Below are 57,671 nucleotides of genomic sequence, written 5' to 3'. Positions count from 1 at the left end.
TGCGCAGGCGTCTGGAAATACAGCGCCCAATACAGATGCCATTTGCCGTACTTCTGCGTCCAGCTTCCCGGATCTTCGTCGAACCGTTCTGCGCTGAACGCAGGATTTTCGGCCGTCAGCAGCGGGCGCAGCTCCGGCAGCAGGGCCGAACACAGCTTGCCGCGCAGTTCCAGGCTGCTGCGGGCCTGCGCGAGCAGATCGAGCATCGACTTGGCGAACAGCGCTTCCGGCCACTTGCGGGTGCCGCGGCGCGCAAACGGAAATTGAAGGGACTGCGCCCATTTGCGTTTGGCCGACTCGTTCATCTCGCGTATAAGCGGCGGCACGTATTGGAGGGGAAGGTTCGATAGTTGTTCTTCGGTCGGGGCCGGGGGGACATAAGCTCCCCGGTCTGCGGAAAGTGCAGCGCCGGCGGGTGCGGAAGGTTTGATTCGTTTCATGGGCTCCTCCTTCTGGACGGACGTCCAATGCCGCAATAACCAGCGTTAACGGCGTCGACGTTGACGGTTGTCCTTATTTCTATGGACTTAACTATAGCGGATTTTTACGTAAAGGAAACAAAAAACGACATTTTTCTACAAAAAAATTAAAACGACGGACCGCAATGCCGTGAGGGTGAACGGACCGGGAAACGGACCGGAAAATTGTGTTATCATTTAGGTCGCCGAGCCGCCTGTGCTTTGAGCGGGACACGACCCCGATTTATTTGATTTTGCCCGGTCCGATTCGGATAGAAAGCACCGCTTTTTGGGTAAATCATAAGGATAAGGTTTTAGAGAGAGAACGCTTTTTTTAAAGGAGAATGACATTGACTGTGCCTCAAGTGCCCAACTTATCCGCTTATGCAAGAATTTACAATAAAATGGCGACCGGCATCCTGCTGCTGACTGCGGACGGCCGATGTATCGGTTCGAACCCGGCGATGCACCGCATCTTCGGCTGGAACGCGGACGAACTGCTGGGAGAAGGCTACCACCGGCTGCTTCGCACAGACCCCGACATCGCGCTCGATATGCTCGATTCGTTGGATTCGTGGCTGTCCAGACCCCGTGCGTTCGGCCCGGTCGAGATCCGTTTGGCACGCCGCGAAGGCCAGTCAGTGTGGATCGACATCCAATGCGAGCTGCCCGAAGAAGGCGATGACGCGCCTATCGTGGTCTATATAGACGACGTCTCCGACCGCCAACTTCACCCTATGCAGCCGAGCGACCATACGCGCGAAATTTATCGTCTGATCACGCAGAATATTCCGGACATGATCTCGTTCAGCAAACCGGACGGTACGCTGCTCTACGTCTCGCCTTCCGTCGAACGGACGCTCGGCTACACGCCCGAAGAGATGCTCGGACAGAACCGTACGGAGTATTACCATTCCGGAGACGCGACGAAAATGAAAATGGAAAATACATTGTTCGCGGAAAACAAAACGTTCGAGCGCCGGGTGCTGCACAAAGACGGCAGCGTGCGCTGGGTCGACACGTCGTTCCGGCTGCTGCACGATTCGAACGGGGAAGTCAGCCGGGTGCTTGTGATCGCCCGGGACGTGACCGAGCGCAAGATGAACGACATCGTATTGGAAAAAGCGCAGCAGTTGGCGAATATCGGTTCGTGGTACTGGGACGTGCCGCAGAACCGGCTCGTTTTCTCCCGGGAGATGCGCGAGATTTTCGACTATGCGATCGAACCGGTCGAGTCGGGGACGGAATCGTTCGTCGGCGTGATTCATCCCGAAGACCGGGCGAAGGTGGGCCGGAGAATCGGTGCTGCCGTGAGCAAAGGCCAGGACGGCGAGCTCACGTACCGCATCGTGCTGCCGGGAGGCCAGGAGAAGACCATTTACGGCATCTGGCAGGTGTCCAGAGACAGCATGACGGGCGAACCGCTGCAGGTGATCGGAATCGTTCAGGACGTGACGCAGCGGGTACGGATCGAAGAAAAATTGCGCAGCAGCGAGAGCCGCTACCGGTCGCTGTTCCTGAACCACAATGCGGGCATTATCTCGATGGATATGAAAGGGCGCTTGAAATCCGCCAATCCGGCGATGGAAGAAATGAGCGGTTATACGTTGGAGCAGCTGCTGCGGCTCAGCGTCGGCATGCTCCAGCCCAAAGAATACGCGAAGCTGTCGGGCGAACATTTCATGAAAGCGAGAAAAGGCAAATCTTCGATGTTCGAGACGTGCTTTTACCATCGGGACGGTCGCCTGCGCCATATCAGTATCGCGTTCGTGCCGATCGACTCGGAACAGAAGCAGGAAGGCGTCTACGCGATCATCACGGACATTACGGAGCGCAAGCAGTATATCGCGCAGATCGAAGAACTGAGCTATCAGCATTCGCTGCTGCTCAATACCGTATCGGAAGGCATCGTCGGCTTCGGCGCGGACGGGCGGGTCATGTTCGCCAATCCGTCGGCCGCGGCGATGCTCGGTTACGAAGGAACGGAAGTGGCGGGACTTTCCTACAAAGAGATGATGCGGCAGGCGCAAACGCAGGGCAGCGCTTACGACACCGGAGGAACGGCGCTGCTTGCGGCGCTGGAATCGGGCGTCGCGCAGACGCATCCGGAAGCTGTTTTTTGGCGAAAAGACGGCGGCAGTTTCCTCGCTTCCTACCAGGTGACGCCGATCTCGGACCGCGGGGAACGCCGGGGGGCGGTGCTCGTCTTCCGCGACGTGACCGGCGAGAAAGAAATTATCCGGGCCAAAGAATCGGCCGAGCAGGCCGATCGCGCGAAATCCGAGTTCCTGTCGATCGTCAGCCACGAACTGCGGACGCCGATGAACGGTATCATCGGCATGACCGACCTGCTGCGCGACAGCGACATTCAGGGGGAACAGCGGCAGTACGTCGAGATCATCCACGAGAGCAGCTACGCGCTGCTCAAGATTCTGAACGAAATTTTGGATATCAGCAAAATCGAAGCCGGCCGCATGGAGATCGCGCCGGAACCGGTCGAACTGCGCGACGTGCTGAGCGGCGTGCTGCAGCTGTTCGCGCCCCGCGCGGCGGAAAAAGAGCTTGAACTCAAGTTCGACGCCGACGAGAGTATGCACCCGCTGCCCGAGATCGTCATGGCCGACAGCGAGCGGCTGCGCCAGGTGCTGATCAATCTGGTCGGCAACGCGATCAAGTTCACCGACAGCGGCAGCGTGACGGTGAGCGTATCGCCCAAAGCGTTCCGCGTGCCGAACGAGATCTGGATCGAATTCGCAGTGGCCGACACGGGTATCGGCATCGCGCGCGGCAAGCAGCATCGGCTGTTCCAGCCGTTTTCCCAGCTGCACCCGATTCTGAACCGCAAATACGGAGGCACGGGCCTCGGCCTGTCGATCAGCCACAAATTGGTCGAACTGATGGGCGGCACGATCTCGGTGGACAGCGAGGAAGGGGAAGGCGCGACGTTCCGCTTCCTGCTGCGTTTCCTGCTTCCGCAGGAAGAAGAAGAGCGCTTCGCCCGGCAGATCGAAGAGATTGACGCCAAAGGGCGCAGGACGCCTCTGCCCGAGAATGTGCCTTTGTCCGCGGAAGCCGAAGCGCTGTCGAACCTGCGCATACTGGTCGTCGAAGACCACCCGGTGAACCGCAAAGTGCTGCTGGCGATGCTGGCCCGGTTCGGCTGCGGCGCGGATCTGGCCGACAGCGGCGAACAGGCGATCCGGCTTGCCCTGGCCGGCTCGTACGATCTGATCTTTATGGACGTCCAGCTTCCCGACATCAACGGCATCGAAGCGGCGGGACAGATTCGGACCCAACTTCCGCCCGGCCGCGTGCCGCTGATCGTCGGCGTCAGTTCGCTCGTGCGCAAAGAAGACATCCAGCGCTGCCTGGAAGGCGGTATGGACGAGTTTATCGCCAAGCCGGTGTCGGCGCACGAGGTCGAACGCGTGCTGAACGACGAACGTCTGCGGCCCGACCGCACGCGTTCGGATTCGACGCGCAGCTGATATGCGAACGACAGCTGACGTGCGGCCCGCTGCTGAATTCGGCCCGTATCCGCATTTGATCCGCCTTTGAATGCGGCCTAAGCCGGATCGGCGTGTCATCCTTGAATACAGGATTGACTGCTGCTTCGCCCAAGCTTTGTATGAATCAAGCGTCCCGCCCGATCTTCGGATCGAAGCGGGACGCTTTTTGCTCTGCGCGCCGTTCCGGCTGTTCCCGTTCCGGCAACCTTTTCTGCGCGGCGCGCGTTCATAGGGAAAAGCGATCGCGCACAAGGAGGCGTATAAGATGGACGAGACGAACGAGATAAACGAGACGAACGAGATAAACGAAATGAACGAGAAGAACGTTCCGAACGAGATAAATGAGGCAAGCGATCCGAACGGGACCCGGCAGCCGGCGGCGGGGAGCGGCAGCCGGGCTTCGGCCCAAGCCGCGGACCGGCGCTTCGCCCGGGCGCTGAACGAATGGGCATTCGAGCTGTATGAAGCGATGGACGGCCCGGGCGGCGCCGGCGCTTCGAATGCGCCGCTCAACCGGATGGTGTCGCCGGCGGGCATCGCGTTCGCCGTGTCGATGCTGCGCGAAGGCGCGCGCGGCTCGGCGGCGGACGAAATCGACCGCCTGCTTCATGTGCATGCGCTCGGTAGCGAGCGGCTCGGCGCAAGCCAGCGCAGGCTGCTGGATGCGCTGCTCGCCGCCGATCCTTCGGTCCGGTTCGAGATCGCCAATTCGCTGTGGACCCGCGAAGGGAAGCCGCCTTATGCGGCGTTTGCCGAAGCGCTGCAGCGGGATTACGACGCCGAGGTCAGCGCGGTCGATTTCGAATCGCCCGAGGCGGCGCTTGCGATCAATGACTGGGTATCGAAGTCGACGCACGGCAAAATCGTGCAGTTGGCCGATGCCGCTGCGCTGCGCGGCCTGTCGTTCTATCTGGCCAATGCGCTGTATTTAAAAGGCGCCTGGTCGGAGCCGTTCGATCCGCGCCTGACGCAGCCTCTTCCGTTTCGCACGGCGGACGGCGCGGAGATCGAAGTGCCGACGATGCGGCGGCAGGGGAGATTCGCCTACTGTGAGCACGGCGATTCACAGGCGGTCCGGCTGCCTTACGGAGATCGCGGGGCTTATGCGATGACGTTGATTGTTCCGGCTCCCGGGCATTCGCCGCAAAAGCATGAGGCGCTTACGCCGGCCGGCTTTGCCCGGTGGAGCGGAAGCTTCAAGTCCGCGTCTGGCACGGTCGAGCTGCCCAGGTTCAAGGTCGAAAGCGCGTTTGCGCTGAACCGGGTGCTGCACCGGCTCGGCATGCGTGCGGCTTTCGATCCGGCACGGGCCGATTTCGGCGGCATCTCGGCCGAGCAGGGCCGGCCTGTCGGCAGCCTCGTGCACAAGACGTTTATCGAAGTCGATGAAGAAGGCGTCGAAGCGGCGGCCGTGACCGGTATCGCCCGGGCGGGAGCCGCTCCGGCGCCGGAAGCGCCGTTCGAGCTGAAGTTCAACCGCCCGTTCTTCTTCGCGATTACCGAACAGACGACCGGGCTGATCGTGTTCATGGGCGAAGTCGGCAGCCCGCTGGAATCTTGCGCGTCCGCTGCCGTTTGCTTGAACGACCCGATTCCCGCTGCCGCGGATTTCGCTCGCCGGCCCGTCCTTGTAGGCCGCAGCACGCAAAAAAAGCCCCGCGGTTCAAGCCGCGGGGCTTTGTGCGTGTTACGTGCGGGGACCGAACAGGCCGGATTTTCTCAGGCCGTCCCAGAATACGCCGAACTGCGGAATGTCGAGCTGCTGCCCGGCATCCGACAGCGCCGTTTGCGGGTCCGGATGCACTTCGATCATGATGCCGTCCGCGCCGGCGGCAAGCGCCGCTTTGGCGCACGGAAGCATGATGTCTTTGCGGCCCGTGGAATGCGTCACGTCGACCATGACCGGCAGATGCGTCTCCTGCTTGAGCAGCGGAACGGCCGAGATGTCGAGCGTGTTGCGGGTCGCTTTTTCATAAGTACGAATACCGCGTTCGATCAGCATGATCTGTTCGTTGCCGCTGACCATGATGTACTCGGCCGCGTGCACGAACTCGTCCAGCGTCGCGGACAGGCCGCGCTTGAGCAGGACCGGAATTTTCGCGCCGCCCACTTCCTTGAGCAGTTCGAAGTTGTGCATGTTGCGCGCGCCGATCTGGATCACGTCGATGTAATCGGCCGCGATTTCGATATGCGAAGGATGCACGATCTCGCTGATCGTCGCCAGGCCGAACTCGTCCGCGACTTCCTTCAGCAGCTTCAGGCCGTCGAGGCCCATGCCCTGGAAATCGTACGGAGACGTTCTCGGCTTGAACGCGCCGCCGCGCATAACCGTTACGCCGGATTCTTTGAGCGCTTTGGCGACCGTACGCAGCTGTTCGCGCGATTCGATCGAGCAGGGGCCCGCCACGAGGATCGGGCTCGGTCCGCCGACTTCGACGCCTTTGAAACGGACGATCGTGTCTTCCGGACGCTTCTTGCGGCTGACGAGCAGTTGGCGCTTATGCTCTTCCTGCTGGATGTTCAGCGACGCTTTGAAGATTTCCTTGAACAGATGCTTCACTGTGCTGTCCGAGAACGGACCTTTGTTCAGGCCGGTAACGCGGTCGAGAATTTCTTTTTCGCGTTCCGGTTCGAATTTGGGCACGCCCTGGTTTTCTTTGACTTGGCCGATCTGGTGTACCAGTTCGGCGCGTTTGCTGAGCAGGTCGAGAAGTTGGGAATCGATTCCGTCGACGCTGGCCCGCAGCTGTTCCAATGTTTCATTCATGTCTGCATAGTCTCCTTTGCGCGGCTATCCATTTTCGAAACAGGGGCGAGAGCGGCAAAAGCCGGCGAAATGACCGGTTCTTCAGCCGCTGCAACGCGTTATTTCGAAACAGGATTAAAAGCGTATTTCTACACATTCTAATCCGGTTAGCGCATACATAGCAAGACGTGATAGATCTTTCGGTCAAAAAACGCCGGAAAAAGGACCATTTCTTTTGGATTCGGGCATGGTAAGATGGAATTGGGAACTTTACCCACTTAGAAAAAGCGGGCAAACGGGAGGGATACGGCATGATCATCGGCGTACCGAAAGAGATCAAGAACAACGAGTATCGGGTCGGCATGACCCCGGCTTCCGCCAAAGCGTACATCGCCGAAGGACACGAGGTCCGGGTGCAGAGCGGAGCGGGACTCGGCATCGGGTTTTCGGACGAAGATTATAAGGCGGTCGGAGCTGCGATTGCAGCCGACGCGGCGGAAGCGTGGGCGGCCGAAATGGTCGTCAAGATCAAGGAGCCGCTGCCGGCCGAATACGGTTTTTTCCGCGCGCGGCTGATTTTGTACACGTATCTGCATTTGGCTCCGGAACCGGAGTTGACCCGCGCCCTGGCGGACACGGGCGTCACCGGTATCGCGTACGAGACGATCCAGCTTCCGGACGGAAGCCTGCCGCTGCTGACGCCGATGAGCGAAGTCGCGGGCCGGATGTCGATCCAGATCGGCGCTCATTTTCTGGAAAAATCGTCCGGCGGCAAAGGCGTGCTGCTCGGCGGCGTGCCGGGCGTGGAGCCGGGCAGGGTTACGATCGTCGGCGGCGGCACGGTCGGCGTCAACGCGGCCAAGATGGCGATCGGGCTCGGCGCGGATGTGACGCTGCTCGATATCAACGCGGATCGGCTGCGGCGGCTGGACGACCAGTTCGCGGGCCGGCTCAAGACGCTTATGTCGGACAAGCACAATCTGGAGACGGCTGTCGCCCGCGCCGATCTGCTCGTGGGCGCCGTGCTCATCCCGGGAGCGCGTGCGCCCAAGCTCGTTACCGAAAACATGGTGCGGACGATGGAAGGAGGTTCGGTCATCGTGGACGTGGCGATCGACCAGGGCGGTTCGATCGAGACGATCGACCGGATCACGACGCATGACGATCCCGTGTACGTCAAGCACGGCGTGCTGCATTACGCGGTCGCGAACATGCCGGGCGCGGTCGCCCGCACGTCGACGCTTGCGCTGAACATGGTGACGACGCCGTACGGTCTGCAGATCGCGAACAAAGGCTTCCGGGAAGCCGCGCGGCACAACCCCGCGATCGCCAAAGGCATCAACACGTGCGCGGGCCGCGTGACGTACCGGGCGGTCGCCGAAGCGCACGGATTGGCGTATACTGAAGTGGAAGCCATTCTGAGTGAAAAGGGAGAGACTTTCGCATGAATCATATTTTCCGGCTCAAAGCGGACTGGAACGGCGGACGCAACAGCACCGGCCGGATCGAAAGCGGACAGCTGCAAACGGACATTTCGATTCCCGAGCCGATGGGCGGACCGGGCGTCGGCACCAATCCGGACGAGATGCTGCTCGGCGCGGCGGCGACCTGCTACATCATTACGCTTGCGGCCATGCTCGAACGCTCTTCGATCGAAGTGGAGAGCCTCACGCTGGACGCGGAAGGTGTCGTGGACGTGACGGACAATATTTTCACATACCGCTCGATCACGCACCGCCCGCTGCTTGTTCTGGCCGGCGGGCAGAGCGAAGAAACGCTGGCCAAAGCGGAACGCCTGGCCCGCAAAGCCGAAAGTTCGTGCATGATTACGCGGGCGCTTCAGGGCAACGTCGAAGTGTCGGCCGAGCCGACCGTCACGTTTGCGCAGAAGGCGCATTGAACAACGGCGCGCCTACCGCTAAACATAAAATTGGAAATTTCCGATAAATATACAGTATGGCGGAAAAAAGTAACATCGGGCTTCACCAAATAAGCAGTTTGGAAAGGACGGAAAATAATGCAACCGCAGTTTCGGATCGAAAAAGACTTCCTGGGAGCCAAGCAGGTTCCCGCCGACGCGTACTACGGCGTACAGACGATGAGGGCGATCGAAAACTTCCCGATTACGGGCTACCGGATTCACGAATCGATGATCCGCGCGCTCGGCATCGTCAAAAAAGCGGCCGCGCTCGCGAACATGGAAGTGGGGCGTCTTCAGCCGCATCTCGGCGCGCCGATCGTCGAGGCGGCGGGCGAAGTGATGGACGGGATCTGGGACGGGCAGTTCATCGTCGATCCGATTCAGGGCGGCGCAGGCACGTCGATCAACATGAACGCCAACGAGGTGATCGCGAACCGGGCGCTTGAGCTGATGGGCAAAGCCAAAGGCGATTATTTCCATCTCAATCCGAACGTGCACGTCAATATGGCGCAGTCGACGAACGACGTGTTTCCGACCGCGATCCATATCGCCGCGCTGTCGCTCGTCGAGAAGCTCGAAGACACGATGGAGCGCCTTCAGCGCTCGTTCGAGAACAAGGCGCGCGAGTTCGACCATGTGATCAAAATGGGCCGCACGCATCTGCAGGACGCCGTGCCGATCCGGCTGGGCCAGGAATTCGCCGCTTACGCGCGCGTGCTGGGCCGCGACCTGCACCGGGTGCGCCGTTCCAAGGAACTGCTGCACGAAGTCAATATGGGCGCGACGGCGATCGGCACCGGATTGAACGCGGACGTGGCCTACATGGACGCGGTCGTGATCAAGCTGGCCGAGATCAGTGCCATGCCGCTGCGCCACGCCGAAGACCTCGTCGACGCGACGCAAAATACGGACGCGTACACGGAGTTGTCCGGCGCGCTGAAGATTTGCATGATCAACCTGTCCAAAATCGCCAACGATATCCGTCTGCTCGCTTCGGGTCCGCGCGCGGGCCTGGCCGAGCTCAAGCTGCCGGAACGCCAGCCGGGTTCGTCGATCATGCCGGGCAAAGTCAATCCGGTCATGTGCGAAGTGGTCAACCAGACCGCTTTCCAGGTTATCGGCAACGACCACACGATTTCGCTCGCGTCCGAAGCCGGACAGCTGGAACTGAACGTGATGGAACCTGTGCTCGTGTTCAACCTGCTGCAATCGATCAGCATCATGAACCAGGCGCTGACCGTGTTCCGTACGCACTGCATCGACGGCATCGAAGCGAACGAAGCGAACTGCGCGGAGTACGTCGAGCGCAGCGTCGGCGTCATTACGGCGCTCAGCCCGTATCTGGGCTACGAGATCTGCGCCCGTATCGCCCGCGAAGCGATGACGACCGGCCGCTCCGTGCGCGATCTGTGCCTGATGCACAACGTACTGAGCGAAGAAGAACTGGACATCATCCTGAATCCGTTCGAGATGACGAAGCCGGGCATCGCCGGTTCGTCGCAGCTGACGCGGGACTGATCCGCCGCGGGCGGTCGGATCAAGGTCGGGCCGCGCAGCCTATCGCCGCTCAGGCCAAAAAGAGGTTCCCTCCACGGAGGGAACCTCTTTTTTCATTTGCGGGAGCAGTCCGGTTCGCTCCGGGCGGAGAGCCGGGCTTGTGCGTGCAGCCGGACTCGGCGTCCGCTCGCGCAGCCGCCTCGGCCGGGCCGGCCAAGTGTGCGAACAGGAGGGCGGCGGCCGTCTCGGACGGCTTAACGCTTCGTTAGCGGCTGCCCTGCGCTTCGGGCTGTTGAGTCTGGCCGCTCAGCTCCATCGCTTCCGCGACGAGGCGCACCGACTTGATCCGCGCGTCGAGATCATGGACCGAAGAGACGATCATCAGCTCGTCGGTATGGTACTCTTCCGCCAGCTCCAGCAGGCGCTTCTTCACGACGTCCTGCGTGCCGACGACGCGGTAAGCGCGCGTTGCGGCGATCTGTTCGCGGTCGTACGGCGTGTACGGATAATCCATCGCCGTCTGCACCGACGGCAGATACGGCAGCTCCATGCCTTTGTACATGGCGAGGAAGAACAGGTCGGAACTCGAAGCGAGGCGCTCCGCTTCTTCCTGCGTGTCCGCGCAGACGACGGTAATCGCGGCAAGCGATTTCGGCTTCGGAGCCATCAGCGACGGCTCGAAGTTGTCGTGGTAGAACTCGGTCGCTTCGCGTCCGCCCGGCGTGCCGAAGAACTGCGCGAACGCGTACGACGCGCCGGTCTGTGCGGCCAGGCGCGCGGTGCCGCCGCTTGAGCCGAGCAGCCACAGCTGCGGCACGCTGTCGACCGAAGGCGACACGCTAAGTCCGGCGAAGCGGTGGTCGGCCGGAACGGCGTCGTTCAGGTAGGCGATCAGGTCGATGATCTGCTGCGGATACGGGTCGGCGCCGTGGTAATGGCCTTCCTGCAGGGCGCGGGTGGACAGCGGGCGTCCGCCCGGCGCGCGGCCTACGCCGAGATCGATCCGGTTCGGGTACAGCGCTTCGAGCAGGCGGAAGTTCTCCGCGACTTTATAAGCGCTGTAATGGGGCAGCATGATGCCGCCGGAGCCGAGCCGGATACGCGAAGTGTTGGCCGCCAGATGCGCGATCAGCACTTCCGGGCTGGAATGGGCGAGCGCTTTGGAACTGTGGTGTTCCGACACCCAGAAGCGGCTGAAGCCGAGCCGGTCGGCTTCCTTGGCGAGCGCGGTCGTCGCCTGAAGCGCTTCTCTCGGGCCGGAGCCTTCGGTGATGGTGGATTGGTCGAGCATGCCGATCTTAAGCATATATGGGTTCCCCTCTCAAGCGCGATTCGTTAGGAACAGCGCCGTGCGCGTAATAAATTTATCGTTCTGATACCTCTATCATATCAAATTCGTAAACATACGTCAAAAAATAACGTACTATATAAAGTATAGTTATATGAATGACTTTCCGCTTGCGCAGCGCACAACTATTCTTCTCCCGCGCGGTATACATACATAGACGATCCGCTTTGGCGGGCAGAGAACACGAGGGGGATTCAAGCACATGATATTCGAATGGAAAAAAAGCTTCGCCTGGAGCCGCGCCGCGCTGAGCGCCGGCCTGGCGCTGGCCATAGTCGGCGGCACGCTGCCGGCGCAGACGGCGAACGCGGCAGGCACTGGCGAAGCCGCCTCTCTTCCGGCGGCCGCGGGCCGAACGGCTATTTCGGCCGAGATCGACGGACAGCCGGCCCGGTGGGGGCCGAGCGTCTACACGTACCGTTCGCTGACGTACGTGCCGGTGCGTGAAGGCGCCGTATCGCTCGGGGCGCAGGTCAAGTGGGACAAAGTCCAGCGCGCCGCGATCGTGACGCTCAACGGCGACGAACTGCTCTACCGTCCGGGCTCCGATACGGTCTCGATCAACGGCTTCGCCCTGCGCATGCCGGGCACGACGCGCTACGTGGACGGCATTTTGACCGTGCCGCTGCGCGGACTGACCGAACCGCTCAAAGCGGACGTCGTGCCGGTATCCGGCCCGGGCACGCTGAAGCTGTCGCTGACGACGGATACGCATACGCAGGTCGATCCCGGCATGGAGCCCGTCGACGCTTTTTTGAAAACGCAAAATTTCTCGGGCAGCATGCTCGTCGCCCAAAACGGCAGCGTCAAAATGCGCAAAGCGTACGGCGTCTCGTCGGCGTCGACGCTCGTTCGGCCGACCGACCTTATGCGGCTCGGCTCGCTGACCAAAACGTTCACCGCCGCTTCCGTCATGAAGCTGGCCGAAGAAGGCAAGCTGAGCGTCGACGATACGCTGGCGCAGCATATTCCCGGTTATCCGCGCGGCGACGAGATCACGCTCGGGATGCTGCTGTCGCATACGTCCGGCATCGCGCTCAATTTCGAGCGCAAAGAAGGCACCCCGCTTGCGGAGACAGTCAAAGAGATCCAGGCCAGCCCGCTCAAGTTCGTGCCCGGCACCGATTATATGTACAGCAACAGCGGCTACGTGCTGCTCGCTTACATCATTGAAGAGACGTCCGGCATGAGCTATCCCGAATTCGTCCAGTCGCAAATTCTCGATCCGCTCGGCATGAAGCACAGCGGCACGGCGACGCGCCAGACGAAGATTCCGACCGGCTACACGTACGATTGGCAGGAGAAGGCGTGGAAAAGCGTCGACGAGTATTATTTCTCGCCTTCCGGCACGGGCAGCCTGTATTCGACGCTCGACGACATGCTGATCTGGGCCGATTCGCTGAGCGCGGGCAAGCTGTTGTCCGAAGCGACGATGGACGCCATGTACACGCCGACGCCGTACAAAAATTACGGCTACGGCTGGATGACCGAAGGCGAAGGCGCCGACAAAGTCGTGTTCCATAACGGCGGCGGCAACGGCTATACGACCGGCCTGCGGCGCGGCCTTAGCGACGGGACCGTCGTCGTGCTGCTCGGCAATCTCGGCGGCCTCGACACGAATGCGATGACGGCGGCGATCCGCCGGCTCGCTTTCGATCAATAGCAAGCGCAAAAAAGCCGCCGGCTGCATGCCGGCGGCTTTTTTTGCAGAGTTTCCGCACGCATCTTGCTGCTGCGGCTTTCCGATGCGGATCTTCCTGCATCAATCTTCCTGCACCGATCTTCCCGCTTCGGGGGCGTCAGGCCAGCCCGTGTTCCGCCGCGTAGCGTCCCCAATGCGGGCGGCTGCCGTCCGCGTCGGCGAAGCCGTAGCGGTCCGACAGTTCCCACGAGCTGAGCGCCTGCCCGGTGAACGCCATCCGCTCCGGATCGGCGGCGAGCCTCGCCGCCGCCTGGCCGACATACGCCGGCGTCTCCGAAGCGATAAAATGCGGCTCCGTCTTCACCGCGCCGCGCCAGTCGGCTTCGGTGACGCCGAACAGGTCCAGCATCGCTTCCGAGCGCAGGAAGCCGGGCGTCAGCGACACGGCGGCGATGCCGTGCGGCCGAAGTTCTTCGGCCATCGCCGCCGCCAGATGGATGCCGGACACTTTGGCCAGACTGTAATACACGTTGCCCCGAAACCGGTAATCCGTGCCGTCCGTAATCTCCAGCACGATTCCGCCGGGACGGTCCAGCATCAGCGGCAGCATGAAGCGGGACGTGATCAGATGCGTATGCACCGCGCGCCGCTGGATCAGCAGGCCGTCTTCGAGCGAATGCTCCCACAGCTTGTGATCCCAGCGCGTCAGGGCGTCGCCGCCCCAAATATCGTTGACGAGAATGTCCAGCCCGCCGCGTTCCGCGGCGATACGTTCCGCCAAAGCTTCGACCTGCCGGGGCTCGGTATGGTCGACCTGGATCGCCGAAGCGCTGCCGCCGAGCGCGTCGACCTGTTCGGCCGTGTCTTCGATCGTCTCGCTTCGGTCCATGTCCGACGCGGACGTTCTCGTCGTGCGCCCGGTCACGTAGACGTGCGCGCCGAGCGCGCCCAACTGACGGGCGATTCCGCGTCCGGCGCCTCTGGTCGCTCCGGCGACCAGCGCCGTTTTACCGCTTAACGGTTTGTGCATGTCCGGCATGTAAGCCACCTCTTTTCGAATATTCGTCGTCGGATCAAGGTCCGTCCCGGCCATGGCCGGTCGAACTCTTGCCGCTTTTCCAATATAAAAGATAATAGATGACAACCTTTGTCTTATATTAAAAAATGTCTTATATTAAAAAAGGCAAATACAAAAAACGGCCGCACCCAACAAGCGGCGAAGGAGGACGACCCATGCGAGGCGACCGGATGCTCAAGATCGTGCTGCTGCTTCAGAGCCGGGGCCGCCTGTCGACGCGGCAGCTCGCAGGCGAGCTGGAAGTCACGCCCCGAACGGTCAGCCGTGATCTGGAAGCGCTCGGACAGTCCGGCATTCCGATCGTGGCGCACCGCGGCCGCTTCGGCGGCTGGAGCCTGCTGGACGGGTATCGCAGCACCCTGACCGGCATGACGCCGAACGAGACTTCGGCGCTGCTGCTGCGGGCTTCGTCGGGGCCGCTGCAGGATCTGGGGCTCGGCGGGCATTACGAGGCCGCCCTGCACAAGCTGCGGGCCGCCTATCCCGAACCGGAGCGGCAGGGCCATGCTTTTCTGCGCCGGCTGCTGATCGACGAAGCCGCCTGGCATGACCGCGCGCCGGGCGTGCCGGAAGCGCTTGAAGTTTGCCAGGACGCGCTGTGGGCCGAGCGGCGGCTGCGATTCGGCTACGTCAAAGAGCAAGAAGGCGCCGCCGCTCCCGCCCCGCGTACCGTCGAGCCGCTCGGGCTCGCTGTCAAGCGCGGCGTCTGGTACGTCGTGGCGCGGGATCGCGGCGTGATCAAAACGTTCCGCGTCTCCAGAATGCTCAACGCCGAACGTCTGGACGAGCCGTTCGACTATCCCGCCGACTTCGATCTGGCCGGCTATTGGCAGGCGTCGCTCGAAGCGTTCCCGGCCAAGCTGCCCCGGTACGAAGCGGAGCTGTCGATGCAGGCGCAGACGCTGGAGATCGTGCGCGCCGAACGGTACGTTCGGGTGCTGCGCGAAGAAGCGCTGGAGAACGGCGCCTGCGCCGTGCGGGCCGATCTGGCGACGCCGGAGTTCGCGCTGCGCTTCCTGCTGGGACTCGGAAGCGCGGTGAAGATCGACGGGCCGCAGGCGCTCAAGGAGGCGGTCGCGCGCGAAGCGGAGCGGGTAGCCGGCATGTACCGGGAATAATCGAAGAGAAGAGGGACAGGCATGATTTTGCACAAAGGAGAAATTTTGTTTCGCCAGGGAGACGACGGCAAGTATTTGTATCGCGTACATAGCGGGTTGTTCAAAGTCACGCGCCTGCACGAGAACGGCAATATCATTTTGTTCAACGTGTTCTACGCCGGGGAAGTGGTACCGCATCATTCGCTGATCAGCCCCAAAGAGACGCACGGCACCGCGATTGCGCTCGTCAGCAGCGAAGTGGAACCGATCCTGGCCGCCGACTGGTATAAAAGTCTGGAGGAAGATCCCAAAAAGGCGCTGGAAATCGCGCTTCTGCTTCAGGACAAAGTGCGGTTCATGCAGCAGCGTATCGATCATCTGACGGCGGGAACGCCGGCGGAACGCCTCGCCCTGCTTCAACACTGGATGAGCACGTATACGTACGGCCAGCCGCTGACCGACCTGCTGACGCAGGAAGAAATCGGCCAGCTGATCGGGCTTCGGCGCGAAACGGTCAATCGTCTGCTGCGGGCGGCCAAATGATTTTTTTTACGAAAAAAACATCATATTTTACATGAAAATGACAAAGGTCAGCATCATTCGGTCGCTTCGGCTTCGTTTTTGTGGTAAAATAGTTTAAAAAGGTGACCGAGCTGGGTAAGTAATGCTCAGACTTCACCATCCAACCACAGAAAGGATCAGGATACCATGAGTCCCCGAAGGAGTATTCCCCAAAGGACAATCTGGAAACGTTACGATCTCTCCTATACTTAGCGCCTTTCGTAGATAGTTTGTCGGACGACCGTTATTGACAAACGCTGCGAAAGGAAGGGAACCACCCATGCGAAGGACGAATGCCTCGCGGTTTTCTTCTCTGGCTCGCAGCATATTGTCGATTTGAGACAAATATTGCGAAAATGAGGAGAATATCGGATGAAGGCAAAAGGTAAAAGGATGAAGCGGTCCGCGCAGGCGGCCGCGATCTTAACAGGCACGTTCGTTATGGCATTCGCGTTTTATCACATCAATTTTCAAAACCATCTTTCGGAAGGCGGTTTTGTCGGCATTTCGCTGCTCGGCGAGTATGCGTTCGGGCTGTCGCCCGCGCTGACGATTCTGATCCTCGACATTCCGTTCATGCTGCTGTTCGCACTCAAAAAAGGGTGGAGAAACATGGGACCGGCCGTGCTTGCCGCGGGCTCGTTCACCGCGTTTTACGCCGGCATCGAACACTTTTCCGCGTTGAATTTCGATCTGCACGGACAGCTTTGGCTGGCCGCTTTGCTATCGGGGATTTTGACGGGAATCGGCGGCGGACTCGTGCTTCGCTGCGGCGGAGCCACGGGCGGAGACGATTGCGCCGCCATCTGGCTGCACGAGAAGACCGGCCTCAAGATCGGGACCGTATTCATCTTGATGGATGCTTCCGTACTTCTGCTGTCGCTGTTCTATCTGCCGCTGGCCGAGACGCTCTACACCGTAGCTGCCGTATGTATCGGAGGCAAAGTGATTACGTGGATGGTGGAACCGCAAATTTTGCGCCACGGTCTTGCGTCGATCGCACGGGTATTCGTTTCTTCGAAACGTCACGGACATGTCGCACCGGAAGTCAAAGGTTTGAATAGAGTGTAAGATACAGGGCCCGAGGGGAAGGCCCGCAGCCGCCAACTTCCCCGTCACGCATTTTTTAAAAAACCGTTCCGATTTTCTCCTGGTGGAGAAAGCCGAAACGGTTTTTTTCTTCTTTTCCAAAATTGGCTTCAGGTCAGAATTTCCAAGAACCTTATTCCGGATGGTTCTCGTCCCATTCTTCGGCTTTGGCTGTCGCGATCGCGATCGCGCGTCCTTCCTCGTACCCTTCGTCCAGCAGCGCATTGGCGATTTCGATCGCTTTGTCGCGCACGCGCTCATCCAGATTTTTCATCGACTGCGGGTAATCTTTTTTGTTCCACGGCATGGGGGTTCCTCCTGTTCGCTGGGTTTGAAAAAGCTTATGCTTATTACCTACCCGCGGCCAAAAGAGATCAATCACGGGCAAAAAGCAGAAAGATTCGACGCATTCTCGTTTTTTTCACGCAAAGAGACAAAGAATGTTCAAATTTGAAACTTCCTGTTATGATAAAAAACAGGGTCCGCAAAGGACACAATAACCGATAGGAATGGAAGGGGTTTGACGATGAAAGTAACTTTGATTGCCGGAAGCAACCGGGAGCAGGCCAGCAGCACGCAGCTGACCCGCTATATGGCCCGACTGTTGGAAGAGCAGGGATTCGAAGCGGAAGTGTTCAGCTTGTATGAGCACCAACTGCCGCTGTACGGTCCCGGGGAAGCGTACGGACACGAAGAAGTGCTGAAGCTGTCGCAGGCGGTCAAGTCGGCGCAGGCCGTCGTATTGACGACGCCCGAATATCATTCTTCGATCTCCGGCGTGCTCAAAAACGCGCTCGATTTTCTCAACAGCGAATATTTCGAAGGCAAGCCGGTACTGTCGGCAAGCTCGGCAGGCGGAACCGTCGGCGTCTCGTCGCTCGGCACGCTGCAGGGCATCGTGCGCAACCTGCACGGCCTGAACTGCCCGGAATGGATCTCGATCGGCAGCGACCAGCGCAAGTTCACCGACGAAGGCGAACCGGCCGATCAGGCGACCGAGCTGCGTATTCGCAAAGCGGTCGATACGTTCGTGCATCTGATTCACCGCATGTACGGCTAAACGGCTTTCGAACGCCGGACAACAACAAAACCCCCGAACTCCGCAGCGGCGGAATCCTGGGGGTTTTGCTGTTGTTACCGGTTGAGTGACTCGGTCCATTTCTTTGGTTGAGTCCTGCGTTCCGGTTCGGCTCATGCCGCTCGGAGGAAGACCAGGCTTATGCCTGCGCGAACATCGCGCGGTATTCGCCGTAGCCTTCTTCTTCGAGCTTGTCCGCCGGCACGAAACGCAGCGCCGCGGAGTTGATGCAGTAGCGCAATCCGTCCGGGCCCGGGCCATCGTCGAACACGTGGCCCAGATGGGAATCGGCTTCTTTGCTGCGCACTTCGGTCCGGATCATGAAGTGGGTCAGATCGACTTTTTCCTTCACGTGGTAATCGCGGATCGGTCGGGTAAAGCTCGGCCAGCCGCAGCCGGAATCGTATTTGTCGAGAGAGCTGAACAGCGGCTCGCCGGAGACGATATCGACGTAGATGCCTTCGCCGTGGTGATCCCAGAACTCGTTGTGGAACGCCGGCTCGGTACCGCTTTTTTGCGTGACATTATACTGCATCTCGCTCAGGCGTTGTTTGAGATCGCTTTTGTCGACCGGCGTTTTCCAGTTGTTTTCGATAAACGCTTCGCGGCCGGACGCTTTTTTGTACCGGTTGTAATGGCCCGGATTTTTTTTGTGGTAATCCTGGTGGTATTCTTCGGCTTCGTAGAACGTTTCGGCCGGACGGATCGGCGTCACGATCGGTTTGTCGAAGCGGCCGCTCTCGGCCAGCGCTTTTTTGGAAGCTTCGGCTTTGATGCGCTGTTCTTCCGTATGATAGAAAATCGCCGTGCCGTACGACGAACCGCGGTCGTGGAACTGTCCGCCGCCGTCGGTCGGATCGATCTGCTGCCAGAACAGTTCAAGCAGCTTCTCGTAACGGAAAATGTCCGGGTTGAACGTGATTTGGACCGCTTCGACGTGTCCGGTCGTCTCCGAGCAGACTTCTTTGTAAGTCGGGTTCTCGGTATGTCCGCCCGTGTAACCGGAGACCACTTTGACGATGCCCGGCAGATCTTCGAACGGCGTCACCATACACCAGAAGCAGCCTCCCGCAAATGTTGCTTTTTCGATCATGGAAGATGAATAATCGGCCATGGTTAATCCCTCCGCAATTTTTATTTTGAACGATTGTTTGATGAACAATTAAATGAAGAACTGTTTTAAATTATAAACGATTTCGCGCTTTTAGCCAAGTCTCGCCACACAAAGCTAGTAAACGTTACGGAGTTTGGCGAATCAGATTCCTTGGACGCCGCCGCCGTTTTCGGTCCCGGGTCTTTTTTTTGCCAACCCCGGGCGCGACGCGTATACTCGAAACAGAAACGGAATCGCCCCGGCGGGCGGTGCGTGCAGTCATGACGGAAAGCGGGGAAACGGAATATGGATCAGGCGACAAGCGGCACGGAACAGACACGGCAGCAAAAAAGGGTGGCGCTGGTCGGCATCGGAGGCATCGCGGAAAAAGTATACCTGCCGCTGTTGGCCGGTCACAAGGACGCGGAAATCGTGGGCCTCGTCAGCCGGACGTAAGATCGCGTTCGCGCGGCGGCGGCGCGCTACCGCGTCCCGAACGCGTCGACGGAACTTGACGATCTGCTGCGCTGGGAGCCCGACGCGGTGTTCGTGCACAGCGCCACGGATTCGCATTACGCGATCGTGATGCGGTGCCTGGAAGCGGGACTGCCGGTCTACGTGGACAAGCCGCTGTCGACAGACCTGGCGGAGAGCCGGGCAATGGTTTCTTTGGCGGAACGCAAAGGGCTGCTGCTCGGCGTCGGATTCAACCGCCGCTTCGCGCCGCTGTACGTCGAAGCCAAAGCGTGGCTCGAAGAAGCCGGCGGCTTCGTTCAGGCGCAGGCGGTCAAGCATCGGACCGCAGCGCAGCCGCGTTCCGCGCGCGATACCGTATACGACGACCTGATCCATATGCTCGATCTGCTGCTCTGGCTGGGCGGCGAACAGAGCGGCCCGCTGACCGGCGGCGTCGAGACGGACGGTCAGGGGCGGATGCGGCACGCGTTCGGCTTCCTGCCGCTGGCCGGCGGACTGGGCAGCTACGGCATGGTGCGCAGCGCGGGCCGGGATTTCGAGCGGCTGGAGCTGCACGGCAGCGGGCGTTCGGCGGTCGTGGAAGACCTGGAGCGCGCGGCGTGGACGGACAGCGGCGGATACCCGCAGGAGCGCGGATTCGGCAGCTGGGATACGGTGCTGAAGCGGCGCGGCTTCGAAGGCGTCGTGCAGCATGTGCTCGACACGCTGCATGAGCCGCAGCGCTGCACGGTCCGGGCGGACGCGCTGCTGGGCTCGCACGAGTTGGCGGAGCGGGCTGCCTGCCTTCTATGAAGCGATGAACGGATACACCGATAAAACCAGAAATCGAAAGGGGCAGATTTGTATGAATGATTACGGAGATGACGATTACGAACGGTACGAGAGCGCCGAAGGGCGCAAAGAATGGGAACAGAAAACGCAGGAGAAGATCGTCGAGGCTTACCGGCAGGAAGAAGACATGATGATTCTCGTCTATGCGCAGTGGTGTATCAACAACGATCTCGATCCGGTGGAACTGTACGCCCAGGCGTATCCGGAGCAGGTCGCGAACGAGCGGTTGTCGCGCGTGATGGAACTGACGGTGCCCAAAGAGGAAGCCGGCGACATTACCGACGACACGCTGCTCGGGGTGCTGTCGATGTACGGCAACGCGGATCTCGGCATGGTCGTGTCCGAAGCGATCGAAGCCCGCGAACGCGCCAAGCGCGGCTGAGCGGCCGCGAACAACATCGAGCGGGATCGGCGATCGGAATAAAAGCGCAGCGCCCGTGAACAACATCGACTTCATAACAAAACCGCAAGGTCGCCCGGGGCGTCCTTGCGGTTGTTCGTCGCGGCGCCGGCTACATTTTCTCCTGCCGCGTATGCCGGAACTCTTTCGGCGACATGCCGAACTTGCCGCGGAACACCCGGTGGAAATACGTGTAGTTGGCAAAACCGGACGTCTCGGCGACCTGTTCGAGCGGCATCGGGCTGAACACGATCCGCTCCTTGGCCATATCGAGCCGGACTTCGAGCGCGTACTGCATAATGCTCATATCGAACGTTTCCTTGAACAGGTGCACGCAGCGCGAGACGCTGGTGTCCACGTAGGAGGCGACGTCTTCCAGCTTGAACAGCGACGAAGCGTTCTCTTCGATATACTGCTTGATCCGGTAGGCGAGGAACGTCTTGCCCGACGAAATCGGCTGTTCGCTCAGCAGGCGGTCGGTCTCCAGACAGAGAATGCGCAGGTAATAGTCCGAGATCCGCGGGTCCGGGTTCGAGATGCGGCGCTGCTCGATCACGATCTGGCGAAACAGGCCGAGCAGTCCTTCGCTGAGCGGAATCGTGATACGGGTCGGGCGTTTGCGTTCGTTCCACCAGCGGTCGATCCATTCGCCGCCGAAGAAAATGTGGTAATCGCCGCTCTCCATCGGCTGGCCGGAATCTTCGGAAGCCGAAGGCGGGAAAATTTTCAGTTCGTACGTGTCGTCGGGACCGTAGAGCAGCAGGTCGCCGGCTTCGATCCGCTGCATGCGGCCGTCGATCAGCGCTTCGGAAGTGCCGTCCGTCTGCAGGCGCAGCAGATAGCTGCCGAGACCTTCGGTGCGGTGAACGTGAAAAGGCGTACGGTGGAAGGAAAATCCTGCGGTGAATACCTGGCAGGAAGGTGAGGACGTCTGCATATGGGCTGCTCCTTGGGAAGAAAATAAATTTAAAAATAAAATAATGACCAGATTGTTCATGTTTCGATTATATTCTTCATTTTAATACAAAACGATATGCAATACCATGAAAGCGAACCAACCACACAACCGGAACCGACACAACCTTGATTCGATACAGCCCAACAACTACGGTAAGGAGTGGTGTTCCTTGAAACGAATGCAGATCGGAATTATCGGATGCGGCAATATCAGCGCGATCTATTTGAAAAACCTGGGTTCCAGCGAGTGGGCCGAAGTGGTGGCGGTCGCCGACCGGATCCCCGAGAAGGCGCAGGAGCGGGCTGTCGAATTCGGCATTGCAAACGCTTGCACGGTAGAGGAACTGCTGGCCGACGAATCGATCGAACTGGTCATCAACCTGACGATTCCCGCCAGCCATGCCGAAATCAACCTGGCCGCCGTCAAAGCGGGCAAACATGTGTACGGCGAAAAGCCGCTTGCGGTGTCGCTGGAAGACGGACGCCTCATTCTGGAAGAAGCGAAAAAAAGCGGCGTACGCGTCGGCTGCGCGCCGGATACCTTCCTCGGAGCAGGCATCAGCACGGCCCGCCGCGCGATCGAAGAAGGGCTGATCGGCCGCCCGGTCGCGGGCACCGCGTTCATGCTGAGCGGCGGTCCCGAATCGTGGCACGTCGATCCCGAATTTTTCTACGCGTACGGCGGCGGTCCGATGTTCGATATGGGCCCGTATTATTTGTCCGCGCTCGTGAATTTGCTCGGTCCGATCCGGCGCGTCAGTTCGTCGACCGGGATTCAGATTCCCGACCGGGTCATCGGCTCGGGACCGAAAGCCGGCACGCCGATCGCCGTGCAGACGCCGACCCATCTGGCCGGCACGCTCGATTTTGCCGCCGGCACGATCGTGACGATGATCATGAGCTTCGACGTTCGCGGCGCAAGCGACCTGCCGAGAATGGAAATTTACGGAACGAACGGCACGCTGTCGCTGCCGGACCCGAACTTCTTCGGCGGCGAAGTGAAGCTGCGCCGCGCCGGTTCGGACGACTGGGAGACGGTCGAAGCCGTCTTCGAGACCGAGCATAACGAACGCGGCATCGGCGTGGACGACATGATCAAGTCGATCCGCGAAGAACGCCGTCACCGCGCAAGCGGCGACCTGGCCTACCACGTGCTTGAGACGATGCACGCTTTCATGCGGTCGTCGGCCGAGAGCCGGCATGTCACGCTGGAAAGCTCGTACAAAGTTCCCGCTGCAAGACTCGATTCGCTCAAATTATAATCGGATGAAAAGGTGGAACGTAAAATGACCCAAGTAGGACTGCAATTGTATACCGTGCGTGAAGAAATGGAACAGGATTTCCGCGGCACGCTCGAAAAGGTAGCCGCGCTCGGCTACAAAGGCGTCGAGTTCCATACGTTTTTCGGACACGGCGCGGATGAAGTGAAATCGATGCTCGACGAACTCGGACTTGTTGCCCTGGGCACGCATACGTCGTACGGCCAACTGCTGGAGCATCTCGATGCGGAGATTGCCTATAACAAGCAGATCGGCAACGACACGCTGATCGTTCCTTACCTGCAGGCGGAAGAACGCGTCTGGGAAGACGTGTTCGCCAATCTGCGCAAGCTCGGCCGCCGGGCGCGCGAACAGGGAGCGGTACTCGCTTACCATAACCACGAATTCGAACTGACGGAACAGCTGGACGGCAAGCCGGTATTCGACGCGATGTACGAAGCCGTGCCGGCCGAAGACCTGCAGGTCGAAATGGACACGTGTTGGGTGCATTACGGCGGATACGACGCGGTCGAATACATCGGACGCTACAAAGGGCGCCTGCCGATCATCCATCTCAAGGACATGACGCGCGACGCGGACGGCAAAGCGATCACGGCCGAACTCGGCGTGGGCGAAGTCGACCTCAAAGGCATCGCGGATGCCGCGATCGAAGCGGGCGTGGAGTGGATCGTCGTCGAGCAGGATTACTGCGCGGGCGGCAAGCCGCTCGAGAGTATCGCAACCAGCATGGAATGGATCAAAAAATACGCAGCAGAAGGAGCAAAACTCAATGTCTAACCCGAACACGCTTAACGTCGCCATCATCGGATGCGGAGGCATCGCCACCGGCAAGCATCTGCCGGCCCTGTCCAAACAAAGCAAAGCCGTCCTCGTCGCTTTCTGCGACCTGGTCGAATCCCGCGCCCACGAAGCGGCCGACAAATACGGTGCCGAAGGCGCCAAAGTATACACCGACTACAACGAACTGCTCAAAGACGGCAGTATCGACGTCGTGCACGTCTGCACGCCGAACGATTCCCACGCGGCGATCACGATCGCTTCGCTCGAAGCCGGCAAGCACGTGCTGTGCGAAAAACCGATGGCCAAAACGACGGAAGAAGCGCGCAGCATGATCGAAGCGGCGGAGCGTACCGGCAAAAAGCTGTCCATCGCGTATCAGAACCGTTTCCGCGACGACAGCCAGCACTTGAAAGACATGTGCGAAAAAGGCGAACTCGGCGATCTGTACTTCGGCAAGGCGATTGCGCTGCGCCGCCGCGCCGTGCCGACCTGGGGCGTATTCCTGGACGAAGAAAAGCAGGGCGGAGGCCCGTTGATCGATATCGGTACGCACGCGCTTGACCTGACTCTCTGGCTGATGGACAATTACAAACCGAAAAGCGTCATGGGCTCGACGTTCCACAAGCTGGGCAGCCGCGAGAATGCGGCCAACGCGTTCGGTCCGTGGGACCCGGAGCAGTTCAAGGTCGAAGATTCGGCGTTCGGCTTTATCAAAATGGAGAACGGCGCGACGATCGTGCTCGAATCCAGCTGGGCGCTTAACGTGCGCAACTTCGGCGAAGCGCAGACGCTGCTCTGCGGAACCGAAGGCGGCGCCGACATGGCGGACGGCCTGCATATCAACGGCGAAGACCGCAGCCGCCTGATCGAGACCAAAGTCGATTTCGGCTCCGGCGGCGTCGCGTTCTACGACGGCGGTTCGGAGAATGCCGAAGACCGCGAAGCGCGTCAATGGCTCGAAGCGATTCTCGAAGACAAAGAGCCGGTCGTCAAGCCGGAGCAGGCGCTCGTCGTGACGCAGATTCTCGAAGCGATCTACGAATCCGCGAAGACCGGCAAAGCCGTCTATTTTGATTAAGGGGTAAAGCGCCAATAGGCCGTGCCACTGGTACCATTCTCCGATTGCCGGCCGCGCCGAAAGTCGAAAAATGAGGTTTTTTCGCACCTCTTTCCTATTCAGCTCAAACTTAAAATACGGATATAATAGTTATATCGAGGAGGTTCGATTAGTGAAACTTGGAGTGTTCATGGTTCTGTTCAATGGACGGGGATTCGAGGAATCTCTCGATTACGTGGCGGAAAAAGGACTCAAGGCGGTAGAGATCGGCACGGGGGGTTATCCGGGCAACGAATACTGCAACCCGGAAGAACTGCTGGCCGACCCGTCGAAGTTGGAAGCTTTCCGAAAAGCGATCGAGTCGCGCGGCCTTGTCGTCAGCGCACTGAGCTGTCACGGCAATCCGCTTCACCCGCAAAAAGCGCTCGCGAAAGCCGATCACGACGTATTCCTGCAAAGCGTCGAATTGGCGCAGCGTCTCGGCATTCCGGTCGTCAACACGTTCTCCGGTTGTCCCGGCGACAGCGAGGATGCCAAATATCCGAACTGGCCGGTCGCTCCGTGGCCGAACGATTACCAGGATCTGCTGAAATGGCAGTGGGAGACCAAAGTCATTCCCTACTGGAAAGAAGCCGGCAAATTCGCGGAAGACCACGGCGTCAAAATCGGGATCGAACTGCACGGCGGGTTCTCGGCCCATACGCCGGCCACGATGCTGCGCCTGCGCGAAGCGACCTGCGAAGCCGTCGGCGTCAACCTCGATCCGAGCCACATGTGGTGGCAGGGCATCGATCCGGTCCAAGCGATCCGTATTCTCGGACGCGCCGGAGCCATCCACCATTTCCATGCCAAAGATATCACGATCGACCAAAGCAACGTCAATATGCACGGTCTGACCGATATGCAGTCGTATACGCAGATGCAGGATCGCGGCTGGAACTTCCGCAGCGTGGGCTACGGCCACGACGTGAAGATCTGGGCGGACATGATCAGCGAACTGCGCCTGCAAAGCTACGATCACGTAGTCAGCATCGAACACGAAGACGGACTAATGTCCGTGGACGAAGGATTCAGTAAAGCCGTCCGCAATCTCCAGCAGATTCTGATCGAAGAACCGGCGGGAGAAATGTGGTGGGTCTAAATAAACCGACCGAATGCCGCAGCACACAATACAGGTATAACTAAGGGGACATCGACGATGATCAACGTAACCATCTGGAACGAATTCGTGCACGAACGCAGAGACGAAAAGGTCAAAGCCGTCTATCCGGACGGCATTCACAAACAGCTGGAACGCGCCCTGACGCCGGAAGGCTTCGCGATTCGCACCTGCACGCTGGAAGAAGACGACCACGGCCTGACGAGAGAAGTGCTCGACTCGACCGACGTCATGATCTGGTGGGGACATATGGCGCACGAACTGGTCGACGATTCGATCGCCGAAGCGGTCGCGCAGCGCGTCCGCGAAGGCATGGGCCTGATCGTCCTGCACTCCGGCCACTTCTCCAAACCGTTCAAGAAGCTGATGGGTACGGGCTGCGACCTGAAATGGCGCGAAGAAGGCGAGCAGGAAATTTTGTGGGCCGTCAATCCTTCGCACCCGATCGCCGAAGGCATCGGCGAGAACATCATTTTGGAACACGAAGAAATGTACGGCGAATTTTTCGATATTCCGAATCCGGACGAGATCGTCTTTATCAGCAACTTCTCCGGCGGCGAAGTGTTCCGCAGCGGCTGCACGTTTACGCGCGGTTCCGGCAAGATTTTCTACTTCCGTCCGGGGCACGAGACGTATCCGACCTACTACAACCAGGACGTGATTCGCGTCATCTCCAATTCGGTTCGTTGGGCTTATCCGACGCAATCGGCCAAGCCGGTCTACGGCAATACGCAGCCGCTTCGTCCGCTGCACGCCCGCGAACTGGTCTAAGCCTCGCCGGCTTCGCCCGCAATTCGAACGGATGGTTCGCGACTTGATGGTTCGTTGATCGTTCGTCCGGCAGCCGAGGCTGCCGCAAAGCCGTTGTTCGCTTCAAGCGAACAGCGGCTTTTTTGCCTTTTTTTCCCGAATCCAAGAGAGCGCTCACAAAATTTGCGAAACAGACCTTGCATGGTTGGCGCTCTATCGGTTTTGGGGTAAAATAATTGCAATACCTGTTAATCAACGGGTAGCGATAACAGAAAGGGGGATGGCGATGAAGGTGGAGTTCGGCAGTGCGCCGGTGGCGGAAGAACTGATCCGGGAATGCCTGCACCGATCCGCAAGTTACGATCTGGAAGGGTTTTTGCTCGGTCAGGGAGCCATCCCGGCCCAAATCATGTTCGTCGGGGAAGCGCCCGGCGCGACGGAGATCGTGGAAGGACGCCCGTTTACCGGGCAGGCGGGCAAAGTGCTCGAAGAGTATCTGAAGAAGATCGGCCTGACCCGTCAGGACATCTATATTTCGAGCGCGGTGCGCAGCCGCCCGTTCAAGGACAAGGTCGTGGCGGGCACGGCGCCCGGCAAAGAGCCGAGGATCAGCCGCTCGAACCGGACGCCGACGAAGAACGAAGTGTTGGCCCATGCGCCGATCCTCGACGCGGAGATCGAACTCGTGCAGCCCCGGGTGATCGTGCCGATGGGCAATATCGGGCTGCATCGGCTGATCGGCAGCCACGAGACGATCTCTTCGCTGCACGGCAAAGTGCTCGAAGGGCCGATCCAGCGGCTGGAAGAAGTGTCCGATCCGCATTCCCGCTACGTGTTCGGGGATCGGTCGTATTCGATTTTCCCGCTGTACCATCCGGCGGCCGTCATCTACAATCGTTCGCTGGAAGCGGTGATCGAGCAGGATTTGGCGGCGCTCAAGCAATTTTTGGACCTGAAAAATAATTCATAAAAGCATTTTCTTTTTCTTGGAAATGTGTTAATATGAAATAAACTAACAAATCGTAAGTTTCTCTTCAGAGGGAATCTTCTAAGAGGTGATCATCTATGATTGAGCAAAAAAGCGAAATTCCGATGCAGCTTTGCCCGCGTTTTGAGAGCGCGTTTTCGTTTCTGGGCAAACGTTGGAACGGCCTGATCATTCAGACTTTGATGAGCGGTCCGAAGCGGTTCAAGGATATTTCCAACCAGATTCCGATGATGAGCGACAAAATGTTATCGGAACGCATGAAGGACCTGGAAGGCGAAGGCATTCTGACGCGTCACGTGTATCCGGAGACTCCGGTGCGCATCGAATACGAGCTGACCGAAAAAGGTCGTGCACTGAAGCCGGTTATGGAACAAATTCAGATGTGGGCGGAATTTTGGGTCGAATGACCGAATTTTCGCGCAGAACCCCTTTGCCGGCAAAGGGGTTCTTTTGATGCCGCCGCACACGCAAACAGCATTTGAGAAAGGCCCGCCCGTTTTGTTACAATAAGGAAGAACACGCTCGATGAAGGGAACGGGAGCCTATGCGGACAAAAATCAAAATGCCCGATCAACGCGTCCTGCTATTCGTGCTTGCCGCCTTGCTCATCGCGGCCGCGGCCGCAATGGCTTTTCTGCTGCGCCAGCCGTCGGCGGACGTAGCGGCCGACGCGGCGGCAAGCGGGGGAGAGAACTTCAGGCTGGTCGTCGACGGCGGCATCTATATGCCGAACGAGAACCGGTCGCTTGTCAGTACGTACCGCACGGAAGACACGATCCGCGACGCGCTGGAGCGCAGCGGCATCGTCAGTTTCGACAACGAAGGGCGGATCGACTCGGTGGACGACACGGAGCTGCATTCCGAATTGATGTGGGTCGTCAAGCAGAACGGCCAGGAAATACCGGAGAGCGGATTCAGCACGCGCATTCAGCCCGGCGACGAGATTCTGCTCTATATCGAAGCGCCGGGGAACGACGGGGAGCCGGTCAATACGCTGCTGATCAGCGGCGGCGAGCTGAATGCCTCGCTGGGCGGTTCGTACGCCCATCCTTACCGGGAAGGGACGATGGTGCGCGACGTGCTCAAAGCGAGCGGCCTCGTCACGATGTCCGAGAACGACCGCACGATCCGCCTCGTCAAGGCAAGCCCGGATACGCAGGAAGGCTACATGACCAAACCGAGCGAGCGCTGGGTGCTCAAAGTGAACGGCAAAGAGCTGAACCGGGAACGGGGATTCGACATGCAGCTGCAGCCGGGCGATTACGTGGAACTGACATTGGAAAAGCTGTAGCCGAACCGCTTCTCAGCGAAGCGCCCGGCAGCGAACGCAAACAGGCCGGATCTCCTTAGATCCGGCATATTTCGTTTGGACACATTTCGCAGTGACACACTTCCTGCAGCATGCCGAGATCGGTAATGACGATCATGCCGTTCTCGTATTCGACCGCGCCTTTTTTGCGCAGATCGCTGAGCATCCGGTTCACGCTTTCCCGGGTCGCTCCGATCATGTTCGACAGATCGGTATGCGTAATCTTTTTGTTGATCAGGATCGTCTCGCCGTGCTTCTCGCCGTACGTGTTGCCGAGACGGATAAGCGTCGAGCAGAGGGCGCCCGGCTTGCCGTACATCATCAGGTCCCGGAACTTCGTCTGCGTCAGGCGGTGATGAATGCCCATCCATTTCATGAAGTCGATCGCGAAATCGCAGTGTTGGCAGATCAGCACTTCCAGATCTTTATGCTCGATTACGCCGACTTCGGTATCTTCGATCACTTCCGCCGTGAAGCTGTGCTTGCTGCTGAAAAAAGGATCGGCTTGACCGACCATATCGTCCGACTGGTACATGTACAAGATGAGTTCTTTGCCTTCGTCGGTCGATTTGGTCAGCTTGACCCGGCCGCGCTTGATATAGTAGAGCTTGTCGGCCAGATCGCCTTCCCAGAACAGGTGGGAGCCTTCGGGAATATGGCGGTCTTTCATGAGCACTTCCAGACGCTGCATGTTCGACTCCGAAAAACAACCGGTATTGCCCCGATGGTTGGTAGCGTGGTAGTATTGGGTCATCGTTAACCTCTCCTTTGCGCAAACGCACAGTTCGTGTTGATCGGACATTGTGACTTTTTTCACTTTATGTCCTTATCATGCGTCAAATCGAATACTTTGTCAATTCTTATTACGAAATTTTTGGATTAATTCTTGTGTTTTTTTAAAAAAGCGGAAATCGGCCATTAATGAGGGAAAAATGCTCGTTTCGAAGAGAAAAGAAACGCCGTTTATTTTGTGAAAAATTTCACTTCCCAAACCAAAACCGCTATGCTATGATCGTTCACGTAGAGAAAACAACGCAAACATCTTGAGGAGGATGAGGGAAATGGCAGTGAAAAATGAAGCCGCCCGTACTGTTGAACCAACCGCCGAGCAGGACATTCAGAAGCTGATCGACAACGCGAGAAAAGCGCAGGAAGCTTTCATGCAAATGGATCAGGCTCAAATCGATACCGTCGTGCAAGCGATGGCCCTGGCCGGCCTGGACAAGCACATGTATCTCGCAAGGATCGCGATCGAAGAAACGAAGCGCGGCGTGTACGAAGACAAGATTACGAAAAATCTCTTCGCTACCGAGTACATCTACCACAGTATCAAAAATGATAAAACGGTAGGCGTGATCGAAGACAACGAGTATGACAGCTTCCAGAAAATCGCGGAGCCGGTCGGCATCGTGATGGGGATCACGCCGGTCACGAACCCGACCTCCACAACGATGTTCAAAGCGCTGATTTCCATTAAGACACGTAACCCCATTATATTCGGATTCCACCCTTCCGCGCAATACTGCAGTTCGGAAGCGGCCCGAATCCTGCAGGAAGCGGCGGTCCAAGCCGGCGCTCCGGAAGGCTGTATCCAATGGATCGACAAGCCTTCGATGGACAAGACGAACATCCTGATGAACCACCCCGACGTGGCGCTGATTCTGGCGACCGGCGGCGGCGCGATGGTCCGCGCAGCTTACAGCTGCGGCAAGCCGGCGCTCGGCGTAGGTCCCGGCAACGTGCCGGCCTTCATCGAGAAGACGGCCGATATCGACCAGGCCGTTACCGACCTGATCTTGTCCAAATCGTTCGATAACGGCATGATCTGCGCTTCCGAGCAGGCGGTCATCATCGAAGAACCGATCTACGATCGCGTCAAAAAGAAAATGATCGCAAACGGCTGTTACTTCCTGAGCAAAGACGAAATCGCCAAACTGACGCCAAGCGCGATGAACGTGGACAAATGCGCGGTCAACCCGGCTATCGTCGGACAATCGGCCGTGAAGATCGCGGAAATGGCCGGTATCACCGTTCCGGCGACGACGAAGATCCTCGTGGCCGAAATCGAAGGCGTCGGCACCAAGTTCCCGCTGTCGGCCGAGAAATTGAGCCCGGTTCTGGCCTGCTACAGAGTCAAAACGGCGGACGAAGGCATCGCACGCGCCGCGGAAGTCGTGGAATTCGGCGGTATGGGCCACTCTTCGGCGATCCACTCCAACGACGACGCCGTCATCCAGCGCTTCGCGAACCGTCTGCAAACCGGCCGCATCATCGTCAATTCGCCTTCGACGCACGGCGCGATCGGCGACATCTACAACACGAACCTGCCTTCGCTGACGCTCGGCTGCGGCTCGTACGGCCGCAACTCGACTTCTTCCAACGTAACCGCAGTGAACCTGATCAACGTGAAAAGGGTGGCGCGTCGTACCGTGAATATGCAGTGGTTTAAAGTGCCGGACAAAATTTACTTCGAGAAAAACGCAACGCAGTACCTGGCCAAAATGCCGGACATTACCCGCGTCGCGATCGTTACCGACCCGATGATGGTCCAGCTCGGCTACGTCGAAAGAGTGCAGCATTACTTGCGCCAGCGCCAAACGCCGGTCGCGATCGAAGTGTTCTCCGAAGTGGAGCCCGATCCGTCGACGACGACCGTTGAACGCGGCCGCGCCATGATGGAACGGTTCCAGCCGGACTGCATCATCGCGTTGGGCGGCGGTTCGCCGATGGATGCCGCCAAAGGCATGTGGTTGTTCTACGAATATCCGGATACCGACTTCAACAACCTCAAACAGAAATTTATGGATATCCGCAAACGGATCTACAAATACCCGCGTCTGGGCAAAAAAGCGAAGTTCGTCGCGATTCCGACGACTTCGGGTACGGGTTCGGAAGTGACGTCGTTCGCGGTCATCACCGATAAAGAGAACGGCAACACGAAATATCCGCTGGCCGATTACGAACTGACGCCGGACGTGGCGATCGTCGATCCGGAATTCGTCTACTCGCTGCCTAAAGTGGCGGTAGCCGATACGGGCATGGACGTGCTGACGCACGCGATCGAAGCTTATGTATCGGTCATGGCGAGCGACTACACGGACGGCCTCGCGATCAAAGCGATCCAGCTCGTGTTTGCCAACCTGGAGAAATCCGCGCTGACCGGCGACAAGCTGGCCCGCGAGAAAATGCACAACGCTTCGACGCTTGCCGGCATGGCGTTTGCCAACGCGTTCCTGGGCATCAACCACAGTCTGGCGCACAAATGGGGCGGGGAATACCATACGGCCCACGGCCGCACCAACGCGATCCTGATGCCGCACGTTATTCGCTATAATGCCAAAAAACCGACGAAGTTCGCTTCGTTCCCGAAATACTCGCACTTTATCGCCGACGAACGGTATGCCGAAATCGCCCGTATTCTGGGGCTGCCGGCCAGAACGACGGAAGAAGGCGTGAAGAGTCTGATCAACGCGATCCGCGATCTGAACCGCAAATTGGGCGTACCCGAGACGTTCCAGGAACTCGGCTTCGACGCGAAGCAGTTCGAGAGCCGCGTCGACTACCTGGCCGACCGCGCGTTCGAAGACCAATGCACGACAGCCAACCCTAAAATGCCGCTCGTGACGGAACTTGCCGACGTGTACCGCGACGCTTTCTACGGCCGCTTCGAAGAATAAGCAGATCTAAGATCAGAACAACTGGAACGGCGCTCCCGCGAGGGGCGTCGTTTTTTGCTTTCTTGTAAGCTGTGAAAAGCAGTCATAAATTGCGGTGTTATTCAGAAAACGGCGTTAAAAGTGATAAAGATCATAAAAAAGAGTCGGTTCTGTGAGAAATGTCACAGTATCTACGGATGAGGGCGCGCATAATAAAGGCATAGAAGGTCCCCAAACGCATCGAGAGGGAAACCCACACCGGAACGACGTTCTCTTTCGATGAATGTGATATTTTTCACCTTGTCAACGCTGCTGTCGGCAATCAGGGATCGATGGCGGGACGCGGAAGGCTTGGCACCGCGATCCCGGCCAAATACACATAAAACGGAGGTAATCACATGTCGGTTATCGAAAAAGAAATCACGGGCGCGAATTCGGAAGCATGGAGAGGGTTCAAAGCGGGCAAATGGACGAACCACGTGGACACCAAAAACTTTATCGACGAAAACGTAACGCCTTACACCGGTAACGAAAAGTTCCTGGCGGGACCTACGGCGAACACGAACGATCTGTGGCAGATCGTATCCAAGCTGTCCAAGGAAGAACGGGAAAGAGGCGGCGTCTGGGACGTGGACGTCAACACGCCGGGATCGATCGTGTCGCACGGACCGGGCTACCTCGACCAGGCCAAAGAACAGATCGTCGGCGTACAGACGGACGAGCCGTTCAAACGGGCCATTCAGCCTTACGGCGGTATCCGCATGGTCATCGACGCGTGCAAAGCGTACGGGTTCGAAGTGCCGGATTCCATCGTCGAGACGTTTACGAATATTCGCAAGACGCATAACCAGGGCGTATTCGACGCCTACACGCCGGAGATCCGGGCTGCGCGCAAATCCGGCATCGTGACCGGCCTGCCGGACGCTTACGGCCGCGGCCGCATCATCGGCGATTATCGCCGCGTCGCGCTGTACGGCGTAGACTTCCTGATGAAGCAAAAACAGCGGGAGCATAACGAAACGGTCGGCGAAGGCATGGACGAGAACACGATCCGCCTGCGCGAAGAAATTTCCGAACAGTACCGCGCGCTGGGCGAATTGAAAAAAATGGCCCAACTGCACGGCATGGATATCTCCAAACCGGCCGTCAATGCCAAAGAAGCGTTCCAATGGGTCTACTTCGGCTACCTCGCGGCGGTCAAAGAACAAAACGGCGCGGCGATGTCGCTCGGACGCGTCTCTTCCTTCCTGGACGTCTACATCCAGCGCGATCTGGCCGAAGGCACACTGACCGAAGAAACGGCGCAGGAACTCGTCGACCACTTCGTCATGAAACTGCGGATCGTCAAATTCCTGCGCACGCCGGATTACAACGAACTGTTCAGCGGCGACCCAACCTGGGTGACGGAATCGATCGGCGGTATGGCGGTAGACGGCACGACCCGCGTCACGAAGAGCAGCTTCCGCTTCCTGCACACGCTGTACAATCTGGGACCCGCACCGGAGCCGAACCTGACGGTTCTGTGGTCGGAGCAGCTTCCGGAAGGCTTCAAGAAATACTGCGCCAAAGTCTCGATCGAGACGAGCTCGATCCAATACGAGAATGACGACCTGATGCGTCCGATCTACGGCGACGACTACGGTATCGCCTGCTGCGTATCCGCGATGCGGATCGGCAAGCAAATGCAGTTCTTCGGCGCACGCGCCAATCTGGCCAAAACGCTGCTGTACGCGATCAACGGCGGCAAAGACGAGAAATCCGGCGAGCAGATCGGACCGGAATATCCGGCGATCACGTCCGAGTACCTCGACTACGACGAAGTCATGAAACGGTACGTGCCGATGATGGAATGGCTGTCCAAAGTGTATCTGGACGCGCTGAACATCATCCATTACATGCACGATAAATACAGCTACGAACGGATCGAAATGGCGCTGCACGACCGCGACATCCTGCGCACGATGGCATGCGGCATCGCCGGCCTGTCCGTCACCGCCGATTCCCTGAGCGCGATCAAGCACGCCAAAGTCAAACCGGTCCGCAACGAGCAGGGCATCGCGATCGACTTCGAAATCGAAGGCGAATACCCTTGCTACGGCAACAACGACGACCGCGTCGACCAAATCGCCGTGCAGCTCGTCGAGAAATTCATGGGCATGATCCGCCAGCACAAAACGTACCGCGATTCGGTACCGACCCAATCCGTGCTGACAATCACGTCGAACGTCGTCTACGGCAAAAAAACCGGCACGACGCCGGACGGCCGCAAAGCGGGCGAACCGTTCGCTCCGGGCGCAAACCCGATGCACGGCCGCGACAAAAAAGGCGCGCTCGCTTCGCTCAGTTCCGTCGCCAAACTGCCGTACGAAGAAAGCCTCGACGGCATCTCGAACACGTTCTCGATCGTGCCCAAAGCGCTCGGCAAAGAAGAAGAGACCCGCAAATCGAACCTAGTCGCGATGCTCGACGGATATTTCGGCAGCCATGCCCATCACCTGAACGTCAACGTGTTCGACCGCGAACAGCTGATGGACGCGATGGACCATCCGGAAAATTATCCGCAGCTGACGATCCGCGTATCGGGTTACGCGGTCAACTTCATCAAGCTGACCCGCGAACAGCAGATGGACGTCATCAACCGCACGTTCCACTCGAATATGTAAACCGGCCGGAACCGGCAAGCCGGCAGAGCTGAAGCGCAAGCCGTTCGCCGGACCGGATACCTGTTCCTTCATAAGATCTTATAGACGGCGCTCGCTACAGGGGAGCGCCGTTCTCCTTGAAAGGGTGAAAACGAATGAGTCACACAGGACGCATACACTCGCTGGAAACCTTCGGGACGGTAGACGGCCCGGGCATACGCTTCGTATTATTTTTGCAGGGATGCCTCATGAAGTGCCAATACTGCCATAACCCCGATACGTGGAATTTCGACGGCGGCCGGGAAATGACCGTGGACGAAGTGCTGGCCGAAATCGAGCCTTACCTGAATTATTATCGGTCTTCGGGCGGCGGACTGACCATTTCGGGCGGAGAACCGACGCTGCAGGCCGCTTTCGTGGCCGAAATTTTCCGCGAAGTCAAACAGCGCTGGGGACTGCACACAACGCTCGACAGCAACGGATTCAACAATCCCGACAAAATTCAATATTTGATGGACGTGACCGATCTCGTGCTGCTGGACATCAAGCATATCGACAACGACAAACATAAAGTGCTGACCGGCGTAAGCAACGAACAGACGCTGCGCACGGCGAAATGGCTGTCCGATCACGGCAAAAAAACGTGGATTCGCCACGTCTTCGTGCCGGGCATCCACGACGACGAGCACAATCTGCGCGACCTCGGACGTTTTATCGGGACGCTGCAGGGCGTCGAGAAATTCGAAATTCTGCCGTACCATCAAATGGGCATTTATAAATGGAAAGAACTTGGCCGGGAATACCCGCTCGAAGGCGTGAATTCGCCGACGGACGAACAGGTGCAGCGGGCCTACGCCCTCATCGAAGAAGGCCGGCGCATGCAGACCGTATAACGTTTTTGCAGGCGGGAAGACTCGGATTTGAATCGTTTGATTTTTACCGAAAACGTATGTAAATGTTAGCATGATGTTAAAGCGGCGGCTCTTCCCGACAACGGAAGGCCGCTTTTTTTTAATGATTTGCAGAAACTTTTACAAAATGCCCGCGTCTAATAGTATGTGCTTAGCGAGAGAAGGACCAAATTCAGCTATAAAGGGAGTCGTAGAATGAATCTCAAGAAAATCACGATCATCGCTTTGCTTGTTGTCGTGCAGACGGCAGCGATGCTGCCCGCAGCATCGGCCCAATCCGCATCGCAGGGCGAAACGCCGATCGTTGTGCAGGGCCAGACCGCACAACCGGAACAATCGGCACAAGAATTTACGAAAAAATTGGCCGCGCCTACGCAAAATCCGGCAGGCCAGACCGATTCGCAAGCGGCGAATCCTATAAATTCGGTACCGGCACCGAACGCGCAGCCTGCGCAGAACGAACCGGCAGTCCCGGCAGCGGTCGAAGGCCAGACCGATCCGACGCTCACGCCGCCGACGGACCAGCCGCCGACCGACGAGAACGGCACCGTGGAAGGGCAGACCGATCCGACGCTTACGCCGTCTTCGATTCCGCCGGCCACGCCGAGCGCGACGCCGCCCCCAACCAAGCCGCTTCCGACCAAACCGACCGTGCCGACCGTACCGGAGATTCCGGCGATCGATCCGGCCATTACGCTCGGAACGGACAAGCTCATTCTGACCATCAACGGCGACAAAATGTACCAGAACGGCGAAATGTATACGGCTGCACAGCCGATGGTCGCCAAAAACGGCGTCTCGTACATCGCGGTTCGCTCGTTCGTTAATCGTGTAGGACTGAAAGTTACATACGATGCGAAAACGAAAGAAACGGTCATCACCAAAGGCGCCGACGAGCTGCGCTTCAAGCTCGACAAAGACGTGTATACGGTCAACGGCGTGCCGACCAAAATGAAAGGCACTTCGTTCCAGCAAAAAAACACGTTCATGGTGCCGCTGACGTCGATCACGCAGGCGCTCGGCATTCCGTACAAAATCGATTACAAGACCAAAACGATCACGCTGACGATTTCTTCGAAACCGACGGCTTCGTTCACGGTCGAACCGCAAAAGATCATCGCGGGCCAGACGACGGTCACGTACAACACCAAATCCGAATCGCCTAGCGGATACCAGATCGTGGACGAGCGTTGGGAAGGCCGCCAGGACGTGTTTACCGATCCGGGCGTCTACACGATCACGTACTCCGTTCAGGATTCCGCCGGACAATGGAGCGATCCGTATACCCAGACGGTGACGGTCGAAGCGCCGAACGTGCCGCCGGTCGCGCAGTTCACGACCGACAAGGATACGTACCGTATGGGCGAGCCGGTCACTTACAGCGACCAGAGCTACGATCCCGACGGCAACCTGCCGGAAGCGAACAGCCGCGTGTGGGAAAACCAAAAAGGCGCTTATTTCACTCCGGGACCGCAAAGCATCACGCTGACGGTAACGGACGCAGACGGCGCGACGAACACGATCTCCAAAACGATCACGATCACGGACGAAATTTTGTACAGCCAGGACGAGTACAACGCCCTGTTCGTTCCGGTCGGCAGCAAGTTCCTGTTTGACGGCGGCAGCGTTCCGTCGATGCGCAAAGTCGAGCGCTTCAACACGTCGGAAGACGTGACGCTGTACCGCAGCAACAGCCCGGAATCTGTATTCGGAACAGGAAAAATGTACGAAGACACGCTGTCGGGCAAAGTTCGCTTCATGATCCACCATGCGAACTATACCAAGCAGAAGGTGACGATGTACGTCGTGGCGACGAACAACAACCCGACGCCGACGACGATCACGACGCTTGACAGCGGCTTCGGCGGACCGAGTCCGTTCGCGACCGCAGCCGGCAAAGTGTCCGTGCAGCGGTATCATGAATCCGTGGCGGCCGGCAACAAGAGATCGTCGGTCACGCTTCAGCCGGGCGAAAGCAAAATCGTCCTGACCGAACTGAACGCTATTCCGATGGCGGACAAAACGGTCATCTCCCTGATCGCGGACGTGGAATCCACGCAGCCGATCACGTACAGCACGCTCATGATCGATCCGAAGCTGGATCCTTACGAAGCGGCCAAGACGCTGACGACCGCTCCGCGCGACGGCGTCCATAACCGCGGCACGTATCCGCTGGCGACCAAAATCGTCGACGTCTACGAGCCGGTTGGCGGCACGACGCCGAGCAAGCTGATCATCGGCGACAACAACGACGACCCGAACCTCACCGGCACCGACGCGCCGAACAATACGCCGGAATCGAACGCGGGCAACTTCGGCGTTCTGTACAAAATCCACCTGGACAAAGTGGCGCCGAACACGCTGATCACGTTCAACGGCCGCGGCGGCAAATATGCCGGCTGGATCACCGTGAACGGGCAGCTCGTCGAATTGTCCGCGCAAAGCCTCGGCCTCGTCGGCTCCGCGCTGAACACGTCGAGCGAGACCGGCGTCGTCTACCGCACCGGCGCTTCGACCGAGAGTCTGGATCTCGAATTCACGCCGGCTCCGGGCAGCAACCTGGCCGTCAACCTGATCTTCTCGCCGCTGCCTGCGCTCAAGCAGTAACGGCCGGAAGCTTGACGGTTCCAAGCGGCATGCGCCGAGAACGACAAGCAAAAAGCACTGAAGCAAAGCCCGGTTTCCGATTTTTCGGAACCGGGCTTTGCGCCGTGCCGGGAGAAGCGCCGACATTGACTCCGTACCGGTTTTGGGGCATTATTAATGCAGGGCATTACGAATAAAGCAGCGTATGCCGCACAGGAAAAAGCCGCTACAGGCAGGAGGCGAGGGTTCACCGATGCTTTCAATGGAACGCATTATCGAGATCATGGCGGAGCAGGGGCTTCGAATTACGGATCAGCGCAAGACGCTGGCCAAGTTGTTCGCCGAGGCGCCGGGTTATCTGTCCGCCAAAGACGTCTATGACTATATGGGACAAAAATACAAAGGACTCAGCTTCGATACGGTCTACCGCAATCTGCGGGTGATGCAGGAGCTTGGCGTTCTGGAGCAGATCGTGTTCGAAGAAGGCGTGAAGTTCAAGCTGCACTGCAGCGAAGACCACCATCACCATCATATGATCTGTTTGCAGTGCGAGAAGACGTATCCGATTACGTTCTGTCCGATGCAGCTGACGGAATCGCCCGACGACTTCCAGGTAGTCAAGCACAAGTTCGAAGTGTTCGGCTACTGCAAGGACTGCCGCGAAGAAGCTTCGCTTGAACCGGTCCGTGCCGCGGCGGGGAAGCGTGAAGCGCGATGAAGATCGCCCGCCGGACGGTTCAGGGACCGATCCGTTTCTATCGCAAATTCATCTCTCCGCTGACGCCGCCGAGCTGCCGGTTCGTGCCGACCTGTTCGGCGTACGCGCTCGAAGCGATCGAGGTGCACGGCGCGGCGCGGGGAAGCTGGCTGGCCGCCAAACGGATCTCCAAGTGCCATCCGCTGCATGCGGGCGGTTACGATCCGGTGCCTCCCCGGCCGGAGCGTGATCTCCGGGCGCAGGCGCCGGAAAGCGAACAATCGAACGAAGTCCGCAGTACGCAGGCCTGAAGGCTTGACACTGCGGGCTTTTTTTCGGTATATTTTCTAATATCGTAGATCTTACGAAGATCCAATATGAAATCCGAAGAACGGATGAGTAGAAGGCGGAACCAGCAGCAGAGAACCGGGTCAGGCGCTGCAAACCGGTCTGGGAAACCCTTTGAAGATGGTCCGGGAGGAACTTTGCGCAAGCGATTCGCGAGCGCAGAGCGTGTTCCAGCGTTAATGGACGGTCGAATGCGACCGGCAGAGCCTTCGATTCGCGAGAACGAAGGGAATGTGGGTGGTACCGCGCGAGCTTCCGGCTCTCGTCCCATTGATGGGGCGGGGGTCTTTTTGATGTCTTCCGCTCCGGCGCACGCGGCTTGCCGCGGCACAATTTACGAATCAGAGGAGAGAAGCGAGCATGACGAATAACAAAAGCTTTTACATTACGACGCCGATCTACTACCCGAGCGGCAAGTTGCATATCGGGCACACGTACACGACGGTAGCTGCCGACGCGATGTCGCGTTACAAGCGGCTGCGCGGCTACGACGTACGTTTCCTGACGGGAACGGACGAGCACGGCCAGAAGATCGAGCAGAAAGCGGCGGAAGCCGGCCAGACGCCGCTCCAGTTCATCGACGGCATCGTCGACGGCATTCGCAGCCTGTGGGACAAGCTCGACATTTCGTACGACGATTTCATCCGCACGACCGAAGAACGGCATATTACGGTCGTGCAGGAAATCTTCGAACGGCTGCTCAAGCAGGGCGACATCTACAAAGGCGAATACGAAGGCTGGTACAGCATTCCGGACGAGACGTATTACACGGAATCGCAGCTGGTCGACGTCGTGCGGGACGGGAACAACAAAGTGACCGCCGGCAAAAGCCCGGAAAGCGGCCATCCGGTCGAACTCGTCAAGGAAGAATGTTACTTTTTCAAAATGAGCAAGTACGCCGACCGCCTGCTGAGCTACTACGAACAAAATCCGGGGTTCATCCAGCCGGAATCGCGCAAAAACGAAATGGTCAACAACTTCATCAAGCCGGGGCTTGAAGATCTGGCCGTCTCGCGGACGACGTTCAAATGGGGCGTACCGGTCAAAAGCGATCCGAAGCATGTCGTCTACGTCTGGATCGACGCGCTGTCGAACTATATTACGGCGCTCGGCTACGGATCGAAAGATCCGGCGCTGTTCGAGAAGTTCTGGCCGGCGGACGTGCATCTGGTCGGCAAGGACATTCTGCGCTTCCATACGATCTACTGGCCGATCATGCTGATGGCGCTCGATCTCCCGCTGCCGAAAAAAGTGTTCGGCCACGGTTGGTTCCTGACGCGCGAAGGCAAAATGTCCAAGTCCAAAGGCAATGTGATCGATCCGGTGAAGCTGATCGACCGCTACGGCCTGGACGCGCTGCGCTACTACGTCCTGCGCGAAGTGCCGTTCGGTTCGGACGGGCAGTTCACGCCGGAAAGCTTCGTCGAGCGGATCAACTCGGATCTGGCGAACGATCTCGGCAACCTGCTGAACCGGACCGTCGCCATGGTCGACAAATACGTCGGCGGCCAGGTGCCCGAATACCGCGGGCAGGTGACGCCGTTCGACGCGACGCTTGAAGAAGCGGCCGCGGCGGCCGTTGACAAGGTCGAGCAGGCGATGGACGGCATGGAATTCTCTGTCGCGCTGACCGCGATCAGCCAATTCGTCAGCCGGACGAACAAATACATCGACGAGACGCAGCCGTGGGTCATCGCCAAGGACGAGAGCTGCGCAGGCGAACTGGAATCGGTCATGCTGCATCTGATCGAGAGCCTGCGGATCGCGTCGCTGCTGCTGCAGCCGTTCCTGACGCGCGCGCCCAAGCTGATCTGGACGCAGCTCGGCATCGCGGGCGACGAAGCCGCCGCGTGGAGAAGCTGGGATTCGCTGCGCACGTTCAGCGTCATCGCGGCAGGCACGAAGCTGCAAAAAGGCGATCCGATCTTCCCGCGTCTTGACGCGGAAGTCGAAGTGGCGAGCATCGTCGAAGCGATGAGCGGCGGCAAACCGGCCGCCGCTGCGGCGCCGGAACAAGCCAAGCCGGCTTCCGAGCCGGTCGAAGCGCCCGAGGCCAAAGAAGAAATCGGCATCGAAGATTTCGGCAAAGTCGAACTGCGCGTCGCGCAGGTCATCGCCTGCGAGCCGGTCAAAAAAGCCGACAAGCTGCTGAAGCTTCAGCTCGATCTCGGCTTCGAGCAGCGTCAGGTCGTCTCCGGCATCGCGAAGTTCTACACGCCGGAAGAGCTGATCGGACGCAAAGTGATCTGCGTGACCAATCTCAAGCCGGTGAAGCTGCGCGGCGAAGAGTCCCGCGGCATGATTCTGGCCGCTTCGCACGGCGATCAGCTGACGCTTGCGACCGTGCCGGATTCGATGCCGAACGGCGCGCTCGTCAAGTAATCCCGCTTATTGCGGCCCTACCTCGGGCCGTCCGGACCGGAATTCTCCAAGCTGGAGAATTCCGGTTTTTTGCCGTTCTCTTTTCCAGGCCTATCGGGCGAAAAAAGTTGACAACCGCATACCGGACTCCTATAATCGGTAAGGTTACGATTTAATCGAGAATCTCTATCCAGATCCGCATTATATTCAGACGAAACGGAGTGTTTTCCATGCTTACCCCCAATCGATCCGCCGGACGGCTCATGCTCGTGCTGGCTTTGTCCGCGCTGCTTGTCTTGTCCGCTTGCGGACGCAATACGTCGGGAACGACGATCGTCGACGACAAAGTGAACGTCGTCACGACGTTCTACCCGATCTACGAATTCGCCGCCGAGATCGGCGGCGAAGACGCCAACGTCATCAACCTGCTGCCGACCGGCGTGGAACCGCACGACTGGACCCCGCGCGGCCAGGATATCGTCAATACGTCCAAAGCGCAGCTGTTCCTGTATAACGGAGCCGGCCTGGAAGGCTGGGTGCCCGATTTCCTCAAAGGGCTCGATTCCGGCACGCAGGTCAAAGCCGTCGAAGTAAGCCAAGGCGTCGAACTGATCACGACGGCCGAAGACGACGGGCATAACCACGGCGCCGCGGAAGACGAACATGCGCACGAAGGCGAAGCGCACGCGGAAGACGAACATGCGCACGAAGGCGAAGAACACGCGGAAGACGAACATGCCGAAGCGTCGGCCGATGCGAAGCATATCGATCCGCACACCTGGGTCAGCCCCAAATCGGCGCTGATCATGGCCGGCAATATTCGCGATGAATTGGTCGCGGCCGATCCGGCGCACAAAGCCGGCTACGAACAGCGGTACACCGGACTTGCGGACAAGCTGAAGCAGCTCGACGCCGACTTTACAGAGAAGCTGTCCGCCGTGCCGAACAAGGAGATCGTCGTCTCGCACCAGGCGTTCGGTTACCTGGCCCGCGATTACGGCCTGTCGCAGCACGCGATCATGGGCTTGTCGCCGGACGCCGAGCCGCGCGCGCAGGATATGCTGAACCTGGCCAATATGGTCAAGGAAGAAGGCATCCGCTACATTTTCTTCGAGGAACTCGTGTCCGACCGTCTGGCCAAGACGCTGGCCGGCGAAGCGGGCGTGGAGACGCTCGTGCTGAACCCGGTCGAAGGGCTGACGCAGGATCAGGCGAAGAACGGCGACGACTATTTCAGCCTGATGCAAAACAATTTGCAAAATCTGCTGCTCGCTTTACAATAAAAAGAGGTACACTATAGAAGAGAACTTATAGCATGGCACTTGATAGAATAGCAACGAAGCGTTTAACCGAAAGGAGGGATTGCCATGTCCGCCATTCCGGCATTGGACTGCCATCAGCCGATGATCGAGCTGCGCGACGTGTCTTTTTCCTACAAAGACCAGCATGTGCTCAAAGAGTTGAGTTTCAGCGTGAAGGAGCGCGACTTCGTGGGGATCGTCGGTTCCAACGGAGCCGGCAAAACGACGTTGCTCAAAATGCTCGTCGGCTTGATGCCGCCGACAAGCGGCGAGATCCGCATGTTCGGCGAACCGATCCGCCGCTTCCGCGACTGGGAACGGATCGGCTACGTGCCGCAGAAAAACGCGCTCAATATGCTGTTTCCGGCAACGGTGCGCGAAGTGGTTACGTCCGGCTTGTACACGAACAAGAATCTGTTCCGCCGTCTGACCCGCGAAGCCAAAGCGAAGCTTGACGACGCGCTGCAGGTTATGCGGATCGAGGACATCGCCGACAAACGGATCGGGCGGTTGTCGGGCGGCCAGCAGCAGCGTGTGTTTCTGGCGCGGGCGATGATCAACCAGCCGGACCTGCTCGTGCTCGACGAGCCGACGGTCGGGATCGACGCCGAGACGCAGGACGGATTTTTCGAATTGATCCGCCATATGCACCAGCATCACAACATCACGTTCCTGATGGTCTCGCACGACATCGACCGGCTGGAAGATTATTTGGGCAAGGAACCGCGGCAGCAGAACGGCAAGATCAAGTTTTTCGTGCGCCATTCGCACGATGATCTGGACTGCGCCGGGACGGACCTGCAGCATTCGCTGCCGCTCGTCCATTCCGCGGAATGAACGTAAGGAGACGGTAACTTGGAAATTTTATTCAGCGACTTTTTTCAACGCGCACTGCTCGGCGGGCTGTTGATCGGATTGACGGCGCCGCTGATCGGCATCTTTCTCGTGCTGCGGCGGTTGTCGATGATCGGCGACACGCTGGCGCATGTGACGATCGCGGGCGTGGCGCTCGGCTTCCTGATCAACGTGTATCCGCTCGTCGTCGGCCTCGTCTTCGCGGTGATCTCGTCTTTCGGGATCGAGAAGCTGCGCAGAGCCTACAAAGGCTATGCCGAATTGTCGATCGCGGTCATCATGTCGGGCGGGGTCGCGATGGCGTCGTTCCTGTTCACGCTGGGACAGGGCTATAACACCGACGTCACCAGCTATTTGTTCGGCAGCATCTATACGCTCGGACGCACCGATCTGTATCTGGTGGGCGGAGTCACGGCGATCGTCGTGGCCGTCGTCGTTATTTTCTACAAAGAGCTGTTCCTGCTGACGTTCGAGGAAGACGCGGCGGCGGTCAGCGGACTTCCGGTCAAGCTGCTCAACATGCTCATTACCGTGCTTGCGGCGCTCGTCATCAGCACGGCGATCAAGATCGTGGGCGCGCTGCTCGTCTCGGCGCTGCTGACCATTCCGGTCGCGTGCAGCCTGTTTTTGGCCAAAAGTTTCCGCATGTCCATCCTGCTGTCCGTCGTTGTGGCCGAGATCGCGGTTATCGCCGGATTGGTCATCGCGGGCATCTGGAACTTCGCGCCCGGAGCGACGATCGTACTGCTGCTCATTTTGATGCTGCTGCTGACGCTGGTCGCCCGAAGAGGATATACCGTCTGACGGATATCCTCTTTTTTTATGTCGTAAACTTGCCAATGGACCGCGAATAAAGGTATCATGGTAAGAGCTGTTTTTGGCGGACCGTGTACGTATTCGGCCTTCCGCCGACAGAACGGGACGTCCGTTTATCGGCGTCATTAACGAGGAAGACCGCGCGCCGGGCTTCTAAGTCGAGGAAAAGAGGGAAGCGGATGCCAACGCCCAGTATGGAAGATTATTTGGAGCGCATCTACCAGTTGATCGACGAAAAAGGCTATGCCCGGGTATCGGACATCGCCGAAGGGCTTGAGGTTCATCCTTCTTCGGTCACCAAAATGATTCAAAAGCTCGACAAAGACGAATATCTGGTCTACGAAAAATATCGCGGCCTCATTCTGACGAGCAAAGGCAAAAAAATCGGCAAGCGATTGGTGGACCGCCATCAGCTGCTTGAAGAATTTTTGCGTTTGATCGGCGTGGAAGAAAGCCGCATTTATCAGGACGTCGAAGGTATCGAGCATCATCTGAGTTGGGATTCGATCACGCGGATCGAGTCGCTGGTCGAATATTTCGGCCGCGATCCGAAGCGGCTCGAAGAACTCAAGGTCGTTCAGGACGAAGGAACGAGCGAATTCTAAAGAAGGCGTCTGTGGCCCCGGCACACAGATGCCTTTTTGTTTGCGCCGGCAGGGCCTCCGGGCAAGTTCCCAAAGTTTTCTTGGCGCGCCAGCGCTACAATCGGGCGGTGCGGCGCGTATAACGGTTAGCAGGATACGGGAGGTGTGAAACAAAGTCGGCGGTTTGCCCGTCAAAGAGCAGGGAGCAAACCCCGGTACGCGAAGCAAGCGGCCGGACGAAATCAATGGAAATGAGGGAAGATGCACAAATGAAATGGCGTCAAGGATTAATGGTACTGTTGGCAGTGATGCTGCTGCTCCCGGCAGGGGGCGGATTCGGAGGAAGCCGGGCTCACGCGGCTTCCGTCATCTCGATCGTTCTCGACGGACAACGGATTCAAGGAGACGTCGATCCTTATATCGTGTCGAATACGACGCTCGTGCCGATGCGGCTCGTCAGCGAAAATCTCGGCGCGCAGATTCAATGGTCGCAAAGCGACAAGGTCGTCACGATCAATCAGGGCGGCACGCTGCTGTCGATCCCGCTCGGCGCGAAAACGGCGTTTGTCAACGGCAATTCCGTTGAACTAGAAGCTCCGGTGACGAGCCTGGGCGGCCGGATCATGGTTCCGCTGCGTTTCGTCGGCCAGGGACTCGGACTGAACGTCAACTGGAACCAGGCGACGCAGACGATTACGCTGACGACGCCGGACGGTCCGGTCGGCGTGCCCGTACCCGGCGTGCCGGACAATCAGGGCAACCTGACCGCGCTGCGCGGCGCCTGGGTCGCGACCGTATCGAGTCTCGACTGGCCGTCGTCCAAAACCGCGGCGACGCAAAAAACGCAGTTCTCCGCCATGCTGGACCAACTGCAGGAGACCGGCATCAACGCCGTCTTCGTGCAGGTACGCCCGAGCGCGGACGCGCTGTACAAATCGTCGCTCGTGCCGTGGTCGAACGTCCTGACCGGCACGGCCGGCAAAGACCCGGGCTACGATCCGCTGTCGTTCATGATCGAAGAAGCGCATAAGCGCGGCATGGAATTCCATGCCTGGTTCAATCCGTTCCGCGCCAGCACGGGCACGTCGACGTCGAACCTGGCTTCGAACCACGTCGCCAAAGCGCATCCGGATTGGATCGTCAATTTCGACGGCAAACTGTATATCAATCCGGGCATTCCCGCCGCGCGCCAATCCGTCATCGACGACGTGATGGAAGTCGTGAACAACTACGATATCGACGGCGTGCATCTGGACGACTATTTCTATCCGTACGGCGAATCGTCCGCCAAGAAATTCGGCGACGACGGCACGTACAGCCTGTACAATACCGCCGCCTACAAAAACAAAGGCGACTGGCGCCGCGCGAACATCAACAGCTTCGTGCAGACGCTGGGACAGTCGATCCACGCCGTCAAAGCGGACGTGCGCTACGGGGTCAGCCCGTTCGGCGTATGGCGCAACGGTTCGAGCGATCCGCTCGGCTCCTCCACGCGCGCAGGCGTTACGGCGTACGATTCGACGTACGCGGACGCGCGCACCTGGATCAAAAACGAATGGGTCGATTATGTCGTACCGCAGATCTATTGGAGCAACGTCAACACCGCCGCCAATTACAAAACGCTTGTCGATTGGTGGGCCGATACGGTCGACGGTACCGACGTCGATCTGTATATCGGCGAAGCCGCCTACAAAGTCGGCACGTCCGAAGCCGGCTGGAGCAGCGCTTCCGAGCTGGCCGACCATCTGGCCTACACGATCGGCCGCAAAAACGTCGACGGCAATATCTTTTTCCGCGCCCAGCACCTGCTGTCGGGCAAAGTGAAAAGCACGCTGCAGCAGTATTGGGCCAACTGAGCCGAACGGCACGTCGATACGCCAAAAAAGCACGATAAAAAAGAGAGAGCGGAAAGTCCGCTCTCTCTTTTTGGTGCTCCGGCATCTCGCAGAGCTTTTAGTGAAACTTCGGAATATCGTCTTCGTCTTTGCCTTTGCGGCCTTCGATCACCTGAAACGGATAGTTTTTCCGCTTTTTCGGATTTTTCGCCGGCAAGGCCGGCGCTTTGCCCGGGCGGGCAGGCGCGGCTTTCGCCGAACCGGAAGACGACATGCGCGCCATCTTCTCCTGCGTGCGGGCCGAAGGTTTGATCTTCGGCTGTCTGCCGCCGCCTGTCGAGCGGAATCCGCCGGGGCGGCGCGAATTCGGAAGGAAGAAGTACAGCAGGGCGACTACCGCGATGATGACGATCGGAATCAACCATGTAATGGACGGATTCATCAAGATTTGAACGATGCCAAGCGCGGCAAGCGCGAGAATCACGAAGCCGGCGGCTCCCGGTTTTTTCATAAGGCATCAACCCTCCAGCGGATCGAGTATGGCGTCCGGCACCGAAGCGGGGGCGCCTTGTTTGGCATAGACGGCATCGAGTTCGCGCATCCGGTTGAACGACGCGATCGACACTTCAACCTGCTCGTCGGTCGGTTCTTTGGTCGTCAGCAGCTGCAGCCACAGTCCCGGGTAACCGAGATAGCGGAGCACCGGTACGTCGCGCAGCGCGTTCGTGAACTTCAGGAATTCGAACGACACGCCCATGACGACCGGCAGCAGCAGCAGGCGCTGAACGACGCGCTCGGCGAGGGAATCCCAGGTGAACAGGGAGTAGATCAGAACGCCGATGATGACCGTCAGCATAATGAAGCTGCTGCCGCATCGGTAATGGAGCCGGGTATACTTTTGCACGTTTTCCGGAGTCAGCTCTTCGCCGGCTTCGAACGCGCTGATGACTTTGTGCTCGGCTCCGTGATATTGGAACAGCCGTTTGACGATCGGCGTGAGCGAGATCAGGTACAGATACAGCAGCAGCAGGATCAGCTTGATGCCGCCTTCTGTCAGGTTGTGGTAGATTTGATGTTCGAACGCGCCTTTGAACAGAAATTGTTCGACGAAGACCGGGACGAGCGTGAAGACGACTTTGCCGACGATAAAAGAAAGGATTGCCGCGGCCGTCACGCCGATGATGGCGCCGAGTCCGAGTTTGGCTTCGCCTTTTTTGTTCTTCGCTTTCAATTCTTCGCGTTCTTCGGGCGTCATCTCGTCGTCGGCGTAGGCGTCGAACGAATAGTTGAGATGCTTGGAGCCTTTGACGCTGGAATCGATCAGGCTGACGAGTCCGCGCAGCAGCGGGATTTTGCGCAGCGAGCGCACCCAGCCTTTTTCTTCGCGGGGCACTTCGAGGAAAGTGATCTCCCCGCTCTTGCGGCGTACCGCGGTGACGTTCACGTGCCTGCCGCCGAACATGACTCCTTCGATTACGGCTTGTCCGCCGTAGGCGACGGGAGCGGATTTTTCAGACAAAACCTTCACCTTCCTAAACGTTTTAAAATACCCCGTGGGGCGTATGGTCCGCGCCGGGCCGCAAACGGCCCGACCTGCCGGCACGAGCGAGAAGCGAAGCCGGGCCGGAGACATTTCTTTTCATTGTATCGGATTTTATCCGTAAATACCAGCGAACAGGCGGCTTCGCCGCCAAGCGGGCCCGTGCCGGAAAAGGCTTCTCAGAGGGGGTACGCATATGATAGAATGTACTGTGGTAATTTCGCTTGAAGCTCTGGAAAATACGAACTGAATAGGTTCACCGGGAAAGAGGAGAAAATATGCAGCAGCGTGTAAGCAAATTGCGCGAAGCGATGTCCGCCCAGGGCGTCGGCGCGATGTTTGTAGCCAGTGACATTAATCGTCGTTACCTGACCGGATTCACGGGTTCCGCCGGATACGTGTTGATTACCGAAACGGACAGTTATTTACTGACCGATTTCCGTTATATGACGCAGGCGCCGCAGCAGGCCCAGGGTTTTGACGTGGTCGAGCATGCGCCGAAGGTGATGGAAACGGTTAAAGAATTGTTGGGGGCCGCGACCAAACTCGGTTTCGAGCAGGAACATGTCACATTTGCGACGTACCAAAACTACCGGGAAGCGCTTGAAGGCGTCGAACTCGTGCCGGTGTCGGGTCTTGTGGAAGGCCTGCGCATCTTCAAGGACGAGGGCGAGCTTGCCATCATGCGCGAAGCGGCGGCGTTGGCCGACCGGACTTTCAGTCATATTCTGACGAAGATCCGCGCGGGCGTTACCGAGCGCGAGCTTGATTTGCAGATGGAAATGTTCATGCGCGAAAACGGGGCGACGTCTTCGTCGTTCGACACGATCGTCGCTTCGGGCGAACGGTCGGCGCTTCCGCACGGCGTGGCCAGCTCGCGCGTGCTGCAGGGCAACGAATTCATCACGTTCGATTTCGGCGCCCTGCTGAACGGGTACTGTTCCGACGTGACCCGTACCGTCGTGCTCGGCGAAGCGAGCGACCGGCACCGCGAGGTGTATAACATCGTGCTCGAAGCACAGTTGAACGCGCTCGACAAGATTCGTCCGGGCATGACCGGCCGCGAAGCGGACGCGCTCACCCGCGACATCATCTCGTCGTACGGTTACGGCGACAACTACGGCCACAGCACGGGCCACGGCCTCGGCATGGAAGTGCACGAGAGCCCGCGCCTGTCGAAGCTCAGCGACGATATCCTCAAGCCGGGCATGGTCGTGACGGTGGAGCCGGGCATTTATATTCCGGGCTTCGGCGGCGTACGGATCGAAGACGATATCGTGATTACCGAAACGGGAATCGAGATTATCACTTCTTCGACCAAAGATCTTCTCCTTCTGCCTCTGGCATAAGGCAATCCAGAATCGGCATCAACCAGGCAACCATTCCAAGGAGGAATCCTCTATGATCTCAGTTAACGATTTTAAAACAGGCCTGACCGTCGAAGTCGACGGCGACATCTTCACCGTAATCGAATTCCAGCACGTCAAACCGGGCAAAGGCGCGGCATTCGTACGCTCCAAGCTCAAAAACCTGCGCAACGGCAACACCGTTGAGCGCACGTTCCGCGCCGGCGAGTCGATCGGCCGCGCGCAGATCGAAAACCGCGGCGTGCAGTACCTGTACGCAAGCGCACAGGATCACACGTTCATGGACAACGAGACATACGACCAGTTCACGTTGACCAGCGACCAGCTCGAATGGGAACTCAAATTCCTGCGCGAGAACATGAACGTGCACATCATCAGCTACAAAGGCGAGATTCTCGGCATCAACCTGCCGACGAGCGTCGAGCTCAAAGTCGTCGAAACGGAGCCGGGCATCAAAGGCAACACGGCGACGGGCGCTTCCAAAAGCGCGAAGCTCGAAACGGGCCACAGCGTTCAGGTGCCGTTGTTCATCAACGAAGGCGACGTGCTGCTGATCGATACGCGCGAAGGCAAATACATTTCCCGCGCGTAGTCTTTCGATCTTGGGCGACGACCGGCCACGGCGTTCGTTTTGGACGATGTTCGGTTTTGACGATATTCGCTTGTATCGGCCGCAAGCTTCCGCTTGCCGGCCGCCTGCTCTCCGTCCGCTTTGCGGCGCGGAGAGTTTTTTTATGCAGGTTATACATAGGAACGATCGGAAAATACAAACAATTTGCAGAAAAAACAATGGAAGCGCGAAGCGGTTTCGTATTATACTCATTTAAAGCGATAAAATAGACCGGAGCGGTCCTCGCACGGACGTACAAACAGCTCCGGAAATACGCGGGGGAGTGAACACGTTTTGTCATTATTCGTCATGAAATTCGGCGGCAGTTCCGTCGGCGATACCGAGCGTATGCAGCGGGTCGCCAAGCGGGTCGCCGAGAAAAAAGAAGAAGGACACGGCTGCGTCGTCGTCGTATCCGCGATGGGCGACACGACCGACGACCTGATCGATACGGCCAAGCGGCTGAGCGACAATCTGCCGGCCCGGGAGATGGACATGCTGATGACGACGGGAGAGCAGATCTCGATCTCGCTGCTGTCGATCGCTATTCAGGCCATCGGCCACGAAGCGGTCTCGTTTACCGGCTGGCAGGCGGGCTTCGAGACGGAAGCCAACCACGGCAGCGCCCGGATCACGAACATTCGTCCGGATCGGGTGTTGAAAGCGCTGGAAGACGGCAAAATCGTTATCGTCGCCGGCTTCCAGGGCATGAGCGAAGACGGCGAGATCACGACGCTCGGACGCGGAGGCTCCGATACGACCGCCGTGGCGCTGGCCGCGGCGATCCAGGCCGACGCCTGCGAGATTTACACGGACGTCGACGGTATCTATTCGACCGATCCGCGGATCGTCAAATGCGCGCGCAAGCTGCCTTCGATTTCGTACGACGAGATGCTGGAACTCGCGAATCTCGGCGCGGCGGTGTTGCATCCCCGCGCCGTGGAATACGCCAAGCACAACAGCGTCCGCCTGATCGTCCGTTCGAGTTTTAATTATAATGAAGGAACCGTAGTGGAGGAGGAGTCGAGCATGGAACAGGGAGTGGTGGTAAGCGGGATCGCTTACGATAAAAACGTGGCGCGGATCAGCATTTTGGGCGTATCCGACGTGCCGGGCGTGTTGGCCGGATTGTTCGGGGCGCTGGCAGCGGAGCGCGTGGACGTCGACATCATCGTGCAGAGCGGGTCGCAGGGCGGCACGGCCGACTTCTCCTTCACGGTGAACGGCTCCGAAGTGGAACGGGCGCTTCAGGTCATCGAAAGCACGCGAGGCAAAGTGCCTTACCGCGAATTGACTTCCGAGACGGAACTTGTCAAAGTCTCGATCGTCGGCGCCGGCATGGTCAGCCATCCGGGCGTGGCCGCGGAAATGTTCCGGGTCATCTCGGATCAGGGCGTCAGCATCAAAATGGTCAGCACGTCGGAGATCAAAGTCTCCTGCGTGATCGAAGGCGAGAAAGTCAAAGACATCATCGCGGCGCTGCATACGGCCTATAACCTGGATGCCCAGGAACAGGCTTTCGTGGGCGGTCCGCAGGACCGGCGTTAATTCGGCCGATGATAGCGTTTCACCGGCATTTTGTGGGCGGGTTTCTCCTTCGGGAGACCGCCCTTTTTATTTTGCAAGGTTGTGATATAATACATAACGTTAGTTAAACGGCTTACCGTGCGTTTACAAAGCGCTGCACCATTTTACCCGCACAAGCCTGAAAATGTTAAGGAGCGTGCCCGAATGTTTAAAATAAGCGAAATCAAAGAACTTATCGAACTGCTCGACCGGACTTCGGTTCAAGAATTGGAACTGGAGGAAGAAGGCACGCGCGTCGTCATCCGCAAAGGCAGCCGTATCGACGCTTCGGCCCTGCAGTTTGCCGTGAACGCGCAGCAGCCCCAGGCGCAGACGGTCCAAGCGCCAAGCGCGCCGGCCGCGGCGGTGCCTGCCCAGGCATCGGCACCCGACGAGTCTTTACATAAAATCGTCTCCCCGATGGTCGGCACGTTCTACGCTTCGCCGTCCCCGGATGCCGATGCCTATGTAAACGCGGGCAGCCGCGTCAACGAGAAATCCGTCGTCTGCATCATCGAAGCGATGAAGCTCATGAACGAGCTGCTGGCCGAAGTCAAAGGCGAGATCGTGGAAGTGCTGGCCGAGAACGGACAGCTCGTCGAATACGGACAGCCGCTGTTCCTGGTCAGATCGGAATGAGTCAAGCGCAAGCGGAAGGAGGACGCATCGATTTGGAAACGACGAAATTCAACAAGATTCTGATCGCCAACCGCGGCGAAATCGCTGTGCGGATTATTCGCGCGTGCCGCGAAATGGGCATCTCGACGGTGGCGGTCTATTCCGAAGCCGACCGCGATTCGCTGCATGTCCGCCTGGCCGACGAAGCGTACTGCATCGGGCCGACGGCGTCCAAAGACAGCTACCTGAACTTCACGAACCTGATGAGCATCGCGACGCTGACCGAATGCGACGCCGTGCACCCGGGTTACGGATTCCTCGCGGAAAACGCCGACTTCGCGGAAATTTGCGAATCGTGCAACATTACGTTTATCGGCCCTTCGCCGGACAGCATCACCAAGATGGGCGACAAAGCGGTAGCCAAGTTGACGATGCAAAGCGCGGGCGTTCCGGTCATTCCGGGTTCCGACGGTCTGGTCGAAGACCTGGACGAAGCGATCCAGATCGCGCGCGGCATCGGTTATCCGGTTATCATCAAAGCGACCGCGGGCGGCGGCGGCAAAGGCATTCGCCTGGCCGAAGACGAAGACACGCTGCGCCAGCAGATCGTGGCTGCCCAGCAGGAGGCGGAGAAAGCGTTCGGCAACGCCGGCGTCTATCTGGAGAAATTCCTCACCGGCATGAAGCACGTGGAAATCCAGCTGATCGCCGACAAGCACGGCAATGCGGTACATTTGGGCGAGCGGGACTGCTCCGTGCAGCGCCGCCGGCAAAAATTGGTCGAAGAAGCCCCTTGTTCGATCATCTCCGAAGAAGTGCGGACAGCGATGGGCGCGGCGGCGGTACGCGCCGCCCATGCGGTCAACTATTCCGGCGCGGGCACGCTCGAGTTCCTGCTCAGCCCGGACGGCAGCTTCTACTTCATGGAGATGAATACCCGGATTCAGGTCGAGCATCCGGTGACCGAGATGGTCACGGGCGTCGATCTGATCCAGGAGATGATCTCGGTCGCCGAAGGCAATCCGCTGTCGTTCACCCAAGAGGACGTGACGATCAACGGCTGGTCGATCGAATGCCGGATCAACGCCGAAGATCCGGATCGCAACTTCATGCCGGCTCCGGGCAAGATCAGCTTCTATCTGCCTCCGGGCGGACCGGGCGTGCGGGTGGACAGCGCCGCTTACCAGGGCTATACCATTCCGCCGTTCTACGATTCCATGATCGCGAAGCTGATCGTCTGGGCGCCGACGCGCACGCAGGCCATCGCCAAAATGAAGCGGGCACTGGCCGAATTCGCCGTCGAAGGCATCGCGACCACGATCCCGTTCCACCAGCGTCTGCTGAATCACGAAACGTTCGTACGCGGCGATTTCGACATCAAATTCCTTGAAGAAAACGAAGTCTGAACGTGACAAACGCCGTTTGTCACATCGGGCGGCAAATGCTATATTTAAGGAATAAATAATCCATAAGGTGGATGGTATCGAATATGAGCAGCTTACCTACAGAATTTGAACGGACGGAGATCGGCGAGATCCAGATCGCGCCCGAAGTGATCGAAGTGATCGCGGGACTGGCGACGATCGAGGTGGAAGGGATCGCGGGCATGAGCGGCGGCTTCGCGGGCGGCATTGCCGAGCTGCTGGGACGCAAGAACCTGTCGAAGGGCGTCAAGGTCGAAGTGGGCCAACGCGAAGCGGCGGTCGACGTATCGGTTATCGTGGAGTACGGTTCCCGCTTGCCGGAAGTGGCCGGTGCGGTGCAGCGCAACGTCAAGCGTTCGATCGAGATGATGACCGGCTTGTCCGTCATCGAAGTGAACGTGCATGTGCACGACGTGCAGTTCAAAGCCAAAACGGTCGAAAGCCGTTCCGAAGAGCTCGAACTGGGCATTCCCCGGGTGAAATAACGTTTTTCCGACCCCCGACCCGCAAAGTCGGGGTTTACTACCGTTTGGAGGGGGCTTAGCCGTACGTGGCAAAAATAGTGGACCGTCTGCTGCTGTTTCTATACAGCCTAACGATTTTGATTCTGAGCATTTTGGCCATCCTCCTGCTGAGCCGCTCGATCCGGGTTCCGATCGATTTCCGGTTCGACCTGCCGACGATGTCGATTCTGGTCGCCGGCCTTGCCGTGCTGATCCTGATCAGCCTGCGGATGCTGTACGTGTCGCTGCGCCGCAGCCGCGCGAACCTGCATTCCGTCGACCAGCGGACCGATCTGGGCGAGATCCAGATCTCGCTGGAGACGATCGAGAATCTGTCGCTCAAAGCGGCGTCCCGCGTGCGCGGCGTCAAAGATCCGCGTACGCGGATTCGTATGACCGACCCGGGACTTGTGATCGAGATCCGCACGGTCGTCGACGGGGAATATCCGATTCCCGCGCTGACCGCGGAAATCCAGCGCGGCGTCAAAGAATTCGTGCATGAAATCACGGGCATTCCGGTGGCTTCGGTCTCGGTCTACATTGCCGGAGTCATGCAGCCCCAGGCGTTCAAAAGCCGGGTGGAATAGGAGAGGGCGCCGATGAAATGGAGTGAAATCTGGACCGTGTACGGAGGCCGCTTGGCCTGGACGGCCGCCGGCTTGTTTTTCGGCCTGCTGTATCTGGCGGTCGGATTCTGGCACATGCTCGTGGTGGCTCTGCTGACGCTGCTCGGCTACGGAATCGGAAGCCGCAAAGACCGGCGCGCCGGTCCGCTGCTTCCGTGGGGCGAACTGCGCGCCCGGCTCATGGAGCGCTGGCGCCCGTTTCGCTAAATCCTTCGCAAGACGCTGTATCCGCTGCCGCACGCGCGCCGGCCGGGAAGTTCCGGCCGAGCGTTTTTGCCTGAATCGGGGTTGAAGGTCCCGAAGGCGCGCGAACGAACGGAGCGAAAGCCTGTGAGACGTTTTTACGCCGGACATGAAGAACGGCTTGCTGTCCGTCTTCCAAGCAAGGCAGGCGGCGTTTCCGACCGGAAGGGAAGGCTTAACGGCCGAACTTTCCGGCGGAAACCCAAGCTTTTCGGGACGGGAGAAGCGTTTCACAGGTTTTTGCATGTTCAGGAGTACCGTAACATTCATATAAACCGACAGAACAACAGATAGCGGGAGGGACCCATGAAAAGAAGATTGGGAAGAGAATTGGCTGTACAAAGCCTGTACCAGATGGAAATGAACGAGGTGGCGGCATTCGACGCCGTGTCGATGCTGATTTCGGAAGCCGGGGACGAAAACGAAGGCGAAGTGAAACTGGAAGACGCCGACCGGCTGGCCGAATACGTGCTGGCGCTCGTAAACGGCACGTGGACGCACAAAGCGGCGATCGACGACCTGCTCGGCGTGTATCTCAAAGGCTGGCAGATCAGCCGCCTGTCGCGCGTGGATCGCCAAATCCTGCGCCTTGCTTCGTACGAAATGATTTTCGCCGAAGAAGTGCCTGCCAAAGTCGCCGTCAACGAAGCGATCGAATTGTCCAAACACTTCGGCACCGACGAGTCGGGCAAGTTCGTCAACGGCGTGCTCGGCAAAATGATCCAGGACGCCGACGAGCTCAAAAGTAAGTTGAAGTAATCGAAAAATCCCCACCTACCTCACATAGACCCACTTTTAAAGGAGAGAAAACCATGACGACAGCCCAAATTATCAGCGGAAAACAAGTATCGGACGAAATTCGCCAGAATCTGAAAACCGAGGTCGAAGCCCTTGCCGCCAAAGGCTGCGTGCCGGGCCTCGCCGTCGTGCTCGTCGGGGAAGATCCGGCCTCCCAGGTCTATGTGCGCAACAAAGCCAAAGCGTGCGAAGACCTCGGCTACCATTCCGAAGTGCATCGCCTGGAATCCGATACGTCCGAAGAAGACCTGCTTGCGCTCGTGCACAAGCTGAACGCACAAGAAAACATCAACGGCATTCTCGTGCAGCTTCCGCTGCCGAAACATATCGAAGAAAAAGCGGTCATCAACGCGATCTCCCCGGAAAAAGACGTCGACGGCTTCCATCCGATCAACGTGGGCAACCTGATGATCGGCGACGACAGCCTGCTGCCGTGCACGCCGGCCGGCGTAATCGAGCTGATCAAGCATACCGGCATCGAAATGTCCGGCAAGCATGCCGTCGTTATCGGCCGCAGCAACATCGTCGGCAAGCCGGTATCGCTGCTGCTTCAGCGCGAGAACGCGACCGTGACGATGTGCCATTCGCGTACGGCCAACATGAAAGAGCTGACGCGCCAGGCCGATATTCTGGTCGTGGCCGTCGGCCGCGCCAACTTCGTCGACGCTTCCTACATCAA

52 protein-coding genes and 2 pseudogenes (2 of these 54 only partly in view) are annotated in these 57,671 nt (G+C 58.7%); 44 read left to right on the top strand and 10 right to left on the bottom strand.

The window, feature by feature from the left end; genetic code table 11:
• Positions 1-440 carry the beginning of a DUF2325 domain-containing protein gene (locus FFV09_RS01470; protein WP_141446033.1) on the bottom strand. 1,855 nt of this gene lie to the left of the window's left edge, so 440 of the gene's 2,295 nt are visible here — the first part of the coding sequence; its start codon is at positions 438-440; its stop codon lies beyond the left edge, outside the window.
• Between the two features lie 374 nt (positions 441-814).
• Here FFV09_RS01470 and FFV09_RS01465 point away from each other — a divergent pair, with 374 nt between their 5' ends.
• Both FFV09_RS01465 and FFV09_RS24040 read left to right on the top strand, forming a co-directional pair.
• Entirely contained in the window at positions 815-3,946 is a 3,132-nt protein-coding gene (locus FFV09_RS01465) for a PAS domain S-box protein (protein WP_246098536.1), read from the top strand.
• A 286-nt stretch (positions 3,947-4,232) separates the two neighbouring features.
• Positions 4,233-5,504: pseudogene (locus FFV09_RS24040) on the top strand (serpin family protein); the annotation flags it as partial.
• A gap of 150 nt (positions 5,505-5,654) precedes the next feature.
• Here FFV09_RS24040 and FFV09_RS23625 read toward each other — a convergent pair.
• Positions 5,655-6,734, bottom strand: coding sequence for a bifunctional 3-deoxy-7-phosphoheptulonate synthase/chorismate mutase (locus FFV09_RS23625; protein WP_170315127.1), 1,080 nt, complete (start codon positions 6,732-6,734; stop codon positions 5,655-5,657).
• A gap of 290 nt (positions 6,735-7,024) precedes the next feature.
• Between FFV09_RS23625 and ald the strand changes: the two genes are divergently transcribed.
• The 3 genes from ald (at position 7,025) to aspA (ending at position 10,152) form a co-directional block, all read left to right on the top strand.
• Positions 7,025-8,161, top strand: a complete 1,137-nt coding sequence (ald, locus tag FFV09_RS01455) for an alanine dehydrogenase (protein WP_141446030.1) — start codon at positions 7,025-7,027, stop codon at positions 8,159-8,161.
• Complete coding sequence (locus FFV09_RS01450) at positions 8,158-8,613, top strand: OsmC family protein (protein ID WP_141446029.1); 456 nt, start codon at positions 8,158-8,160, stop codon at positions 8,611-8,613. Before ald ends, FFV09_RS01450 begins: the two co-directional genes overlap by 4 nt.
• Positions 8,614-8,730: 117 nt before the next feature.
• Positions 8,731-10,152 carry an aspartate ammonia-lyase gene (aspA, locus tag FFV09_RS01445; RefSeq protein ID WP_170314896.1) on the top strand — a complete coding sequence of 474 codons (1,422 nt, stop codon included), beginning with the start codon at positions 8,731-8,733 and terminating at the stop codon, positions 10,150-10,152.
• Between the two features lie 244 nt (positions 10,153-10,396).
• Here aspA and FFV09_RS01440 read toward each other — a convergent pair whose 3' ends face one another.
• Positions 10,397-11,437, bottom strand: coding sequence for an LLM class flavin-dependent oxidoreductase (locus FFV09_RS01440; protein ID WP_141446027.1), 1,041 nt, complete (start codon positions 11,435-11,437; stop codon positions 10,397-10,399).
• A 244-nt stretch (positions 11,438-11,681) separates the two neighbouring features.
• Here FFV09_RS01440 and FFV09_RS01435 point away from each other — a divergent pair, with 244 nt between their 5' ends.
• Entirely contained in the window at positions 11,682-13,142 is a 1,461-nt protein-coding gene (locus FFV09_RS01435; protein ID WP_141446026.1) for a serine hydrolase domain-containing protein, read from the top strand.
• A gap of 136 nt (positions 13,143-13,278) precedes the next feature.
• On the opposite strand, the gene FFV09_RS01430 is transcribed toward FFV09_RS01435, so the two are convergent.
• On the bottom strand, positions 13,279-14,151 hold the full coding sequence (locus tag FFV09_RS01430) for an SDR family oxidoreductase (RefSeq protein WP_141450266.1): 873 nt from the start codon (positions 14,149-14,151) through the stop codon (positions 13,279-13,281).
• A gap of 203 nt (positions 14,152-14,354) precedes the next feature.
• Here FFV09_RS01430 and FFV09_RS01425 point away from each other — a divergent pair, with 203 nt between their 5' ends.
• The 3 genes from FFV09_RS01425 to FFV09_RS01415 all read left to right on the top strand — a co-directional run bounded on the left by FFV09_RS01425 (position 14,355) and on the right by FFV09_RS01415 (position 16,928).
• Positions 14,355-15,317: a helix-turn-helix transcriptional regulator gene (locus FFV09_RS01425; RefSeq protein WP_170314895.1), complete on the top strand. Its 963-nt coding sequence runs from the start codon at positions 14,355-14,357 to the stop codon at positions 15,315-15,317.
• Between the two features lie 21 nt (positions 15,318-15,338).
• Positions 15,339-15,839, top strand: a complete 501-nt coding sequence (locus FFV09_RS01420) for a Crp/Fnr family transcriptional regulator (protein WP_141446024.1) — start codon at positions 15,339-15,341, stop codon at positions 15,837-15,839.
• A 390-nt stretch (positions 15,840-16,229) separates the two neighbouring features.
• The gene (locus tag FFV09_RS01415; RefSeq protein ID WP_141446023.1) at positions 16,230-16,928 is read left to right on the top strand and encodes a YitT family protein; all 699 of its coding nucleotides are present in this window, start codon (positions 16,230-16,232) and stop codon (positions 16,926-16,928) included.
• Between the two features lie 151 nt (positions 16,929-17,079).
• Here FFV09_RS01415 and FFV09_RS23620 read toward each other — a convergent pair whose 3' ends face one another.
• Positions 17,080-17,253, bottom strand: a complete 174-nt coding sequence (locus FFV09_RS23620; RefSeq protein ID WP_170314894.1) for a DUF2188 domain-containing protein — start codon at positions 17,251-17,253, stop codon at positions 17,080-17,082.
• A gap of 219 nt (positions 17,254-17,472) precedes the next feature.
• On the opposite strand from FFV09_RS23620, the gene FFV09_RS01410 reads away from it, so the two are divergent.
• Entirely contained in the window at positions 17,473-18,006 is a 534-nt protein-coding gene (locus FFV09_RS01410; RefSeq protein ID WP_141446022.1) for an NADPH-dependent FMN reductase, read from the top strand.
• Between the two features lie 157 nt (positions 18,007-18,163).
• Here FFV09_RS01410 and msrA read toward each other — a convergent pair whose 3' ends face one another.
• Complete coding sequence (gene msrA, locus FFV09_RS01405; RefSeq protein WP_141446021.1) at positions 18,164-19,138, bottom strand: peptide-methionine (S)-S-oxide reductase MsrA; 975 nt, start codon at positions 19,136-19,138, stop codon at positions 18,164-18,166.
• A gap of 285 nt (positions 19,139-19,423) precedes the next feature.
• On the opposite strand from msrA, the gene FFV09_RS24460 reads away from it, so the two are divergent.
• From FFV09_RS24460 to FFV09_RS01395, 4 genes and pseudogenes are all read left to right on the top strand, one after another.
• Positions 19,424-19,573, top strand: coding sequence for a hypothetical protein (locus FFV09_RS24460; RefSeq protein ID WP_342782080.1), 150 nt, complete (start codon positions 19,424-19,426; stop codon positions 19,571-19,573).
• A gap of 15 nt (positions 19,574-19,588) precedes the next feature.
• Positions 19,589-19,813, top strand: a pseudogene (locus FFV09_RS24455) (Gfo/Idh/MocA family protein); the annotation flags it as partial.
• Positions 19,787-20,386, top strand: a complete 600-nt coding sequence (locus FFV09_RS24450) for a Gfo/Idh/MocA family oxidoreductase (RefSeq protein WP_342782106.1) — start codon at positions 19,787-19,789, stop codon at positions 20,384-20,386. The pseudogene FFV09_RS24455 and the gene FFV09_RS24450, both read left to right, overlap by 27 nt.
• Positions 20,387-20,438: 52 nt before the next feature.
• Positions 20,439-20,807: a hypothetical protein gene (locus tag FFV09_RS01395; protein WP_246098441.1), complete on the top strand. Its 369-nt coding sequence runs from the start codon at positions 20,439-20,441 to the stop codon at positions 20,805-20,807.
• 130 nt (positions 20,808-20,937) lie between these two features.
• Here FFV09_RS01395 and FFV09_RS01390 read toward each other — a convergent pair whose 3' ends face one another.
• Positions 20,938-21,762 carry a helix-turn-helix domain-containing protein gene (locus FFV09_RS01390; protein WP_141446020.1) on the bottom strand — a complete coding sequence of 275 codons (825 nt, stop codon included), beginning with the start codon at positions 21,760-21,762 and terminating at the stop codon, positions 20,938-20,940.
• Positions 21,763-21,952: 190 nt separating this feature from the next.
• Between FFV09_RS01390 and FFV09_RS01385 the strand changes: the two genes are divergently transcribed.
• From FFV09_RS01385 to FFV09_RS01350, 8 genes are all read left to right on the top strand, one after another.
• Positions 21,953-23,044 (top strand): Gfo/Idh/MocA family protein, encoded by a 1,092-nt coding sequence (locus tag FFV09_RS01385; protein ID WP_141446019.1) that lies wholly within the window; start codon positions 21,953-21,955, stop codon positions 23,042-23,044.
• 24 nt (positions 23,045-23,068) lie between these two features.
• Positions 23,069-23,839, top strand: coding sequence for a sugar phosphate isomerase/epimerase family protein (locus FFV09_RS01380; protein ID WP_141446018.1), 771 nt, complete (start codon positions 23,069-23,071; stop codon positions 23,837-23,839).
• Positions 23,832-24,920 (top strand): Gfo/Idh/MocA family protein, encoded by a 1,089-nt coding sequence (locus FFV09_RS01375; protein ID WP_141446017.1) that lies wholly within the window; start codon positions 23,832-23,834, stop codon positions 24,918-24,920. The genes FFV09_RS01380 and FFV09_RS01375 overlap by 8 nt, the downstream gene beginning before the upstream one ends.
• A gap of 151 nt (positions 24,921-25,071) precedes the next feature.
• Positions 25,072-26,040 carry a sugar phosphate isomerase/epimerase family protein gene (locus tag FFV09_RS01370; protein ID WP_141446016.1) on the top strand — a complete coding sequence of 323 codons (969 nt, stop codon included), beginning with the start codon at positions 25,072-25,074 and terminating at the stop codon, positions 26,038-26,040.
• A 57-nt stretch (positions 26,041-26,097) separates the two neighbouring features.
• The gene (locus tag FFV09_RS01365) at positions 26,098-26,829 is read left to right on the top strand and encodes a ThuA domain-containing protein (RefSeq protein WP_141446015.1); all 732 of its coding nucleotides are present in this window, start codon (positions 26,098-26,100) and stop codon (positions 26,827-26,829) included.
• 265 nt (positions 26,830-27,094) lie between these two features.
• Positions 27,095-27,778: a uracil-DNA glycosylase gene (locus FFV09_RS01360; protein WP_141446014.1), complete on the top strand. Its 684-nt coding sequence runs from the start codon at positions 27,095-27,097 to the stop codon at positions 27,776-27,778.
• 95 nt (positions 27,779-27,873) lie between these two features.
• Entirely contained in the window at positions 27,874-28,203 is a 330-nt protein-coding gene (locus FFV09_RS01355) for a winged helix-turn-helix transcriptional regulator (RefSeq protein WP_141446013.1), read from the top strand.
• 137 nt (positions 28,204-28,340) lie between these two features.
• Complete coding sequence (locus FFV09_RS01350) at positions 28,341-29,087, top strand: hypothetical protein (protein WP_141446012.1); 747 nt, start codon at positions 28,341-28,343, stop codon at positions 29,085-29,087.
• A 55-nt stretch (positions 29,088-29,142) separates the two neighbouring features.
• Here FFV09_RS01350 and FFV09_RS01345 read toward each other — a convergent pair whose 3' ends face one another.
• Positions 29,143-29,859, bottom strand: coding sequence for a Crp/Fnr family transcriptional regulator (locus FFV09_RS01345; protein WP_141446011.1), 717 nt, complete (start codon positions 29,857-29,859; stop codon positions 29,143-29,145).
• A gap of 307 nt (positions 29,860-30,166) precedes the next feature.
• On the opposite strand from FFV09_RS01345, the gene adhE reads away from it, so the two are divergent.
• The 12 genes from adhE (at position 30,167) to FFV09_RS01285 (ending at position 47,718) form a co-directional block, all read left to right on the top strand.
• Entirely contained in the window at positions 30,167-32,782 is a 2,616-nt protein-coding gene (gene adhE, locus FFV09_RS01340; RefSeq protein ID WP_141446010.1) for a bifunctional acetaldehyde-CoA/alcohol dehydrogenase, read from the top strand.
• 377 nt (positions 32,783-33,159) lie between these two features.
• On the top strand, positions 33,160-35,424 hold the full coding sequence (gene pflB / locus FFV09_RS01335) for a formate C-acetyltransferase (RefSeq protein WP_141446009.1): 2,265 nt from the start codon (positions 33,160-33,162) through the stop codon (positions 35,422-35,424).
• A gap of 134 nt (positions 35,425-35,558) precedes the next feature.
• Positions 35,559-36,296, top strand: coding sequence for a pyruvate formate-lyase-activating protein (pflA, locus tag FFV09_RS01330; protein ID WP_141446008.1), 738 nt, complete (start codon positions 35,559-35,561; stop codon positions 36,294-36,296).
• A gap of 213 nt (positions 36,297-36,509) precedes the next feature.
• Entirely contained in the window at positions 36,510-38,921 is a 2,412-nt protein-coding gene (locus FFV09_RS01325) for a stalk domain-containing protein (RefSeq protein WP_141446007.1), read from the top strand.
• 232 nt (positions 38,922-39,153) lie between these two features.
• On the top strand, positions 39,154-39,618 hold the full coding sequence (locus tag FFV09_RS01320; RefSeq protein WP_141446006.1) for a Fur family transcriptional regulator: 465 nt from the start codon (positions 39,154-39,156) through the stop codon (positions 39,616-39,618).
• Positions 39,615-39,908 carry a membrane protein insertion efficiency factor YidD gene (gene yidD / locus FFV09_RS01315; protein WP_141446005.1) on the top strand — a complete coding sequence of 98 codons (294 nt, stop codon included), beginning with the start codon at positions 39,615-39,617 and terminating at the stop codon, positions 39,906-39,908. Before FFV09_RS01320 ends, yidD begins: the two co-directional genes overlap by 4 nt.
• A gap of 397 nt (positions 39,909-40,305) precedes the next feature.
• Complete coding sequence (gene metG, locus FFV09_RS01310) at positions 40,306-42,327, top strand: methionine--tRNA ligase (RefSeq protein WP_141446004.1); 2,022 nt, start codon at positions 40,306-40,308, stop codon at positions 42,325-42,327.
• A 209-nt stretch (positions 42,328-42,536) separates the two neighbouring features.
• A complete protein-coding gene (locus FFV09_RS01305) occupies positions 42,537-43,589 on the top strand; it encodes a metal ABC transporter solute-binding protein, Zn/Mn family (protein WP_141446003.1) in 1,053 nt (350 codons plus the stop codon).
• 84 nt (positions 43,590-43,673) lie between these two features.
• Positions 43,674-44,444 carry a metal ABC transporter ATP-binding protein gene (locus FFV09_RS01300; protein WP_141446002.1) on the top strand — a complete coding sequence of 257 codons (771 nt, stop codon included), beginning with the start codon at positions 43,674-43,676 and terminating at the stop codon, positions 44,442-44,444.
• A gap of 18 nt (positions 44,445-44,462) precedes the next feature.
• On the top strand, positions 44,463-45,266 hold the full coding sequence (locus FFV09_RS01295; RefSeq protein ID WP_141446001.1) for a metal ABC transporter permease: 804 nt from the start codon (positions 44,463-44,465) through the stop codon (positions 45,264-45,266).
• A gap of 191 nt (positions 45,267-45,457) precedes the next feature.
• A complete protein-coding gene (gene mntR / locus FFV09_RS01290) occupies positions 45,458-45,883 on the top strand; it encodes a transcriptional regulator MntR (RefSeq protein WP_141446000.1) in 426 nt (141 codons plus the stop codon).
• A 248-nt stretch (positions 45,884-46,131) separates the two neighbouring features.
• The gene (locus FFV09_RS01285) at positions 46,132-47,718 is read left to right on the top strand and encodes a family 10 glycosylhydrolase (protein ID WP_141445999.1); all 1,587 of its coding nucleotides are present in this window, start codon (positions 46,132-46,134) and stop codon (positions 47,716-47,718) included.
• 97 nt (positions 47,719-47,815) lie between these two features.
• On the opposite strand, the gene FFV09_RS01280 is transcribed toward FFV09_RS01285, so the two are convergent.
• Together FFV09_RS01280 and FFV09_RS01275 are read right to left on the bottom strand one after the other, a co-directional pair.
• Complete coding sequence (locus FFV09_RS01280) at positions 47,816-48,208, bottom strand: DUF2207 domain-containing protein (RefSeq protein WP_141445998.1); 393 nt, start codon at positions 48,206-48,208, stop codon at positions 47,816-47,818.
• Between the two features lie 6 nt (positions 48,209-48,214).
• Complete coding sequence (locus tag FFV09_RS01275; RefSeq protein ID WP_141445997.1) at positions 48,215-49,216, bottom strand: DUF1385 domain-containing protein; 1,002 nt, start codon at positions 49,214-49,216, stop codon at positions 48,215-48,217.
• Positions 49,217-49,515: 299 nt separating this feature from the next.
• Between FFV09_RS01275 and FFV09_RS01270 the strand changes: the two genes are divergently transcribed.
• The 10 genes from FFV09_RS01270 to folD all read left to right on the top strand — a co-directional run.
• The gene (locus tag FFV09_RS01270; protein ID WP_141445996.1) at positions 49,516-50,586 is read left to right on the top strand and encodes a M24 family metallopeptidase; all 1,071 of its coding nucleotides are present in this window, start codon (positions 49,516-49,518) and stop codon (positions 50,584-50,586) included.
• 52 nt (positions 50,587-50,638) lie between these two features.
• Positions 50,639-51,196, top strand: coding sequence for an elongation factor P (gene efp / locus FFV09_RS01265; protein WP_141445995.1), 558 nt, complete (start codon positions 50,639-50,641; stop codon positions 51,194-51,196).
• A gap of 312 nt (positions 51,197-51,508) precedes the next feature.
• Entirely contained in the window at positions 51,509-52,762 is a 1,254-nt protein-coding gene (locus tag FFV09_RS01260; protein WP_141445994.1) for an aspartate kinase, read from the top strand.
• Positions 52,763-52,945: 183 nt separating this feature from the next.
• Complete coding sequence (gene accB / locus FFV09_RS01255; protein ID WP_141445993.1) at positions 52,946-53,419, top strand: acetyl-CoA carboxylase biotin carboxyl carrier protein; 474 nt, start codon at positions 52,946-52,948, stop codon at positions 53,417-53,419.
• Positions 53,416-54,804: an acetyl-CoA carboxylase biotin carboxylase subunit gene (gene accC / locus FFV09_RS01250; RefSeq protein WP_141445992.1), complete on the top strand. Its 1,389-nt coding sequence runs from the start codon at positions 53,416-53,418 to the stop codon at positions 54,802-54,804. Before accB ends, accC begins: the two co-directional genes overlap by 4 nt.
• An 83-nt stretch (positions 54,805-54,887) precedes the next feature.
• Complete coding sequence (locus FFV09_RS01245) at positions 54,888-55,307, top strand: Asp23/Gls24 family envelope stress response protein (protein WP_141445991.1); 420 nt, start codon at positions 54,888-54,890, stop codon at positions 55,305-55,307.
• Between the two features lie 65 nt (positions 55,308-55,372).
• Positions 55,373-55,912 (top strand): alkaline shock response membrane anchor protein AmaP, encoded by a 540-nt coding sequence (amaP, locus tag FFV09_RS01240; RefSeq protein ID WP_141445990.1) that lies wholly within the window; start codon positions 55,373-55,375, stop codon positions 55,910-55,912.
• Positions 55,913-55,924: 12 nt separating this feature from the next.
• Positions 55,925-56,158, top strand: a complete 234-nt coding sequence (locus FFV09_RS01235) for a DUF2273 domain-containing protein (RefSeq protein WP_141445989.1) — start codon at positions 55,925-55,927, stop codon at positions 56,156-56,158.
• A 342-nt stretch (positions 56,159-56,500) separates the two neighbouring features.
• The gene (gene nusB, locus FFV09_RS01230) at positions 56,501-56,953 is read left to right on the top strand and encodes a transcription antitermination factor NusB (protein WP_141445988.1); all 453 of its coding nucleotides are present in this window, start codon (positions 56,501-56,503) and stop codon (positions 56,951-56,953) included.
• A 53-nt stretch (positions 56,954-57,006) separates the two neighbouring features.
• Positions 57,007-57,671, top strand: partial view of a bifunctional methylenetetrahydrofolate dehydrogenase/methenyltetrahydrofolate cyclohydrolase FolD gene (gene folD / locus FFV09_RS01225; RefSeq protein ID WP_141445987.1) — the 5' portion only. It continues 196 nt past the right edge of the window; only the first 665 of its 861 coding nucleotides appear in the window; its start codon is at positions 57,007-57,009; its stop codon lies beyond the right edge, outside the window.

Origin of the sequence: Saccharibacillus brassicae, assembly GCF_006542275.1 — a bacterium.
Classification (GTDB): Bacteria; Bacillota; Bacilli; order Paenibacillales; family Paenibacillaceae; genus Saccharibacillus; species Saccharibacillus brassicae.
The sequence above is the reverse complement of the archived record's forward strand: the minus strand, read 5'-3'. Positions and strand labels throughout refer to the sequence as shown.

What these genes read in the sequence shown, in the direction of transcription:
- FFV09_RS23625 (WP_170315127.1), bottom strand. Translation starts at nt 6,734, where the DNA reads ATGAATGAAACATTGGAACAGCTGCGGGCCAGCGTCGACGGAATCGAT.
- ald (WP_141446030.1), top strand. Translation starts at nt 7,025, where the DNA reads ATGATCATCGGCGTACCGAAAGAGATCAAGAACAACGAGTATCGGGTC.
- FFV09_RS01450 (WP_141446029.1), top strand. Translation starts at nt 8,158, where the DNA reads ATGAATCATATTTTCCGGCTCAAAGCGGACTGGAACGGCGGACGCAAC.
- aspA (WP_170314896.1), top strand. Translation starts at nt 8,731, where the DNA reads ATGCAACCGCAGTTTCGGATCGAAAAAGACTTCCTGGGAGCCAAGCAG.
- FFV09_RS01440 (WP_141446027.1), bottom strand. Translation starts at nt 11,437, where the DNA reads ATGCTTAAGATCGGCATGCTCGACCAATCCACCATCACCGAAGGCTCC.
- FFV09_RS01435 (WP_141446026.1), top strand. Translation starts at nt 11,682, where the DNA reads ATGATATTCGAATGGAAAAAAAGCTTCGCCTGGAGCCGCGCCGCGCTG.
- FFV09_RS01430 (WP_141450266.1), bottom strand. Translation starts at nt 14,151, where the DNA reads ATGCACAAACCGTTAAGCGGTAAAACGGCGCTGGTCGCCGGAGCGACC.
- FFV09_RS01425 (WP_170314895.1), top strand. Translation starts at nt 14,355, where the DNA reads ATGCGAGGCGACCGGATGCTCAAGATCGTGCTGCTGCTTCAGAGCCGG.
- FFV09_RS01420 (WP_141446024.1), top strand. Translation starts at nt 15,339, where the DNA reads ATGATTTTGCACAAAGGAGAAATTTTGTTTCGCCAGGGAGACGACGGC.
- FFV09_RS01415 (WP_141446023.1), top strand. Translation starts at nt 16,230, where the DNA reads ATGAAGGCAAAAGGTAAAAGGATGAAGCGGTCCGCGCAGGCGGCCGCG.
- FFV09_RS23620 (WP_170314894.1), bottom strand. Translation starts at nt 17,253, where the DNA reads ATGCCGTGGAACAAAAAAGATTACCCGCAGTCGATGAAAAATCTGGAT.
- FFV09_RS01410 (WP_141446022.1), top strand. Translation starts at nt 17,473, where the DNA reads ATGAAAGTAACTTTGATTGCCGGAAGCAACCGGGAGCAGGCCAGCAGC.
- msrA (WP_141446021.1), bottom strand. Translation starts at nt 19,138, where the DNA reads ATGGCCGATTATTCATCTTCCATGATCGAAAAAGCAACATTTGCGGGA.
- FFV09_RS24460 (WP_342782080.1), top strand. Translation starts at nt 19,424, where the DNA reads ATGGATCAGGCGACAAGCGGCACGGAACAGACACGGCAGCAAAAAAGG.
- FFV09_RS01395 (WP_246098441.1), top strand. Translation starts at nt 20,439, where the DNA reads ATGAATGATTACGGAGATGACGATTACGAACGGTACGAGAGCGCCGAA.
- FFV09_RS01390 (WP_141446020.1), bottom strand. Translation starts at nt 21,762, where the DNA reads ATGCAGACGTCCTCACCTTCCTGCCAGGTATTCACCGCAGGATTTTCC.
- FFV09_RS01380 (WP_141446018.1), top strand. Translation starts at nt 23,069, where the DNA reads ATGACCCAAGTAGGACTGCAATTGTATACCGTGCGTGAAGAAATGGAA.
- FFV09_RS01375 (WP_141446017.1), top strand. Translation starts at nt 23,832, where the DNA reads ATGTCTAACCCGAACACGCTTAACGTCGCCATCATCGGATGCGGAGGC.
- FFV09_RS01365 (WP_141446015.1), top strand. Translation starts at nt 26,098, where the DNA reads ATGATCAACGTAACCATCTGGAACGAATTCGTGCACGAACGCAGAGAC.
- FFV09_RS01360 (WP_141446014.1), top strand. Translation starts at nt 27,095, where the DNA reads ATGAAGGTGGAGTTCGGCAGTGCGCCGGTGGCGGAAGAACTGATCCGG.
- FFV09_RS01355 (WP_141446013.1), top strand. Translation starts at nt 27,874, where the DNA reads ATGATTGAGCAAAAAAGCGAAATTCCGATGCAGCTTTGCCCGCGTTTT.
- FFV09_RS01350 (WP_141446012.1), top strand. Translation starts at nt 28,341, where the DNA reads ATGCGGACAAAAATCAAAATGCCCGATCAACGCGTCCTGCTATTCGTG.
- FFV09_RS01345 (WP_141446011.1), bottom strand. Translation starts at nt 29,859, where the DNA reads ATGACCCAATACTACCACGCTACCAACCATCGGGGCAATACCGGTTGT.
- adhE (WP_141446010.1), top strand. Translation starts at nt 30,167, where the DNA reads ATGGCAGTGAAAAATGAAGCCGCCCGTACTGTTGAACCAACCGCCGAG.
- pflB (WP_141446009.1), top strand. Translation starts at nt 33,160, where the DNA reads ATGTCGGTTATCGAAAAAGAAATCACGGGCGCGAATTCGGAAGCATGG.
- pflA (WP_141446008.1), top strand. Translation starts at nt 35,559, where the DNA reads ATGAGTCACACAGGACGCATACACTCGCTGGAAACCTTCGGGACGGTA.
- FFV09_RS01325 (WP_141446007.1), top strand. Translation starts at nt 36,510, where the DNA reads ATGAATCTCAAGAAAATCACGATCATCGCTTTGCTTGTTGTCGTGCAG.
- FFV09_RS01320 (WP_141446006.1), top strand. Translation starts at nt 39,154, where the DNA reads ATGCTTTCAATGGAACGCATTATCGAGATCATGGCGGAGCAGGGGCTT.
- yidD (WP_141446005.1), top strand. Translation starts at nt 39,615, where the DNA reads ATGAAGATCGCCCGCCGGACGGTTCAGGGACCGATCCGTTTCTATCGC.
- metG (WP_141446004.1), top strand. Translation starts at nt 40,306, where the DNA reads ATGACGAATAACAAAAGCTTTTACATTACGACGCCGATCTACTACCCG.
- FFV09_RS01305 (WP_141446003.1), top strand. Translation starts at nt 42,537, where the DNA reads ATGCTTACCCCCAATCGATCCGCCGGACGGCTCATGCTCGTGCTGGCT.
- FFV09_RS01300 (WP_141446002.1), top strand. Translation starts at nt 43,674, where the DNA reads ATGTCCGCCATTCCGGCATTGGACTGCCATCAGCCGATGATCGAGCTG.
- mntR (WP_141446000.1), top strand. Translation starts at nt 45,458, where the DNA reads ATGCCAACGCCCAGTATGGAAGATTATTTGGAGCGCATCTACCAGTTG.
- FFV09_RS01285 (WP_141445999.1), top strand. Translation starts at nt 46,132, where the DNA reads ATGAAATGGCGTCAAGGATTAATGGTACTGTTGGCAGTGATGCTGCTG.
- FFV09_RS01280 (WP_141445998.1), bottom strand. Translation starts at nt 48,208, where the DNA reads ATGAAAAAACCGGGAGCCGCCGGCTTCGTGATTCTCGCGCTTGCCGCG.
- FFV09_RS01270 (WP_141445996.1), top strand. Translation starts at nt 49,516, where the DNA reads ATGCAGCAGCGTGTAAGCAAATTGCGCGAAGCGATGTCCGCCCAGGGC.
- efp (WP_141445995.1), top strand. Translation starts at nt 50,639, where the DNA reads ATGATCTCAGTTAACGATTTTAAAACAGGCCTGACCGTCGAAGTCGAC.
- accB (WP_141445993.1), top strand. Translation starts at nt 52,946, where the DNA reads ATGTTTAAAATAAGCGAAATCAAAGAACTTATCGAACTGCTCGACCGG.
- accC (WP_141445992.1), top strand. Translation starts at nt 53,416, where the DNA reads ATGAGTCAAGCGCAAGCGGAAGGAGGACGCATCGATTTGGAAACGACG.
- FFV09_RS01245 (WP_141445991.1), top strand. Translation starts at nt 54,888, where the DNA reads ATGAGCAGCTTACCTACAGAATTTGAACGGACGGAGATCGGCGAGATC.
- FFV09_RS01235 (WP_141445989.1), top strand. Translation starts at nt 55,925, where the DNA reads ATGAAATGGAGTGAAATCTGGACCGTGTACGGAGGCCGCTTGGCCTGG.
- nusB (WP_141445988.1), top strand. Translation starts at nt 56,501, where the DNA reads ATGAAAAGAAGATTGGGAAGAGAATTGGCTGTACAAAGCCTGTACCAG.